Annotated in this window: 52 protein-coding genes (2 of these 52 running past the window's edge); 28 read left to right on the top strand and 24 right to left on the bottom strand. The window is 75.3% G+C overall.

Translation table 11 applies throughout. The features are described from left to right. Window positions 1–2,442, bottom strand: partial view of an FtsX-like permease family protein gene (locus tag CUT83_RS12795; protein ID WP_101255968.1) — the 5' portion only. The gene continues 873 nt to the left of window position 1, outside the view; the window shows 2,442 of its 3,315 coding nt (coding positions 1–2,442); it begins with the start codon at window positions 2,440–2,442; its stop codon lies beyond the left edge, outside the window. Between the two features lie 409 nt (window positions 2,443–2,851). Between CUT83_RS12795 and CUT83_RS12800 the strand changes: the two genes are divergently transcribed. Beyond that, window positions 2,852–3,829 (top strand): O-antigen ligase family protein, encoded by a 978-nt coding sequence (locus tag CUT83_RS12800; RefSeq protein WP_241524790.1) that lies wholly within the window; start codon window positions 2,852–2,854, stop codon window positions 3,827–3,829. Window positions 3,830–3,912: 83 nt separating this feature from the next. Here CUT83_RS12800 and CUT83_RS12805 read toward each other — a convergent pair whose 3' ends face one another. Further along, window positions 3,913–4,704: a glutamate racemase gene (locus CUT83_RS12805; RefSeq protein ID WP_173915066.1), complete on the bottom strand. Its 792-nt coding sequence runs from the start codon at window positions 4,702–4,704 to the stop codon at window positions 3,913–3,915. Window positions 4,705–4,789: 85 nt separating this feature from the next. Continuing rightward, window positions 4,790–6,025 (bottom strand): TerD family protein, encoded by a 1,236-nt coding sequence (locus CUT83_RS12810; RefSeq protein ID WP_101255969.1) that lies wholly within the window; start codon window positions 6,023–6,025, stop codon window positions 4,790–4,792. Between the two features lie 193 nt (window positions 6,026–6,218). On the opposite strand from CUT83_RS12810, the gene CUT83_RS12815 reads away from it, so the two are divergent. Both CUT83_RS12815 and CUT83_RS12820 read left to right on the top strand, forming a co-directional pair. Further along, on the top strand, window positions 6,219–6,683 hold the full coding sequence (locus CUT83_RS12815) for a DUF6643 family protein (protein ID WP_093850147.1): 465 nt from the start codon (window positions 6,219–6,221) through the stop codon (window positions 6,681–6,683). 37 nt (window positions 6,684–6,720) lie between these two features. Then, window positions 6,721–7,548, top strand: a complete 828-nt coding sequence (locus tag CUT83_RS12820) for an MOSC domain-containing protein (protein ID WP_101255970.1) — start codon at window positions 6,721–6,723, stop codon at window positions 7,546–7,548. Window positions 7,549–7,895: 347 nt separating this feature from the next. Here CUT83_RS12820 and CUT83_RS12825 read toward each other — a convergent pair whose 3' ends face one another. Then, the gene (locus tag CUT83_RS12825; RefSeq protein WP_101255971.1) at window positions 7,896–9,197 is read right to left on the bottom strand and encodes a helix-turn-helix domain-containing protein; all 1,302 of its coding nucleotides are present in this window, start codon (window positions 9,195–9,197) and stop codon (window positions 7,896–7,898) included. A gap of 293 nt (window positions 9,198–9,490) precedes the next feature. On the opposite strand from CUT83_RS12825, the gene CUT83_RS12830 reads away from it, so the two are divergent. Beyond that, window positions 9,491–11,869 (top strand): phosphoketolase family protein, encoded by a 2,379-nt coding sequence (locus CUT83_RS12830; RefSeq protein ID WP_101255972.1) that lies wholly within the window; start codon window positions 9,491–9,493, stop codon window positions 11,867–11,869. A 102-nt stretch (window positions 11,870–11,971) separates the two neighbouring features. Here CUT83_RS12830 and CUT83_RS12835 read toward each other — a convergent pair whose 3' ends face one another. Continuing rightward, entirely contained in the window at window positions 11,972–12,937 is a 966-nt protein-coding gene (locus CUT83_RS12835) for a universal stress protein (protein WP_101255973.1), read from the bottom strand. Window positions 12,938–13,274: 337 nt separating this feature from the next. Between CUT83_RS12835 and CUT83_RS12840 the strand changes: the two genes are divergently transcribed. Both CUT83_RS12840 and CUT83_RS12845 read left to right on the top strand, forming a co-directional pair. Then, entirely contained in the window at window positions 13,275–13,859 is a 585-nt protein-coding gene (locus CUT83_RS12840; protein ID WP_101255974.1) for an Rv1733c family protein, read from the top strand. Between the two features lie 165 nt (window positions 13,860–14,024). Continuing rightward, on the top strand, window positions 14,025–16,487 hold the full coding sequence (locus CUT83_RS12845; RefSeq protein WP_101255975.1) for a right-handed parallel beta-helix repeat-containing protein: 2,463 nt from the start codon (window positions 14,025–14,027) through the stop codon (window positions 16,485–16,487). 54 nt (window positions 16,488–16,541) lie between these two features. Here CUT83_RS12845 and CUT83_RS12850 read toward each other — a convergent pair whose 3' ends face one another. Further along, complete coding sequence (locus CUT83_RS12850; RefSeq protein WP_241524791.1) at window positions 16,542–19,022, bottom strand: hypothetical protein; 2,481 nt, start codon at window positions 19,020–19,022, stop codon at window positions 16,542–16,544. A gap of 245 nt (window positions 19,023–19,267) precedes the next feature. Here CUT83_RS12850 and CUT83_RS12855 point away from each other — a divergent pair, with 245 nt between their 5' ends. From CUT83_RS12855 to CUT83_RS12870, 4 genes are all read left to right on the top strand, one after another. Next, window positions 19,268–20,146, top strand: coding sequence for a DeoR/GlpR family DNA-binding transcription regulator (locus CUT83_RS12855; RefSeq protein WP_101255977.1), 879 nt, complete (start codon window positions 19,268–19,270; stop codon window positions 20,144–20,146). Further along, window positions 20,143–20,613 carry an SRPBCC family protein gene (locus CUT83_RS12860; protein ID WP_101255978.1) on the top strand — a complete coding sequence of 157 codons (471 nt, stop codon included), beginning with the start codon at window positions 20,143–20,145 and terminating at the stop codon, window positions 20,611–20,613. The genes CUT83_RS12855 and CUT83_RS12860 overlap by 4 nt, the downstream gene beginning before the upstream one ends. Before the next feature lie 213 nt (window positions 20,614–20,826). After that, window positions 20,827–21,186, top strand: coding sequence for a hypothetical protein (locus CUT83_RS30935; RefSeq protein WP_240957818.1), 360 nt, complete (start codon window positions 20,827–20,829; stop codon window positions 21,184–21,186). A gap of 182 nt (window positions 21,187–21,368) precedes the next feature. Continuing rightward, a complete protein-coding gene (locus CUT83_RS12870; RefSeq protein WP_101255979.1) occupies window positions 21,369–21,827 on the top strand; it encodes an ATP-binding protein in 459 nt (152 codons plus the stop codon). Window positions 21,828–21,894: 67 nt separating this feature from the next. On the opposite strand, the gene CUT83_RS12875 is transcribed toward CUT83_RS12870, so the two are convergent. Then, the gene (locus CUT83_RS12875; protein ID WP_101255980.1) at window positions 21,895–23,127 is read right to left on the bottom strand and encodes an ROK family protein; all 1,233 of its coding nucleotides are present in this window, start codon (window positions 23,125–23,127) and stop codon (window positions 21,895–21,897) included. Window positions 23,128–23,436: 309 nt separating this feature from the next. On the opposite strand from CUT83_RS12875, the gene CUT83_RS12880 reads away from it, so the two are divergent. After that, window positions 23,437–24,225: an AfsR/SARP family transcriptional regulator gene (locus CUT83_RS12880; RefSeq protein WP_093850137.1), complete on the top strand. Its 789-nt coding sequence runs from the start codon at window positions 23,437–23,439 to the stop codon at window positions 24,223–24,225. Between the two features lie 52 nt (window positions 24,226–24,277). Here CUT83_RS12880 and CUT83_RS12885 read toward each other — a convergent pair whose 3' ends face one another. After that, a complete protein-coding gene (locus CUT83_RS12885; RefSeq protein WP_101255981.1) occupies window positions 24,278–25,003 on the bottom strand; it encodes a TetR/AcrR family transcriptional regulator in 726 nt (241 codons plus the stop codon). Window positions 25,004–25,177: 174 nt separating this feature from the next. Between CUT83_RS12885 and CUT83_RS12890 the strand changes: the two genes are divergently transcribed. Beyond that, window positions 25,178–25,669: a nitroreductase family deazaflavin-dependent oxidoreductase gene (locus tag CUT83_RS12890; protein ID WP_101255982.1), complete on the top strand. Its 492-nt coding sequence runs from the start codon at window positions 25,178–25,180 to the stop codon at window positions 25,667–25,669. Window positions 25,670–25,711: 42 nt separating this feature from the next. Here the strand turns inward: CUT83_RS12890 and CUT83_RS12895 are convergent, their stop codons facing one another. Continuing rightward, window positions 25,712–26,878 carry a geranylgeranyl reductase family protein gene (locus CUT83_RS12895; RefSeq protein WP_101256033.1) on the bottom strand — a complete coding sequence of 389 codons (1,167 nt, stop codon included), beginning with the start codon at window positions 26,876–26,878 and terminating at the stop codon, window positions 25,712–25,714. 210 nt (window positions 26,879–27,088) lie between these two features. Here CUT83_RS12895 and CUT83_RS12900 point away from each other — a divergent pair, with 210 nt between their 5' ends. Next, window positions 27,089–28,453: a dipeptidase gene (locus tag CUT83_RS12900; protein ID WP_101255983.1), complete on the top strand. Its 1,365-nt coding sequence runs from the start codon at window positions 27,089–27,091 to the stop codon at window positions 28,451–28,453. A gap of 51 nt (window positions 28,454–28,504) precedes the next feature. On the opposite strand, the gene CUT83_RS12905 is transcribed toward CUT83_RS12900, so the two are convergent. Together CUT83_RS12905 and CUT83_RS12910 are read right to left on the bottom strand one after the other, a co-directional pair. Further along, window positions 28,505–29,587, bottom strand: a complete 1,083-nt coding sequence (locus CUT83_RS12905) for an NUDIX hydrolase (RefSeq protein ID WP_101255984.1) — start codon at window positions 29,585–29,587, stop codon at window positions 28,505–28,507. A 133-nt stretch (window positions 29,588–29,720) separates the two neighbouring features. Beyond that, window positions 29,721–30,662: an ROK family protein gene (locus CUT83_RS12910; RefSeq protein ID WP_101255985.1), complete on the bottom strand. Its 942-nt coding sequence runs from the start codon at window positions 30,660–30,662 to the stop codon at window positions 29,721–29,723. Window positions 30,663–30,871: 209 nt separating this feature from the next. Here CUT83_RS12910 and CUT83_RS12915 point away from each other — a divergent pair, with 209 nt between their 5' ends. Beyond that, entirely contained in the window at window positions 30,872–31,870 is a 999-nt protein-coding gene (locus CUT83_RS12915) for a LacI family DNA-binding transcriptional regulator (RefSeq protein ID WP_101256034.1), read from the top strand. Window positions 31,871–31,964: 94 nt separating this feature from the next. On the opposite strand, the gene CUT83_RS12920 is transcribed toward CUT83_RS12915, so the two are convergent. From CUT83_RS12920 to CUT83_RS12935, 4 genes are all read right to left on the bottom strand, one after another. After that, window positions 31,965–32,927, bottom strand: a complete 963-nt coding sequence (locus CUT83_RS12920; protein WP_101255986.1) for an electron transfer flavoprotein subunit alpha/FixB family protein — start codon at window positions 32,925–32,927, stop codon at window positions 31,965–31,967. Between the two features lie 66 nt (window positions 32,928–32,993). Next, window positions 32,994–33,779, bottom strand: coding sequence for an electron transfer flavoprotein subunit beta/FixA family protein (locus CUT83_RS12925; RefSeq protein WP_101255987.1), 786 nt, complete (start codon window positions 33,777–33,779; stop codon window positions 32,994–32,996). A gap of 177 nt (window positions 33,780–33,956) precedes the next feature. Further along, complete coding sequence (locus tag CUT83_RS12930) at window positions 33,957–34,490, bottom strand: flavin reductase family protein (protein ID WP_101255988.1); 534 nt, start codon at window positions 34,488–34,490, stop codon at window positions 33,957–33,959. Window positions 34,491–34,636: 146 nt separating this feature from the next. Then, the gene (locus tag CUT83_RS12935; RefSeq protein WP_101255989.1) at window positions 34,637–35,062 is read right to left on the bottom strand and encodes a TlpA family protein disulfide reductase; all 426 of its coding nucleotides are present in this window, start codon (window positions 35,060–35,062) and stop codon (window positions 34,637–34,639) included. A 126-nt stretch (window positions 35,063–35,188) separates the two neighbouring features. Between CUT83_RS12935 and CUT83_RS12940 the strand changes: the two genes are divergently transcribed. Both CUT83_RS12940 and CUT83_RS12945 read left to right on the top strand, forming a co-directional pair. Continuing rightward, entirely contained in the window at window positions 35,189–35,596 is a 408-nt protein-coding gene (locus tag CUT83_RS12940; RefSeq protein ID WP_101255990.1) for a DUF4395 domain-containing protein, read from the top strand. Between the two features lie 135 nt (window positions 35,597–35,731). Then, window positions 35,732–36,451: a lysophospholipid acyltransferase family protein gene (locus CUT83_RS12945; RefSeq protein ID WP_101255991.1), complete on the top strand. Its 720-nt coding sequence runs from the start codon at window positions 35,732–35,734 to the stop codon at window positions 36,449–36,451. 21 nt (window positions 36,452–36,472) lie between these two features. Here the strand turns inward: CUT83_RS12945 and CUT83_RS12950 are convergent, their stop codons facing one another. The 4 genes from CUT83_RS12950 to CUT83_RS12965 form a co-directional block, all read right to left on the bottom strand. Next, a complete protein-coding gene (locus CUT83_RS12950) occupies window positions 36,473–37,069 on the bottom strand; it encodes a transglutaminase domain-containing protein (RefSeq protein ID WP_101255992.1) in 597 nt (198 codons plus the stop codon). Between the two features lie 88 nt (window positions 37,070–37,157). After that, entirely contained in the window at window positions 37,158–38,273 is a 1,116-nt protein-coding gene (locus tag CUT83_RS12955) for a threonine aldolase family protein (protein WP_101255993.1), read from the bottom strand. Continuing rightward, window positions 38,252–39,022, bottom strand: coding sequence for an SDR family NAD(P)-dependent oxidoreductase (locus CUT83_RS12960; RefSeq protein WP_101255994.1), 771 nt, complete (start codon window positions 39,020–39,022; stop codon window positions 38,252–38,254). Before CUT83_RS12960 ends, CUT83_RS12955 begins: the two co-directional genes overlap by 22 nt. A gap of 29 nt (window positions 39,023–39,051) precedes the next feature. Further along, a complete protein-coding gene (locus tag CUT83_RS12965) occupies window positions 39,052–40,464 on the bottom strand; it encodes a DUF6421 family protein (protein WP_240957822.1) in 1,413 nt (470 codons plus the stop codon). A gap of 306 nt (window positions 40,465–40,770) precedes the next feature. Here CUT83_RS12965 and CUT83_RS12970 point away from each other — a divergent pair, with 306 nt between their 5' ends. Then, window positions 40,771–41,454, top strand: coding sequence for a glycerophosphodiester phosphodiesterase (locus CUT83_RS12970; protein ID WP_101255996.1), 684 nt, complete (start codon window positions 40,771–40,773; stop codon window positions 41,452–41,454). On the opposite strand, the gene CUT83_RS12975 is transcribed toward CUT83_RS12970, so the two are convergent. Then, a complete protein-coding gene (locus CUT83_RS12975) occupies window positions 41,426–42,070 on the bottom strand; it encodes a GNAT family N-acetyltransferase (RefSeq protein ID WP_101255997.1) in 645 nt (214 codons plus the stop codon). The two genes, CUT83_RS12970 and CUT83_RS12975, sit on opposite strands and share 29 nt — an antisense overlap. Before the next feature lie 162 nt (window positions 42,071–42,232). Between CUT83_RS12975 and CUT83_RS12980 the strand changes: the two genes are divergently transcribed. From CUT83_RS12980 to CUT83_RS13000, 5 genes are all read left to right on the top strand, one after another. Then, the gene (locus tag CUT83_RS12980) at window positions 42,233–42,625 is read left to right on the top strand and encodes a VOC family protein (protein WP_101255998.1); all 393 of its coding nucleotides are present in this window, start codon (window positions 42,233–42,235) and stop codon (window positions 42,623–42,625) included. Window positions 42,626–42,823: 198 nt separating this feature from the next. Beyond that, window positions 42,824–43,417: a DUF5134 domain-containing protein gene (locus CUT83_RS12985; RefSeq protein WP_101255999.1), complete on the top strand. Its 594-nt coding sequence runs from the start codon at window positions 42,824–42,826 to the stop codon at window positions 43,415–43,417. 101 nt (window positions 43,418–43,518) lie between these two features. Further along, window positions 43,519–44,463: a M56 family metallopeptidase gene (locus CUT83_RS12990; RefSeq protein WP_101256000.1), complete on the top strand. Its 945-nt coding sequence runs from the start codon at window positions 43,519–43,521 to the stop codon at window positions 44,461–44,463. Between the two features lie 84 nt (window positions 44,464–44,547). Next, on the top strand, window positions 44,548–45,294 hold the full coding sequence (locus tag CUT83_RS12995; RefSeq protein WP_240957824.1) for a phosphatase PAP2 family protein: 747 nt from the start codon (window positions 44,548–44,550) through the stop codon (window positions 45,292–45,294). Between the two features lie 211 nt (window positions 45,295–45,505). Continuing rightward, window positions 45,506–46,165 carry a TetR/AcrR family transcriptional regulator gene (locus CUT83_RS13000; RefSeq protein ID WP_101256001.1) on the top strand — a complete coding sequence of 220 codons (660 nt, stop codon included), beginning with the start codon at window positions 45,506–45,508 and terminating at the stop codon, window positions 46,163–46,165. A gap of 99 nt (window positions 46,166–46,264) precedes the next feature. Here the strand turns inward: CUT83_RS13000 and CUT83_RS13005 are convergent, their stop codons facing one another. Next, the gene (locus tag CUT83_RS13005; protein ID WP_101256002.1) at window positions 46,265–47,749 is read right to left on the bottom strand and encodes an LVIVD repeat-containing protein; all 1,485 of its coding nucleotides are present in this window, start codon (window positions 47,747–47,749) and stop codon (window positions 46,265–46,267) included. A 199-nt stretch (window positions 47,750–47,948) separates the two neighbouring features. Here CUT83_RS13005 and CUT83_RS13010 point away from each other — a divergent pair, with 199 nt between their 5' ends. Then, window positions 47,949–48,641 carry a DUF305 domain-containing protein gene (locus CUT83_RS13010; protein WP_240957825.1) on the top strand — a complete coding sequence of 231 codons (693 nt, stop codon included), beginning with the start codon at window positions 47,949–47,951 and terminating at the stop codon, window positions 48,639–48,641. A gap of 21 nt (window positions 48,642–48,662) precedes the next feature. On the opposite strand, the gene CUT83_RS13015 is transcribed toward CUT83_RS13010, so the two are convergent. After that, the gene (locus tag CUT83_RS13015) at window positions 48,663–49,022 is read right to left on the bottom strand and encodes an ArsR/SmtB family transcription factor (protein WP_101256004.1); all 360 of its coding nucleotides are present in this window, start codon (window positions 49,020–49,022) and stop codon (window positions 48,663–48,665) included. Window positions 49,023–49,171: 149 nt separating this feature from the next. Between CUT83_RS13015 and CUT83_RS13020 the strand changes: the two genes are divergently transcribed. The 4 genes from CUT83_RS13020 (at window position 49,172) to CUT83_RS13035 (ending at window position 53,212) form a co-directional block, all read left to right on the top strand. Beyond that, window positions 49,172–50,251 carry an NADH:flavin oxidoreductase/NADH oxidase gene (locus CUT83_RS13020; protein WP_101256005.1) on the top strand — a complete coding sequence of 360 codons (1,080 nt, stop codon included), beginning with the start codon at window positions 49,172–49,174 and terminating at the stop codon, window positions 50,249–50,251. Window positions 50,252–50,342: 91 nt separating this feature from the next. After that, window positions 50,343–51,020, top strand: a complete 678-nt coding sequence (locus tag CUT83_RS13025; protein ID WP_101256006.1) for a uracil-DNA glycosylase — start codon at window positions 50,343–50,345, stop codon at window positions 51,018–51,020. Then, window positions 51,017–52,066 (top strand): N-acetylglucosamine kinase, encoded by a 1,050-nt coding sequence (locus tag CUT83_RS13030; protein ID WP_240957829.1) that lies wholly within the window; start codon window positions 51,017–51,019, stop codon window positions 52,064–52,066. Before CUT83_RS13025 ends, CUT83_RS13030 begins: the two co-directional genes overlap by 4 nt. A 153-nt stretch (window positions 52,067–52,219) precedes the next feature. Beyond that, window positions 52,220–53,212 carry a sirohydrochlorin chelatase gene (locus CUT83_RS13035; protein WP_173915067.1) on the top strand — a complete coding sequence of 331 codons (993 nt, stop codon included), beginning with the start codon at window positions 52,220–52,222 and terminating at the stop codon, window positions 53,210–53,212. A 139-nt stretch (window positions 53,213–53,351) separates the two neighbouring features. On the opposite strand, the gene CUT83_RS13040 is transcribed toward CUT83_RS13035, so the two are convergent. Both CUT83_RS13040 and CUT83_RS13045 read right to left on the bottom strand, forming a co-directional pair. Then, entirely contained in the window at window positions 53,352–54,407 is a 1,056-nt protein-coding gene (locus CUT83_RS13040) for a lactonase family protein (protein ID WP_101256008.1), read from the bottom strand. Window positions 54,408–54,546: 139 nt separating this feature from the next. Continuing rightward, window positions 54,547–54,969 (bottom strand): secondary thiamine-phosphate synthase enzyme YjbQ, encoded by a 423-nt coding sequence (locus tag CUT83_RS13045; RefSeq protein ID WP_101256009.1) that lies wholly within the window; start codon window positions 54,967–54,969, stop codon window positions 54,547–54,549. 76 nt (window positions 54,970–55,045) lie between these two features. Here CUT83_RS13045 and CUT83_RS13050 point away from each other — a divergent pair, with 76 nt between their 5' ends. Continuing rightward, a protein-coding gene (locus tag CUT83_RS13050) for an NAD(P)-binding domain-containing protein (protein ID WP_101256010.1) crosses the window boundary here: on the top strand, window positions 55,046–56,080 show its 5' portion. Its footprint extends 93 nt past the window's final position; 1,035 of the gene's 1,128 nt are visible here — the first part of the coding sequence; its start codon is at window positions 55,046–55,048; its stop codon lies beyond the right edge, outside the window.

Consider the following 56,080-nt stretch of genomic DNA (forward strand, 5'->3'; position numbering starts at 1 on the left):
GGTGTAGCGCACGTCGAGCACGTTCCCGTTCCGGCCGGCGGCGGGAGCGCGGGTGTCCGCCGCCCGGCGCCCCCGGTCCGGCGCGTGGTGGAAGCCGGGGTCCTCCATCCGCACCCGTGCCTCCCAGCCGGTGCCGGCGGCCGCGGTCGGCGCGTCGGCCGCGCCCCGCGCACCGGTGGTACGGAGCCCGGTGACGGTCAGCCGGAGCGGCACGGGATGGTCCGGCAGTGCGTGGCCGGCCGTCAGCCGCGTCAGGCGCAGAGGACCGGCGGGGGCGCCACCGGGGCCCGCCGCGGCCGCGAGGTCCAGGTCGAACGCGCGGGGTTCGCCGTCGGCCGGCAACCGGCCGAGCTCGAACGGGTGGTGGATGCCGTACCGGTCCTCCAGGACCGCTCCCAGGCGTGCGCGCGGCCCGCTCGTGCCGGTCGGCCGTCCGTCTCCCCCGGCCCGCAGGACGGCGGTGACGCGCAGCGTCCGGGCGCCCTCGGGCAGGAGGAACCCGGGCTCCCGGCCGGGTGCGGGGGCGAGGTCTGCCAGCAGCCGGTCCACGGGGCGGGCCGCCAGGTCCTCGCGCAGCCGTACGACGTCCGCGGCCCGGGTGGTGTCCATCGCCAGCACGGTCGCGGACCGGCCGGCGGGCAGCAGCACCTGCTCGCGGAGCACGGGGGTGGCCGCCGCGATCCCGGCCGCCTCGCCGTAGGAGCCGCTGTGCCCGAACACCGGGGCCGACCCCGCGGTGACGCGCAGGTCCGCGCCCACGGCGTAGTCGGCCCGGTCCCGTTGCGCGCGGTCCCAGCTCGCCGCCTGGCCGGTGGCGAGCACCGCCGTGGCGACGGCCAGGACTCCCAGCAGCATCGGCCCCGCGGTGCGTTCGGGGCGGCGCGCCACCTGCCAGTGGGCGCAGGCCGCGACGAGGCCGCGGCTCCGGTCGACCGCCCAGCGCGTGGCCCTTGCCGCCGCGGGCAGCAGACGGGCCGTCAGCACCGCGCCGGCCAGCAGGCAGCAGGCGGGGGCGACGGCGATCACCAGGGCCGCGCCGGGTGCTCCGCCGTCCGCGGACAGGGTGCCGTCCGCCGCGTACCGCGACAACCGGTCGTAGGCCACCACGGCGAGCGCCAGGATTCCCAGGTCGGCTCCGGCCCGCAGCGCGGCGCCGAGTGCCGGGCGGCGCAGCCGTGCGGCGCTCTCGCTCATGAAGGGGCCCCGGCGTCGCAGGGCCGGCGCGGTCAGCGCCATCGCACACCCCAGGGCCACCACGGCCGCGACCGCCCAGGTCAGGCCGTCCGCCGCGGCCCGCACGCCCACTCCGGCCCCGGCCAGGGCGCCGTGGCCGGCGGCCAGTTCCGCCAGCGGTCCGGCCGCCAGGGCGGCGACGGCCGCCGCCGGGAGCGTCAGGAGCAGGGCCTCCCCGGCGGCGAGGGCCGCGATCCGCTTCCTCGAACCGCCGCGCGCCCTCAGCAGCGCGTTCTCCCCGGCGCGCCGCTCATGCAGCGCGCCGGCCACCAGGACCGTCACGCACCCGGCGAGGAGCGCCAGTTCGAAGGCGCCCGTCAAGACCGCCGAACGGTGCGCCGACAGGGCCCGTTCCGCCTCGTCGAGCACGGCGGGCAGATCGGTGGCGACCCTGGCGCCGGCGGCGGCCGGGTCGGCGCCGAGCCGGGCCTCGGCTCGGCGGGCGGCGTCCCGCAGCCGGCCGGCGCGGTCGGCGGTCACCGTGGAGAAGTCCGCCCTCGCCTGCCAGGCGACGACGGCCGGGGCGACGCGGCCCCCGGTGAATCCCGAGGGGTGGGCGAGCAGCGGACCGTAGGTGGTGAAGCCGGCGGTCCGCACACCGCGTCCGGCCATCGGGTCGAGCCGCCAGTACGGTGCGTTCCGGTCCGCCGGGCGGTAGACGCCCGTCACGCGGATGCGCAGGGGCGGGCCGTGCCGCCGGTCGGCGAGGGTCATCCGGTCCCCGGGGCCCAGGCGCAGCGCGCGGGCGGCTTCTTCCGGCACCGCGACCGGGACGGCGCCCGTTCCGCCCGCCGGGCCGGGCAGGGCGCCCGTCACCAGGGATGTCCTGGAGGTGTCGAGGGTGGCCAGCAGGGTCAGCCGCGGATCGTCCCCGCCGCCCCGGGCGTCCTCCCCGACCGGAAGCCGGTAGGGGCCCGAGCGGGTGCTGGCGTCGACGTGGACGGGCAGCCCGTCGAAGGCGTCCCGCGCGGCGTGCCGTACCAGGGCGTCGGTGGGCGCCCGGCCGTCCTCGCCGACGGCGGCCTCCACCTCCAGCAGCGTCCTGGCCGCGAAGCGGTGCTGGAGCGTCCGGCGCAGTCCGGCATCGGCGGCGGCGTCGCCGAACACCGCCAGGGCGGTCAGCGCACAGCTCGTCAAAGCGGTGGTGGCCAGTACGGCCGCGGTCAGCGAGCGGTACGCCCACGCCCGCCGTACGAGAAGTCCCAGCACACCGCCCCCGTAGCTCCGCCCGCCCCGCCCGGACAGCGGGCCCCGCTCGCCGGGCGGGCATCCAGTGTGCCATCCGTGCCGGCCAACGGGCTTACTCCGCAGAAGAGTTGTCCCGTGTCGCGACGGTGACGACGGTCGGGCGGCGCGGACCGGTGACGCGCCCGTACGGCTGGTCCCCCCCACCCCGGAGGGCGTGTTCCGGCTCCGGTCGGCGAGAGGCGCGGAAACGTCCCGCCGGGGCGTATCCCGGTGTCGGTCCCAGGGGCTACGGTGTGCCCCACGTCACGGCCCGCGGCCGACACGCCCGGAGGATCTCCGGGCCCGGCGGGCGGCCGTATGTCTCGGGGGGTCGCAGACGATGGCTTCACCGGCGCTCGGATCACTGTCCGCCGCACCGGAGCGAAGCGGCGTGCCGGATACCGCCGGCGCCGCGTTACTGGGCTGCTGCGCCGGCTGGGCGCTGCTGTGCGCGGCCGGGCGGGACGCCCGGCCGGAGGGGGTGCTGCTGGCGGTGCTGGCGGTGGCCGCCGGATACGCCTGCGGGCGGATCGGGGGTTCCCTGCTGCCGGCCGCCGCGCCCGCCGGGGCGGCGCTGGCCGGGCTGGGCTCGCTCCTGCTGTCTCCCGCCCTCCCGCTGCCGGATCCGTCGGCCACCGTGCCGGCCGGGCGGGCGGGCGCCGAGGCCGCGCTGGCGGTGCTGGCGGCGGGCGCGGCGTGCTGCGCCGCGTGGGCGGCGAAAAGCGCGCGGTCGCGGCGGCTGCTGCACACGCTGGCCCTGGTGGTCGCGGCGGCGGCGCTGGCGACCGGTTCGCCCGCCGGGTGTGCCGCGGCGCTCGGGGTGCTGCTGTGCTCGCTGGCCGCGGGCCGGGTACGCCGCAGACTGCCGGCGCTGGCCGCGCTGGCGGCGGCGGCCGCGGCCGTGGTGGGCGCCGTCTGGGCGGTGGCCGGCGGCGCGCTGCCGCCGGTGCTGGAGAGGCCGCTCCAGGAGGCGCTCACCTCGCAGCGGATCGTGCTGTGGCGGGAGGCCGTGGCGCTCGCGGCGGAGCATCCGGTGCACGGCGCGGGGCCCGACCGGTTCGGCGCGCTGAACCGGGCCGCCGAGCAGGGCGCCGTCCCGGACGGCAAGCCGCACTCGGCGCCTCTGCAGACGGCGGCCGAACAGGGGATGCCCGGTGTGCTGCTGATGGGCGCCGCCTTCGGCTGGGTGCTGCTCGCGCTGTACCGGTCGCCGCGCCCGACACCGGTGGTGCTGGCGGCGGGCGTGGCGCTCACGGGGCTGGCCGCGGTGGCGAGCGTGGGCAACGCCCTGAGCTTCAGCCAGGTCACCATGGGCGCGGGGCTGCTGGTGGGGCTGGCGACCGCCGGGGAGGGCCGGGACGTCCCGTAGGGGAGCCGCGCGGCGGGTCGCGGGGGTCAGGGGTCCGGGCGGGTGGCGGACGCCCGGCCGTCCCCGCCCGGCCGCCTTCCTTCTCAGCCGGTCCGTACGGCGTGCTCCGCCGCCAGCAGCCGGCCCTCGGCGTAGCCGCGCGCGAGGCCGGACAGACCGGTGGGCCTGCCGCTGTGGAGGACGGTCAGAGTGCCGGTGGGGGGCGCCTTCGGGTCCGGTTCCGCGCCGATGCGCCGCAGTGCCTGGGCGGCGACCGCGGCGGCCGAGCCGTACAGCACCGGCTCGGGGGCCGGCGCGGAGCGGACGGCGGCGCGGATGCGCTCGGCGACCAGCTCGTAGTGGGTGCAGCCCAGCACCACGGACCGCACCGCGGGCGGGGTGAGGGCGGCGGCCGCGGCGACGGCCGCGTCGACGGCGGCCTCGCCCCCCTTCTCCACGGCGTCGGCCAGCCCGTGGCAGGGCACCTCGGTGATCTCGGCGCCGTTGCCGAACCGGTCGATGAGGCGGCGCTGGTAGGGGCTGCCGGTGGTGGCGGGGGTGGCCCAGACGGCCAGGGGGCCGCCCGCGGCGGCGGCCGGCTTGACGGCCGGCACCGTGCCGACGACCGGCACCGCCGGCTCCAGTTCGGCGCGCAGCACCTCCAGGGCGTGCACGGAGGCGGTGTTGCAGGCGACGATGAGCGCGTCGGGCCCGTACGCGGCGGCCGCCCGCGCACAGCCCAGGGCGCGGGCGGTGATGTCGTCGGTGGTCCGCGGCCCCCAGGGCATGCCGTCGGGGTCGGAGGACAGGACGAGGTCGGCGTCGGGTCTCGCACGCCGTACCGCGGCCGCGGCGGCCAGCAAGCCGATCCCGGAGTCCACAAGCGCGATTCTCACGGAGCACAGCGTACGGGCACGGACGGGCACGGCGCCCGCCGGACGGCCCGGCCCGCGTCGTGCGCGGGAGGCCGCCCGGGGGAGATCACTTGCGGCCGGGTGTCCACCGCATGCCCCAGCCGTAGGCCTGGTCCACCGTCCGCTGCGGGCTCACCCCGCGCTCGGGCACCAGGAAGCGCGACTCGCGCCGGACCGTGAGATCGCCTCCGTCGTTGGTGATCAGCGCCAGGGCGCAGACGGTGGAGGGGAGGTCGCACTCGTCGAGGGAGAAGTCGACGGGCGCACCGTGCTGCGGTGTGAGCGTCACCGTGGCGTGGAGGCCGGCGAAACTGCGGGCGCCCTCGTAGATCGTGACGAAGATCAGGATCCGCCGGAGTCTCTCCTTGTGGTCGAGGTTGATCGTGAGGTTCTCGCCCGTCTCCACGGCGCCGGTGCGGTCGTCGCCGTCGAGGTGGACGTACGGAGGCCGGTGCAGCGCGCCGAAGGCGTTGCCGAGGGCCTGGACGACTCCCTTGCCGCCGTCGGTGAGCTCGTACAGGGCGCACAGGTCCAGGTCGAGGCCGGTCTGCGGCGCCAGTGCCCGGCTCAGCCTGCTCCCCCAGCCCCCGGACTGCCTGCGGGTGCGCCAGTTGAGGTTGACACGCATCGCGCCGGAGGTGCCGCCCTGTTTGGCCAGGGAGACCGTGGGCGCCTCCTTGGTCAGGGTGACCTTGCTCAGCCGCACCGGGCGGGGCTCCGGGCGCGGTGGAGGCGTGGCGACGGGGGCCGCCGGTGCGGGGCCGGAGGGGGGCGGCGCCTGCGGCTCGTCGACGGTGATCCCGAAGTCGGCGGCGAGGCCGGCCAGTCCGCTGTCGTACCCCTGGCCGACGGCCCGGAACTTCCAGGCGCCCTGTCTGCGGTAGAGCTCGCCGAGCACGAAGGCGGTCTCGACGGTGGCGTCCCGGCTGTCGAACCGGGCGAGTTCGGCTCCGCCGGCCGCGTCGAGCACCCGTATGCGCAGCCCCGGCACCCGGCCGAAGTCCCCGCCGTCCGCGGAGGCGGCCACGACGATCTTCTCGACGGCGGGCTCGACGCGGGCGAGGTCCACGGCGAGGGTGTCGGTCACGGCGCCGCCCGCGGGGCTCTTGCCCTCGTGACGCACGGCGCCCGAGGCGTGGTGCGCCTGGTTGTGGAAGACGAGGTCGTCGTCCGAGCGGACCCTGCCCGAGGAGGCCAGCAGCAGCGCCGAGGCGTCCACGTCGGGCACCCCCGGCCCGGTGCGCCACCCCACCTCGACCCTGACCGAGTCCGCGGGAACCCGGACGTTGGCGCCTTTGAGCATGGTCGTGCTCCCCTCTTCCGTGACCGGGCCTTCCGCGCCCGCCGCGCCCCGCCGGCCTCCCGGCCTCGGGACGGACGGGATGACCGTTTTCTTCGCCTTTGACAGCAGCCGCGGCCGATGACCGCGCAGAGCCCGTCAAATGACCTTCTTTTCGCTCTCCCCAACCGGCACATCGTGGGCTTAACTTATGAGTATGACGTCCCCCCGCAGCACCTATGGCGGTGGCTACTACAGCGCGCCGTCCTTCGCTGACACCCCGATCTACGACAGCCTGGTCGCCGAGCGGGGTACCCCTCAGATCGCGCCCATACGCGTTCCGGCGTCCCCGTACGAGACCTCGGACCACCTGCCCGCCCTCCCGGCCGCGCTGCCCGCGCTGCCGTCGGGGCCCTCCTACCAGCCGCAGCCGGCGCGGAGTTACCCGGCCCCGGCCTACCAGCAGCCCGCACCGGTCCAGCAGCCCGCACCTCTGCAGCAGGCGCCCGCGCCGTACATCCCGCAGCAGGCCGCCGCGCCGCGCGGCGGGTACGGCTACCCGCAGCAGCCGCAGCCCCAGCAGATGCGTCCGGTCGCCGCCCGCCCGGTGCCCGCCCAGAGCCCGTACCCCGGCTCCTACGAGGAGTCCTACGGCCACTCGTACCAGGGGCGTGGTTACTGACCCGCCGACTGTCCGACCCGGGTGGCAGGATGGGCGCATGACCACGTCCACACTGGCCGCGCTCAACCTCTACCCGGTGAAGTCGTTCGCGGGTGTCGGAACCGCCCATGCCGTCGTGGAGCCATGGGGACTGTCGGGGGACCGGCGCTGGATGGCGGCCGGTCCCGACGGCGCACCGCTCACCCAGCGCGGGCACCCGCGCCTCGCGCGGGCCGCCGCCGAGCCGCTGCCCGGCGGCGGTCTCCGGCTGTCCGCCCCCGGGATGCCGCCGCTGACCGTCGAGGTGCCCGACCCGGCCTCGGGCACCGACGTGTTCGAGGTGTGGAACACCAAGGTCGAGGCGGTGCCCGCGTCCGGTGAGGCGCACGGCTGGCTGACGGCGTATCTGGGGACGCAGGCGCGACTGGTCCACATGGACGCGCCCGAGCACCGGCGCCCGGTCACCTCCTCGCACGGCCGCCCGGGCGAAACGGTCAGCCTCGCCGACGCGTTCCCCGTGCTGCTCACCACGGTGTCGTCGCTGGACGCCCTCAACCTGCTGATAGAGCAGGGGGACCACCCGGACGAGGGCCCGCTGCCGATGGACCGCTTCCGGCCCAACGTGGTCGTCGAGGGCACCGCCCCCTGGTCCGAGGACGGCTGGCGCCGTATCCGGATCGGCGAGGTGTCCTTCCGGGTGGCCAAGCCCTGCGGCCGCTGCGTGGTGACCACGACCGACCAGGCCACGGCCGAGCGGGGCAAGGAGCCGCTGCGCACCCTGGCCAGGCACCGCCGCTTCGGCGACCGGCTGCTGTTCGGGCAGCTTCTCGTCCCCGAGAACACCGGCACCCTGCGCACGGGCGACCCCTTCGAAGTCCTGGGCTGAAGGGCGCGGGCGGCACGGCGGGGCGGGATGGGGCCCCGCGGACGCGGGGTCCCCACCGGACACCGTTCGTCCTGCTCGCCGTCAAGCAGGCCGTGCGGCCCCGCCGTGCCACCCTGGCCGTCCGGGAGAGGAGCGCCGCTCCACGCCCCGCTCCCGGATGCGCACCGCCCGAGCGCGGGCGGCCCCTCCCGGCGCCGGCGGCCACGGGGCGATCGGCCCGGGCAGGGCCCGGACGCCGCCGGGCGGCCGGGAGCCTTTCCGAGGGCGTCCCCATGGAGCGGAACACAGAAGGCTCCGCCGCGACGGTCCGCCCGTGGGCGGCCGAACGGCGAAGGCGCGGCGCCACGTTAGGCAACGGGGGGTTGCGGGAACGTTGCGCCCGGGCGCCGCGGGGGGTCGATCCCGTAGGCGTCGCGCAGAGCCCGCAGCCGGGCGCCGGGCACCGCCCGGGCCTCCGGTGGCAGCGCGCCCGCCAGGGCCTCCCAGGCCTCCAGGTCGTCCTCCCCCCAGGGGGTGCGCACCCAGGTGTCCAGCAGTTCCGGATCCCGGCGGGCGAGCAGTGCCCGCCGCAGCCTGTCCTCCAGCATCCGCCGCATCCGCACCACCCCGGGCGCCTCGGACAGCGGAAGCAGCGGACCCCGGTAGGCGGCCAGCGCGGTGGGCAGGTCGCCGGCGCCCACCGCCTCGGCGACCGTGTCGCAGTCGGTGCGCACCCGGGCGGTCAGCCGGTACGGGCGGGAGGCCAGCAACGGGCCCAGCACCCCGCGCAGCCGGGACAGTTCGGCGCGCAGGGTGACGGGGCTGACGTCGCGTTCGCCGTACAGCTCCAGGGCGAGCCGGCCGCCGGAGAGCCCGTCGGGGTGGGAGGCGAGCAGCAGCACGATCTCGCTGTGCCGCACCCCCAGCCGTACCGGCGCCTCGGACCGGCCGCTGTGGAGCAGGGCGCCGTCGCGGCCCAGGGCTTCCAGGAGACGGGCCGGGGCGGCGGCCGGGACGAGGGAGGCGAGTTGGGCCTCGGCCGCCCGGGCGGTGGCCTGGACGAGCGCGAGACTGTGCGGTGAGGCCAGATGGTCGCCGCCGGTGATGTTCACGACGCCCAGCACCCGGCGGGTGCGCGGGTCGTGGACGGGGGCCGCGGCGCAGGTCCAGGGCTGGACGGGGCGGCAGTAGTGTTCGGCGGCGAAGATCTGCACCGGGTGTCCGAGCGTGAGCGCGGTGCCCGGGGCGTTGGTCCCGGCGTGGGGCTCGGACCAGCGGGAGCCGGGGACGAAGTTCATCCGCTCCGCGCGCCGTCTGACGTCCGCGTGGCCCTCCACCCACAGCATCCGGCCCTGCTCGTCGCAGACCGACAGCAGATGGGCGCCGTCCTCGGCGATACCGCCCAGCAGTTCCCGGAACAGCGGCATGACCCGGCCCAGGGGGTGCTCCCGGCGGTGGGCTGCGAGATCGTCGCCGGCGAGGTCCACGGAGGCCACCCGGTCCACTGCGACCGACGCCCTGGCCGAACGCCGCCAGGAGTCGGCTATCAGGCCGCGTACGGGCGCGCCGACCGCTTCCCCGGACAGGAATGCCTCGTGGGCGCGGCGCACCGCTCCGGCCCGTTCGGCCGGGTCCGCGCCCGCCTCCAGCGCCAGCCATTGTCTGAACACGCCGCCATCGTGCTGCCGGGGAGGGCGTTGCGGCAACCGGACGGCGGGGCGCGCGGTGTCGTTTGCGGGGCCCGTCACGGGGCTCGGTACGGCGCGGTCCCCGCCCGGGCGGCGCGTACGGGTGTGGCCGACCGCGTGCAGGGGACACGGGCCACAGGCGCCGCATGTCCCGAAGGGCCCCGAAGCCTCCCGGTCCGCGGACCGGGAGGCGGACCGGGAGGCGGACCGAGTGACAGTCCGAGCGGCGACCCGAGTGACGACCGAGCCATGACCGAGCCATGACCGGAGGTCCCATGCAGACGCACCACCCGCTCGCCGACCGCGAGTGCGCGGAGCTGGACGCGCACTGGCGCGCCATGAACTACCTGGCCGCGGGCCAGCTCTACCTCCGGGACAATCCGCTGCTGCGTGAGGAGTTGCGGCCCGAGCACGTCAAACCGCGGCTGCTGGGCCACTGGGGCACCTGTCCGGGCCTGGCCCTGGTCTACACCCATCTGAACCGGGTGATCGGCGCCCGCGACCTGGAGGCGCTGTGCGTGTGGGGACCGGGCCACGGCGCGCCCGCGGTGCTGGCGGGGAGCTGGCTGGAGGGCACCTTCGGGGAGCTGTGGCCCGGCATGGGGCGCGACGAGGCGGGGATGGCGCGGCTGTTCGAACAGTTCTCCTTCCCCGGCGGGCTGCCCAGCCACACCTCCCCGGTGGTGCCCGGCTCGATCCAGGAGGGCGGGGAGCTGGGGCACTCCCTGTCCCACGCCTACGGGGCCGCCCTGGACAACCCGGATCTGGTGGCCGTCTGCGTCGTCGGGGACGGCGAGGCGGAGACGGGGCCGCTGGCCGCCTCCTGGCACTCGAACAAGTTCCTGGACCCGGTGCACGACGGCGCGGTGCTCCCCGTCCTGCACCTCAACGGCTACAAGATCGCCAACCCGACCGTCCTGTCCCGCATCCCCCACGAGGAGCTGGACGCCCTGCTGCGCGGCTACGGCCACGAGCCGCTGTACGTGACGGCCGCCCCGGACACCGGTGCGGCCGAGGTCCACCGCGCCCTGGCCGCCGCCCTGGACACGGCACTGGAGAAGATCGCCGCGATCCGGCGGGTGGCGCGTGAGGAGGGGGCGGCCGGACGGCCCCGCTGGCCGGCGATCGTGCTGCGCACCCCCAAGGGCTGGACCGGGCCCCGGGAGGTGGACGGCGACCCGGTGGAGGACACCTGGCGCTCCCACCAGATCCCGGTGAAGGACGTGCGCGACGACCCCGGCCGGCTGCGTGCGCTGGAGCGGTGGCTGCGCTCGTACCGGCCCGGGGAACTGTTCGACGGTTCCGGCCGCCCCCTGCCCGCGGTGCTGGCGCACGTACCGCGCGGGGAGCGGCGGCTGGGGGCCTCGAAGCACGCCGACGGCGGCCGGCTGCGGCGGCCGCTGCCGCTGCGCGGCCCGGACGCCTTCGCGGTGCCGGTGGACCGGCCCGGCGCGTCCTCCCACGAGCCGACCCGGGTGCTGGGCGGCATGCTGCGGCAGGTCTTCGAGGACACCGCCGGGCGGCGCGACTTCCGGCTGACGGCCCCGGACGAGGCCGAGTCCAACCACCTCCAGGACGTCCTGGAGGCCACGTCCCGCGCCTGGCAGGGCGACTCGCTGGCGACGGACCGGAACCTCGGAGGCGACGGCCGGGTGATGGAGGTGCTCTCCGAGCATCTGTGCCAGGGCTGGCTGGAGGGCTACACCCTCACCGGGCGGCACGGGCTGTTCACCTCCTACGAGGGCTTCTCCACCATCGTGGCGAGCATGGTCACCCAGCACGCCAAGTGGCTGCAGAGCGCCCGCGAGGTGCCCTGGCGGACTCCCGTCCCGAGTCTGAACTACCTGCTGACCTCGCATGTGTGGCGGCAGGACCACAACGGCTTCTCCCACCAGGATCCCGGCTTCGTCGACCATGTGCTCACCAAGAGTCCCGACGTGGTGCGCGCCTACTTCCCCCCGGACGCCAACACCCTGCTGTGCGTGGCCGACCACGTGCTGCGGACGACGGACACGGTGAACGTGGTCGTCGCCGGCAAGCAGCCCTGCTTCGACTGGCTCGGGCCGGAGCAGGCCCGCGACCACTGCGAGCGCGGCGCCGGGGTGTGGCGGTGGGCCGGGACCGAGCGGCCGGGACGGGAGCCGGACGTGGTGCTGGCCTGCGCCGGGGACGTGCCCACCCAGGAGGCGCTGGCCGCGGCCTCGCTGCTGCGCGAGCATCTGCCCGGTCTGGCGCTGCGGATGGTGAACGTCGTGGACATCGCCCGGCTGATGCCCGCCTCGCGGCATCCGCACGGGCTGCCGGACGCGGAGTTCGACGCGCTGTTCACCCGTGACCGGCCGGTGGTCTTCGCCTATCACGGCTATCCGTGGCTGGTCCACCGGATCGCCCACCGGCCCGGCCTCCACGACCGGCTGCATGTGCGCGGCTACCGGGAGAGCGGGGCGACCACCACCCCCTTCGACATGGTGGTCCGCAACGACCTGGACCGCTACCGGCTGGTCATGGACGTGATCGACCGGGCGCCGGGGTTCGCGGAGCGGGCCGGGGAGCTGCGCGAGTCCGCGCGGGAGGCGCGCGAGCGGCACCACGGCTGGATCCGCGAGCACGGCACCGATCTGCCCGAGGTCGCCGACTGGCGCTGGCCGGGCTGACAGGCCGGGCCGGACCGCGACGGCGGACCGGGGCGGCGGTCCGGCGGGCCGCCCCGGACCGGCACAGAGCGGCACGGGACGGCACGGGACGGCACGGGACGGTCAGGCCGCCGTGGGGACGAGCACCACGGGGCAGTGGGCGTGGTGCAGCACAGCGTGGGTGACCGGTCCCAGGCGCATGCCGAAGAGGCGGTGGCGGCGGTGCGCCGCCAGAACGACCAGATCGGCGGCCGCGCTGGCCTCGACCAGCGCGTGACCGGGCCCGGCGTACACCGTCTCGGCCCGGGCGTCGACGTTCGGGTACGCCTCGCGCAGCCCGGCGACGGCGTCCATCGGCACGCTCTCCTCGTAGCGGGCCTGCTCCTCGGCGATCTCCTCCAGCACCCGGGTCGGCGGCGGCACCATGACGCCGGGGTGGACCGGCAGTTCCCAGGCGTGCAGGACGAGCAGCGCCGCCGCCCGCCGTTCGGCCTCCTCGAAGCCGTAGCGCGCCGCGTCGGTGTCCGTCCCGTACTCCACGCCGACGACCACGGTGTGCCGGGGGCGCTCGTTGTCGCCGCGCACGACCATCAGGGGGCCTTCGATGTGCGCCGCCACCCGCAGGCTCACCGAGCCCAGCAGCAGTCCGGTGAAACCGCCGTGGCCGCGGGTGCCGACCACGGTGAGCGCGGCCCGGCTCCCGGCGCGCACCAGCGCGGCGACGGCGTTCTCGTCCACCGCCGACGGCTCCACCTCAAGCCCCGGAGCGCTCTCCCTGGCCCGCTCGGCGGCCGACTCGGCGGTCTGCCGGGCCTGCCGAGCCAGCGCCCGCCGGCGCTCCTCGTCGGCCGTGTCGGCCGTGGCGGCCCCCTCGGCCTCCCCGGAGGCGTCAACGGCACCGGGGGCGCCGGAGGTGCCGGGGGCGCCGTCGGGCGCGAACCGGTGGGCGGACGCGCCGCACAGGATCTTCAGCGGCGCGCCCCGCAGCACGGCCTCCCCCACCGCCCGGTCCAGGGCGCGCAGGGAGTGGTCCGAGCCGTCGACGCCGACCACGACGGGGAGCTGTGCGGAGCGGTTCACTGTCCTCACGCCTCCATGGGCGGGCGGTCCGCGCGGACCGCGGCGGGTGTACGGATCCCGGCCCCCGCCACGGGCGGGCCGGGCCCCGGGCCCCCTGGAGGGCGCCGTGCCGGACCGGGGGCGCCCGGGTACCCTCCCCACCTCCCTCTTTCACTCCCTGCGGGCCTGTCGGGCGGCTGTGCAGTGCGCTCCGGTGCCGATAAGCTCGGCCGTGGAAGAGGGACGACGCCACCGGCCGCCCCGGCCTGCGGCCCGTGCGGTTTCCGTGCCGTCGTCCTCACCCCGTCCACCCGCTGCCGCGCGAGACCGGGCGGACGGCGACCGGCGGCGAGGGGGGTGAGCGATCGTGCGAGCGATCGCCGGACTGTGGCGGTGGCGGGGCAACCCGCTGTACCGGACCACCGACCGTGTGGAGGGCTGGCTGGCGCTGGCCGCCGTCCTGCTGATGACCGTGGGCACGCCCGCCGTCGCGCTGTGGGGCACCCGGACCGCGCACGAGACGCTGATGGGCGTCGTGCGCGAGCAGCAGCGGCAGCGGCACCAGGTATGGGCGACGGCGGCCCAGAGCACCCCGCCCGTGGCCGACGCCCCCGAGGCCGAGTCCGGCCACCGGGTGACCGCCACCTGGACGGCGGTCGACGGCCGCACCCACTCGGGCACGGTCGTCGCCGACCGCCCGACCGAGCCCGGTGACCGGCTGCGCGTGTGGGTGGACGCCCACGGCGAGATCACCGCACGTCCGATGGACGCCGCCACCGCGTCCTCGCACGCCGCCCTGGCCGGATTCGGTACGGCGGTGGCGGCGGCCGGCCTGGTGGAGAGCGTACGGCGGCTGCTGGTGCGGCGGCTGCTGGCCCGGCGCTACGCCCGCTGGGCACAGGAGTGGGCCCGGGTGGGCCCCGACTGGGGGCGTACCGGAAGATCGAACTGACGCCGATCCGGCCCGAATCGGGCCAGGGCGGGCACACGGTCCGCCCGCCTCCGCCGTGGCGGACGGACCGGTCATCCCATCGGTCCGGCACACGCTACGGTGGTGCATCCGGATGCGCGCGGCAGCGCGATCGAGGTTCGCACGAGGTTTGGGGCAAGGCGGTCCATGGCACAGGGCTTGGTCCAGGTGACGCACACCAGCTCGTCGCGGTGGCGGCGCCGAACGGGAGACTACGCCACCATCTCCGCCGCCCTCCTCGCCGCCGGCGACGGTGACGTGCTGACCGTCGCCCCCGGCACCTACCGCGAGAACCTGGTGATCGAACGCGCCGTCACCCTGCGCGGTCCCGAGCGGTCCGACGGCGGCTCGGTGCGTCTGGCCCCCGCCGACGGGGTGGCGCTGACCGTACGCGCCGCGGCGGTCGTACGCGACCTGCAGATCGAGGGCCAGGACGCCGCGGCGCCCGCGCTGCTGGTCGAGGACTGCGTGGCCGAGCTCTCCGGGCTGCGGGTGGTGACGCGGTCGGCCTCCGGCATCGAGGTGCGCTCCGGGGCCCGGCCGACCCTGCGCCGCTGCACGGTGGACAACCCGGCCGGGGTGGGCATCGGCGTCGGCGGGGGCGCGGGCGGGCTGTTCGAGGAGTGCGAGGTGGTCGCGGCCGGGCAGTCGGGCATCGCGGTGCACGAGGGCGCCCATCCCCGGCTGGAGCGCTGCCGGGTCCGCCACGCCTCGGGCGCGGGGCTGTCGCTGTCCGGGGAGGGCAGCGCGGTGGACGCCGTGGGCTGCGAGGTGTACGAGATCAAGGGCGCGGGGGTACGGGTCGCCTCCCGGGCCGTCGGGAACCTCACCGAGTGCCGGGTGCACCGCACCTCCGCCGACGGCGTCACCCTGGACACCGACGCGGTGCTCACCCTCGCCGACTGCGAGATCCACGACATCCCGGAGAACGCGGTCGACCTGCGCTCGCGCTCGGTGCTGACGCTCACCCGCTCCACGGTGCGCCGCTTCGGCCGCAACGGCCTGTCGGTGTGGGACCCGGGCACCCGCGTGGACGCCAACGGATGCGAGATCCAGGAGAGCACGGGCGACTATCCGGCGGTGTGGGTCAGCGACGGAGCCTCGGCTCTGCTGGACTCCTGCCGGGTCCACGACGTGCCGGACGCACTGTTCGTCCTGGACCGGGGCTCGCGGGCCGACGTCCTCGACAGCGATCTGGCGCAGGTGCGCAACACGGCGGTGTCGGTGAGCGACGGCGGGACGGTCCAGCTGGACGACTGCCGCATCCGGGAGGCCGCCACCGGCGCCTGGTTCCGCGACCACGGCAGCGTCGGCACGCTGGCCAACTGCACGATCGACGCAGCCGGGACGGGGGTGATCGTCACCAAGGGCGCCGATCCGGAGATCGACCGCTGCACCGTGACCGATCCGGCGGAGGCGGGCTTCTACGTCTCCGCCGAGGGGCGCGGCACCTTCTCGAACTGCCGGGTGACCGGCTCCGGCGGCTACGGCTTCCATGTGATCGACGGCTGCCGCACCACGCTGCGCCGCTGCCGCACCGAGCGCTGTGCGCGCGGGGGCTACGAGTTCGCCGACGGAGGGCCCGTCGCCGAGGACTGCACCAGCGACCGGAGTTCGGCGCCGGTCACGTCCGAGCCCGAGCCGCCCGCCTCCCCGGCCGTGCGGACCGCGGGCCTGCTGGGCGGCATACCCCAGCAGTCGGCCGCCACGGCGCCCCCCGCCGCCGCGGTCCCCGCGTCCGCGGCCGGCGGGGCTTCCTCCGGCGAGGCCTCCGGCGGGCCGGCCAAGGAGGCGCGGCCGGCGAAGGAGGTGCTGGGCGAACTCGACGCGCTGGTCGGTCTGGAGAGCGTCAAACGGGAGGTGCGCGCCCTCATCGACATGATCGAGGTGGGCCGCAGGCGCCGGGAGGCCGGTCTCAAGGCGGCCTCCGCGCGCAGGCATCTGGTGTTCACCGGATCCCCCGGCACCGGCAAGACCACCGTCGCCCGGCTCTACGGGGAGATCCTGCACTCCCTCGGGGTTCTGGAGCGCGGTCATCTGGTGGAGGTCTCCCGGGTGGATCTGGTCGGCGAGCACATCGGCTCGACGGCGATCCGCACCCAGGAGGCGTTCGACCGGGCGCGCGGCGGTGTGCTGTTCATCGACGAGGCGTACGCCCTCTCGCCCGAGGACTCCGGCCGGGACTTCGGCCGGGAGGCGATCGACACCCTGGTGAAGCTGATGGAGGACCACCGCGACGAGGTGGTCGTCATCGTCGCCGGCTACACCGCGGAGATGAAGCGCTTCCTGGAGACCAACCCCGGTGTGGCCTCCCGGTTCTCACGGACCATCACCTTCGGCGACTACACGCCCGGGGAGTTGCTGCGGATCGTCGGCCAGCAGGCCGAGGAGCACGAGTACCAGCTCGCCGAGGGCACGGCCGACGCGCTGCTGAAGTACTTCGCCGGGCTTCCCAAGGGGCCGACGTTCGGCAACGGCCGCACCGCGCGGCAGACCTTCGAGGCCATGGTCGAGCGGCACGCGGGCCGGGTCGCCCAGCTCGACGACCCGGACACCGACGATCTGACGCTGCTCCACCCCGAGGATCTGCCGCGGGAGCCGCGGCACTGACCGCCCCGCGCCAGGTCCGGCCGGCCCGTCCGGCCCGTCCATGGGCCGGTACGGCTAGCCCGCCGCCGGGCCGGCTCCGGTGCGGCGGCCGGGCCGCGGTTCGGGCCCCTGTTCGGGTCCCTGTTCGGGCTGGGCCGGCACGCAGGGCGTCTCGTCCCCCTCGGACAGCCGGTCCAGCAGGGCCGCGCGTTCGGCGTCGAAGGCGGGGTCGGCCTGGTAGTCGCCGTGGCCCAGGATCGGCGCGGGCAGCGGGTGCTCGGGGGTGCGGCCGTAGTGCAGCGGATCCCTCAGCGGGCCGCGGTCCACCTCCTGCCCGCCGTCCTCGCCCGCCATCACCGGGCCGCCGATCGGATCGGTCAGGCGCCACAGGTTCCGCCAGCAGTCCACCTCCTCGCTCAGCGCGCGCAGCGGGGCGGGGCCGAAGCAGGCCGGGAACCAGCGCCCGTAGAGCCGCTCCAGCGGGGAGCCGTAGGTGAGCAGTGCGACCCGTCCGCGGGTGTCGGGGTCGAGCTGCCAGACGGCGGCGGCGGCCAGCACGCTGCCCTGGGAGTGCCCGGAGATCACCAGCCGGCCGCCGGTGCGCGCGGTCCAGGTGCACATCCGCCAGGTGAGGTCCGGCACCGCGCGCTCGGCGTAGCAGGGCGGCGCGAAGGGGTGGGCGGCGCGCGGCCAGAAGGTGCCCACGTCCCACAGGATGCCGACGGTGCGGCGGGCGGCGGCGTCCCGGTAGGCGCGGCGGCCCATCGCCACCAGCAGCACCACCATGGCGCCCATCAGCCAGGAGCCGAGCCCCTGGACGGCCTGGGCCAGGGCGGGCAGCGGGCCGGGCCAGCCGGCCGCGGCCGGCCCCGGGGGCAGGCCGGTGCGGGCCGCGCCCACCAGGGCGCCGGCGCCCAGCAGCACGGTGGCGACGGTGACGGAGGCGATCAGGGCCGGCGCGGAGTCGGTCAGCCGCGCCCAGGCGACGACGCGGGCGATCCGGCGGCTGCGGGACTCCAGCTCGCGGGGCTCGCCCTCGTAGGAGTCGACGATCTGAGGGGTGAGCCGTCTGCGCGTCCGCCCCGCCCGCACCGCGGCGCCTACCACGAAGACCGTCACGACCAGCAGCAGGACGGGGATCGCCGCCGCCTGCCAGCTCAGCAGCACCGGCGGCCCCGCTATGGCGCCGCCGGCCACGCCGGGGGTGCCGTCCTTGTCCAGCCAGTCCGCCACGCGCTGGGCCACTCCGCCGGTGAGCACTCCGCCGAGCGCGCAGGCCAGTAAGGCGACCGCGGCGCCGCCCAGCCCGCCCATGGCGCACCGTCCGGCGCACGATCCCGGGGGCGAGGCCCGGTGCAGGACGTAGGCGGTGACGGCGATGGCGGCGGCCAGCGCTCCCTGGAGGAGGGCGAGCCAGGCGAACACGCCGGTGCCCGGCAGCTGGGCGGAGGAGGTCCAGCCGGGACGCGGCCAGGCGGCGTACACGGCGGTCAGCGCCAGCGCGCCCAGCGCGGCGCCCGGCAGGACGGCGGAGGCCCACCGGTCGATCCGCTCGTCCGGCTCGGACTCGGTGCGGCCCCTGCGGACCGCGACCAGCACGGTCGCCGCCCAGCCCGCCGCGAGGACGGCGGCCAGCGCCCGCCCGGAGACCTCCGGCGCCGTGCCGCCGCCGGGGCGCAGATCGTGGGCGGCGGTCGCGGCCAGCAGCACGGTGGCGATCGTGAGCAGTCCGGCGGCGGTGTGGGCGGCGCGCAGCCGGGAGACCAGGCGGCGGCCGTACCAGAAGCCCGGCAGGGAGAGCGCGGGCCGCTCCCCGCCGGGCAGCGGCCGGGCCGGGCCGGGCGGGCGCGGGGGCGGCGAGGCGGACTCGTAGGCGCTCCAGGTGCGGTGCGACAGCCACCACAGCAGGGCGGTCAGCGCGGCGGGCACCAGCGCGGCCAGGACCAGGCGGCGGCCGGGCACCGCCCACCAGCCCTCGGTGAGCGGCCCGAGCCAGGACTTGCCGCGCGCGCAGCGTTCGGAGGCGGCGCACTGCCAGGCCACCAGGTCGAGCGCTACCTCGCAGGCCGCGGCGGTGAGCAGCACGGTCAGGGAGAGCGCCACCAGCCGCACCAGGACGTCGTAGACCCGCTGGGCGCGGTGGCGGGCGGGAGCGGCCGGGCGCATCCAGTGGGCGAGGTTGGCGACCATGAACGGCAGCAGGAGCAGCCACAGGGCGCGGGCGCCGTTGCCGGAGGTGAGGTTGGACCAGCAGTACGCCTCGGGGATCGGCCGCTGCCGGGCACGGTCGGCCGGCGGCCCGGTGCGGGGGTCGGCCGACCGGTCGGCGGCCAGGCCGCCCGAGTACCCGTACTCCCCGAAGCGGCTCTCGGCGTCCGCGTCCTCGGTGCGGCGGTGGATGCCGGCGGTGTCGTCGCCGGTGATCCGCACCGTGCGCGGGTCGCCGAGCATCTCCTGCGGCGTGGTGCCGCCGACCCCGTGCACCAGGAGTTCCAGTGCCGGCTCCCCCTGGCCGCCGCGCTGTCCCGCCGGCGGCGCCGGCCGGTTCTCGGGCATGCTGCGCTCCCCCGATCCGGTGTGTGTCCCCGTTTTCCGCGGGGTTCCCCGCGGCGGCAACCAGGATGGCGGCTGCGGAGCCCTGTGCGCAGCCCGACCGGCCTGCCGGACGTCACGATCGCGCTTCGGGGCGCGCCGCGGCCGCGTGGAAGGATGGAGCCGAACAGATGCCCGTATCCGCGCACACGGCCGCACGGGCGATCGCGTGTGCGGCCGCCGGTGGACGAGAAGGGACGGACCAGCAGGTGGGCGACAACCAGAACCTCCTGGCGGAGCAGCGGCGCGCGCTCATCCTGGAGGAGGTCAGGCGCCGCGGCGGGGCGCGGGTCAACGAGCTGACCCGCAGGCTCAGCGTCTCGGACATGACCGTGCGCCGCGATCTTGACGCGCTGGCGCGGCAGGGCGTCCTGGAGAAGGTGCACGGCGGGGCGGTGCCGGTGTCGGGGGCGAGCACGCACGAGCCGGGTTTCGAGGCGAAGTCGTCGCTGGAGCAGCACGCCAAGGAGGACATCGCGCGGGCCGCCGCGGCGATGGCGGCCCCGGGCGGCGCGATCGCGCTCTCCGGGGGCACGACGACGTACGCGCTGGCCCGGTGCCTGCTGGACGTGCCGGATCTGACGGTGGTCACCAACTCGCTGCGGGTCGCGGACGTCTTCCACACCGCGCAGCGCGCGGACGCCTCGCGGGGCGGCCGCCCGGGGGCGGCGACGGTGGTGCTCACCGGCGGGGTGCGCACCCCCTCGGACTCCCTGGTGGGGCCGGTGGCGGACGCGGCGATCGGCTCGCTCCACTTCGATGTGCTCTTCCTCGGCGTGCACGGCATATCCGCCGAGGCCGGGCTGTCCACGCCCAATCTGGCCGAGGCGGAGACCAACCGCCGTCTGGTGCGCTCCGCGCGGCGGGTGGTGGTCGTCGCCGACCACACCAAGTGGGGGACGGTGGGCCTGAGTTCGTTCGCCTCCCTGGCGGAGGTGGACACGCTGGTGACCGACGGCGGCATGCCGAAGCGGACGCGTGCGGAGATCCGCGAGGCGCTGCCGGAGCTGGATCTGGTGGTGGCGGACGGGGGACCCGGCGGGCGGGACGGGCACCGCGGCGGGAATCTGCGGGAGGAGCGCCCATGACACGCGAACTGGAGCGGGTCGGCGCCGGCTTCGTCCGTACCGCCCCCGTGCGGCTGGTGTTCACCGCACGGGCCTCCGCGCCGCCGGAGGCCGTCTACGCGGTGCTGGCCGACACCGAGGGCTGGCCGCGGTGGTTCAAGGCGGTGACCGGCGCCCGGCCGGCCGCGGACGGCCTCGGCCGGAGCATCACACTGCGCGGCGGCGGCCGCTTCCTGGAGACGGTCGTGGCCGCGGAGCCCGCAGAGCGCTACGCCTACCGCGTCGACGCGGCCAACGTCCCCGGCGTGCGGGCGATGCTGGAGGAGTGGCTGCTGGTGCCGGAGGGAACCGGCACCCGGGTCCGGTACACGATGGCGGCCGACGGCACTCCCGTCTTCCGTGCCGCGCTGCGGCTCGCGGGGCCTGCCCTCGGGCGCTCGTTCCGCGGCGCGGTGCGCGGCCTGGACCGGCAGGCCGACCGCGCGTAGCGCCCGCGGGGCGCGTGCGGCGCGCCGCGCGTACCGCAGTGCGCGTAGTGCGGTACGCGCACCCTGGCGTGTCGGGCCCGGCGGGTGCAGACTTCATGGCAGGGCAGGGCAGGGCAGGACGGACGGACAGGGCAGCACCCGGTGGGGGTGGCGCCGGTGACGGCCCGGCCGTGGCGGCGGGCCGGCGGTGACGAAGGTGGGAGGCGTTGCGCTGTGGCGGAGCCCGATTTCAGTGCCACCGGAGTGCGGATAGCACGGTGGCTGCGGTCCCTCACCCGGGCCGGGCAGATCGTCGTCCGCGACGGGCGGATGGTGCTGCTGACCAGTTACGGCCGGGAGATCGACAGCGCGCCGGTCGAGCAGGTCCGCGTCAGCGAGCCGTGGTACGCCGCGCGCGGACAGGCCCTGGCGGCCGTCAACGGCACCTGGTACGCGCTGCGCCTGAAGGGGCAGACGAGCGACGGCCTGGTGGCCGCGCTGCGCGGTGCCCGCGCCCGGTCGGGCGGGGCGCCGGGGAGGTCCGGTGCCCCGAAGGTCGCGGTGGAGCGGCGCGCGGCCCCGGCCGACGGCTGAGGCGCCCGGGGTCCGGGGTTCGGTGGGCGCCCGTCGGGCACACCCACCCGGAAAGATTGTCCGATTTGCACCTTTTCCTGGTCTGAATCACGCTGATGTCTGTGCCGTAGCGGCCGTCAGTGCGCCTGACGCTCTCTCCTCCGTCGTCCGGACACCCTCAACCCTCCCAGGGAGCCGCAGTCGTGATCAGTCACCCCAGCACGTCCGGCCGGCAGCGGACGGTGGAGTTCCAGACCCTTCCCTCCCGGGCCGGCCAGATCCGCCGCATCGTGTCGGCCCTGCTGCGCTACTGGAAACTGGACCCGCTCGTCGGCCCGGCGGCCGACGGTGTCGCCGAACTGCTGGCGGGGGCCCGCCGGCAGGCGGGCCCGGACGGGCGCTGCACCGTGGAGATCGCGCTGCTGCTGGACCGGCTGACGATCTCCGTGCGCGACCATTCCCCGCAGTTCTCCCCCGCCCACGCCACGGGGGCACTCCTGGCAGGCGGACCGCGGCCGGCACCGCGCGACCTCGCCGCCGACGGCGGGGCCGCGCGGATCACCCTGCCGGTACCCGTGCCCGCCGCTCCGGCCGCTCCGGCCCCGGAGGCGGCCCTCCCTCCGGACCGCGCGGCCCCGGCCGAGCCCCTGCAGCACGCCTGACGGGCGCCGGGGCCCGGGTGGCGGCGCCGGGCCCCGGCGCCCCGGGCAGACCCGGATCAGCTCCGGATCAGCCCCGCGCCGCCGTCATGGGGTCGTCCAGGACCGGCTGCCAGGCCAGCTCGGCGGCGCCCACCAGGCCGCTGTAGTCCAGTTCGCAGGCGAGTACCGGCACCTTGCCGCTGCGCCCCCACAGACTGCGCTCGGCGATGACGTTCCGCAGCCGCTCGGCGTCCGCCTCCAGCAGGGCCCGGTGCAGCCCGCCGAGGATGATCCGGTCCGGGTCCAGGATGTTGACCAGACCGGCCAGGCCCAGGCCGAGCCGGTCGATGAGCAGGTGCGCGGCGTCGCGCACGGCCGGGTCGGTGGCGTACTCCGTGCGCAGCAGCTCCAGGGCGCGCTTGAGCAGGCCGGTCTCCGGGCCGGGCTCCCGGCCGGCGGCCTCCAGGAAGGCCAGCGGGTCGGTCTCCACGTCCAGACAGCCGCGCCCGCCGCAGTGGCAGGGCCTGCCGTCCGGGTCCACGGTCAGATGGCCGACCTCCAGGGCCAGTCCCGAACTGCCGGTGTGCAGACGGCCGTCGAGCACGAGCGCACCGCCGACGCCGCGGTGCCCGGTGGCCACGCACAGCAGGTCGCGGGCGCCGCGGCCCGCGCCGTGGCGGTGCTCGGCCAGAGCGACGAGGTTGACGTCGTTGGCGGCGAAGCCGGTCGCCGGCGCGTCGCCGGACGGCCCGGTGACACCGGCCTCGGCCAGGCAGCGGGTGAAGATCTCCCGCACCGGCGCTCCCGGTGGCCAGGCCAGGTGCAGCGGGTTGAGGGCGGTGCCCTCCGGCTCGGCGACGGCGGAGGGCACCGCCAGGCCGGCGCCCAGGCAGCGCCGCCCGGTCTCGCGCAGCAGTCCGGCCCCGGCACCGACGACCTCGGTGAGGACCTGGGCCGGATCGGCCTCCACCGTCACGGCGCCGGGCACGGTTGCGACGATCCGGCCGCCGAGCCCGACGAGGGCGGCGCGGAACCCGTCCGCGTGCACCTGGGCCGCCAGGACGACCGGGCCCCCGGGGTCGACCGACAGCCGGTGGGAGGGGCGGCCCTGGGAGCCGGCGGCGACGGCCGGCCGGGAGTCGACGGTGATCAGCCCGAGCGCCTCCAGCTCCGCGGCCACGGCTCCGGCGGTCGCCCGGGTCACGCCGAGCTCCGCGGTGAGCACGGCGCGGGTGGGCGCGCGTCCGGTGTGCACGAGTTCCAGCGCCGGGCCGAGGGCACCGCGGCCTCTCTCCAGCTTTGTTGTACGCGTCGGGGTCACCGTCCCATTCTGGCTTTGTATGCACCGCGAACAAAGCGGGGTGGCCCGACCGCCGCGAACGGGCCGGAGCACACCCTGGCACACTGCCTCCAGCCGGGTGCGTTCCGCCCTTCCCCGCGGGCGGCGGCTCGGGGGGTTCGCCCCGTGGGCCCTCTGCCCCGCGCCGCGGAGCCGGCCGCCGCGGGCAGGCGGGTCACCGCCGGAGGGGGAATGCGCGACTCGCCCGCCCGCGGCACACCGGCCTTCGCGGGAAGATCCACTGGAAAACCGTCCAGGACGTAGGCTCATCGGGGCGGTGAGGGAGGGCACATGGCTGAGGGTCTGCGATTCGAACTGCTCGGTCCGCTGCGCGCCTTGCGCGGGGGCGACGAGGTGCCGCTGGGACCGCCCCGGCAGCAGGCGGTGCTCGCCGTCCTGCTGCTGCAGGAGGGGCGGCCGATGTCGTACGACGCGCTGGTGAGCGCGGTCTGGGGCGGCGAACCGCCGTCGCACGCGAGGAACCTGGCCCAGAAGTACGTCTCCGGTCTGCGCCGGGCCTTCGCGGCGGCGGGCGGAGGCGGCTCGTCCCCGGAACTGGTGTGGACCGGCAGCGGCTACCGGATCGAGAACGCCGGGATCGACGATCTGGCGGAACGGCGGACGCTGCTGCGCGAGGCGCTGTCCGCGCGCGAGTCGGGCGACCTGCGCCGGGCGGGCGCACTGGCGAGGCAGGCGGAGGAGCTGTGGCGCGGCGAGTTCGCCGAGGGGCTGGCCGGCCCCTACCTCGACGGTGAGCGGCGCCGCTGGGCGGAGAAGCGGCTGATGGTGCTGGAGACCCGGTTGGAGGGCGATCTGGAGCTGGGCCGGTACCGCGAGTGCGTCCACGAGCTGGCGCGGCAGGTGGCCCGGCACCCGCTGCGCGAGCGGCTGGTGGGACTCTCGATGCTGGCGCTGTACCGCTGCGGCCGTCCCGCGGAGGCGCTGGCGGCCTACGAGGAGGCCCGGCGCCGGCTCATGGACGAGCGGGGGGCGGAGCCCGGCCCCGCGCTGCGGGAGCTGCACGCGCGGATCGTGCGCCAGGACCCCTCGCTGCTGCCGGAGTCGGCGCTGGCGTCCTGAGCCCGGCGCGGCCCGGGTCCGGGGAGGGAGCGGGAGCCCTGGCCGCCCGCGGCTAGGAACCCTCCCCGGAGCCGGTCAGGCCGACGGCGGCGGCGAGCCGGGTGACGGCGTGATCGAAGAACTCCTCTCGGGCGTCGACCAGTTGGTTGAACTGGCCGAACACCTCGAAGCCGATCAGGCCGAACAGCTGGGCCCAGGCCGCGATGAGCCCCGCGGCCACGGGGGCGGGCAGGTCGAGGCCGAGCAGTCCCATGAGCCGGTCGGCGTCCTCGGCGACGGGCCCGGGGACGGCCGGCGCGGAGGCGCCGCCGGCGGGTTCGCGCAGGACTCCGGCCGCACGGGCGTCGCGGACGACGACGATCAGGGCGAGGCCGACGCGCGAGGCGGGGGCGACGGTGCTCCGGGGGGCGAAGTAGCCGGGCACGGGCGAGCCGTAGATCAGCGCGTACTCGTGCGGGCGGGCCAGGGCCCACTGCCGTACGGCCCGGCAGACCGCCCGCCAGCGGGCGACCGGCGCGTCGCGGTCCGCCGCGGCCAGGGCACGTTCGGCGGCGGAGCCGATGGCGTCGTAGGCGTCGATGATCAGCGCGGTCAGCAGGTCGTCGCGACTGGGGAAGTACCGGTAGAGCGCGGAGGAGACCATGCCCAGTTCGCGGGCGACCGCGCGCAGCGAGAGCCGGGCGGCGCCCTCCCCTGCGAGCTGTCTGCGCGCCTCTTCCTTGATGGCGGCGGTGATCTCGGCGCGGGCCCGCTCCCTGGCTCCTCGGATCGCGTTCATGAGGTCAGTCTGCCAGCTTCGGAAGCGCCGCACGAAAAGGAGAGCAGTGCTCTTGCGCGGACGCGGACGGCGTGCGACGCTGATCTCACGAGAGAGCACTGATCTCGTTCTGGAACGCTTTTCTCGCCCCCTGCCGTCCCATACGGCCCGGAGCCCTCGCCCAGGAGGCGGATCATGACCGCACAGCCGCACAGCGGATCGCAGCCGACGCCCCGCACCACACCGCACTACAGGAGGACCGGGGCGCTCACCGACCACGTGCTCAACAGGCTGGTGGCCTGGCTGATCCGGCGGGGCATCGGCCCCGCCGGATCCAGGACCCTGGCGGTGCGGGGGCGCAGGAGCGGCGAATGGCGCACCACCCCCGTCAATCCTCTGGAGTTCGAAGGCGCCCGGTACCTCGTCGCGCCGCGCGGGAACACCCAGTGGGTGCGCAATCTGCGCGCGGCCGGCGGCGGGGAGCTGCGCATCGGCGGGCGCGTGGACCGGTTCACGGCCGTGGAGCTGCCGGACGAGGAGAAGCCGGCCGTGCTGCGGGCCTACCTGAGGAAGTGGAAGTGGGAGGTCGGCGCCTTCTTCGACGGCGTCGGGCCGGCCTCCGGCGACGGGGAACTGCTGGCCGTGGCCGACCGGCACCCCGTCTTCCGGATCACCCCGGAGGGATGAACCGGAAGACGGGGGTGCCTGCCGGGAGGCGGCGCCCGGCGCTCAGCGGTCCATTCTCTCCAGGGCCCGCTGGGCCAGGGGGTGGGTGCGGACGAGCTCTCCGAGGGTGGTCGTCCCACGGGTGATCCTCGCGAAGGCGTTCCACGCCGGGCGGAAACCGGTGAGCACCGCGTGCAGCAGCTTCGGACGGCGGGCGAAGACGGCGTGCATCCGGCTGCCCACGCCCATCTCCACGCCCAGCCCCGACTTGACGGCGAAGGCGTAGTTGAGGGCCTGGCGGCGGGCGTCCACCGCGTCGTGCGCCTCGGCGACCCGCACCGCCCACTCCCCCGCCAGCCGTCCGGAGCGCAGGGCGAAGGAGATGCCCTCGCGCGTCCAGGGCTCCAGCAGCCCGGCCGCGTCGCCGCAGACCAGGACCCGGCCCCGGGTCAGCGGGGAGTCCGCCGAGCGGCAGCGGGTGAGGTGGCCCGAGGAGATCGCGGGCTCGAAGCCGGCGAGCCCGAGGCGGGCGACGAAGTCCTCCAGATAACGCTTGGTCGCCGCGCCCTCGCCGCGGGCGGAGATCACCCCCACCGTGAGCGTGTCGCCCTTGGGGAACACCCAGCCGTAACTGCCGGGCAGCGGGCCCCAGTCGATGAGGACGCGGCCCGCCCAGTCCTCGGCCACCGACGGCGGCACCGGGATCTCCGCCTCCAGTCCCAGGTCCACCTGGTCGACCTTCACCCCGACATGGGCTCCTATCCGGCCGGCACTGCCGTCCGCGCCGACCACGGCACGGGCCAGGACGGTGCGGCCGTCCGCGAGGACCACGGCCACGGTGCGCCGGTCGGGGACGGCGGGGCCGTGCTGCTCGACGCGGGTGACGGCGGCGCCCGTCCACAGCTCCGCGCCGGCCTTCTGCGCGGACTCCACCAGCGCGTGGTCGAACTCGGGCCGGTTGACCAGCCCGAACAGCATGTTCCGGGAGCGCCGGGTGCGGGCGAACCTGCCGTCCAGCGAGAAGGTCACCGCGTACACCCGGTCGCGCAGGGGCAGTTCGAAGCCGGGCGGCAGGGCGTCCCGGGAAGGCCCGATGATGCCTCCGCCACAGGTCTTGTAGCGGGGGAGTTCCGCCTTCTCCAGGAGCAGGACCCGGCGTCCGGTGACGGCCGCGGCGTACGCCGCGGAGGCTCCGGCCGGCCCCGCTCCCACCACCACCACGTCCCACACCGGGTTCTGCCGGTCCGTGCCCTCGGCGCCCTCGACGCTTTCCCTGCTCACGTGTGTTACCGCTCCCGCTCGGCCGCTTCCGGTTATCGCCGCATCCTAGTGCCGCGTCCCCCCGGATCCCCTGTGGGATCATCGGCACCACACATCCGCCTGTACGTACGGTGATCCCGCCCACAGGCACACAACGCGGTACCACGAAGGAGCGTTCCCATGGCGCACGACGCATTGGCAGCCACCGTAGCCTCGCTGATGCCCCGGGCCCGTACCGAGCTCGGCGAGCTGGTGGCCTTCAAATCGGTCGCCGACCCGGCCCAGTTCCCGCCCGAGGAGTGCGCGGCAGCGGCCCGGTGGGTGGCGGACGCGCTGCGCGCCGAGGGCTTCACCGACGTGGCGCTGCTGGACACCCCGGACGGCACGCAGTCGGTCTACGGCTTCCTGCCCGGCCCGGCCGGCGCCCCCACCGTGCTGCTGTACGCCCACTACGACGTGCAGCCGCCGCTGGACGAGGACGCCTGGCTCTCCCCGCCGTTCACACTGACCGAGCGCGACGGGCGGTGGTACGGGCGCGGCGCCGCCGACTGCAAGGGCGGCTTCATCATGCACCTGCTCGCGCTGCGCGCCCTGAAGGCCAACGGCGGGGTGCCGGTGAACGTCAAGGTGATCGCCGAGGGCTCCGAGGAGATGGGCATGGGGGGCCTGGAGCTCTACGCCGAGGCGCACCCGGAGCTGCTGACCGCCGACACCATCGTCATCGGGGACTCCGGGAACTTCCGCGCCGGCCTGCCGACCGTCACCGCGACGCTGCGCGGGATGACCATGCTGAAGGTCCGGGTGGACACCCTGGAGGGCAATCTGCACTCCGGGCAGTTCGGCGGCGCCGCCCCGGACGCACTCGCGGCCCTCGTCCGGATGCTGGACTCGCTGCGCGCCGAGGACGGCTCGACGACCGTCGACGGGCTGTCCTCGGACGCCTCCTGGGAGGGCCTGCAGTACCCGGAGGAGGACTTCCGCAGGGACGCCAGGGTGCTCGACGGGGTGGAGCTGATCGGCTCGGGCACCGTCGCCGACCGCATCTGGGCCCGCCCCGCCGTCACCGTCCTGGGCATCGACTGCCCGCCCGTGGTCGGCGCCACCCCGTCGGTGCAGGCGAGCGCCCAGGCGCTGATCAGCCTGCGGGTGCCCCCGGGCACGGACGCCGCCGAGGCCACCGGGCTGCTCACCGCCCACCTGGAGTCCCACGTCCCCTGGGGCGCGCGGCTGGCCGTGGAGCAGGTGGGCCAGGGCCAGCCGTTCAGCGCGGACACCACCAGCCCGGCGTACACCGCGATGGCCGAGGCGATGCGCGAGGCGTACGACGGCGCCGAGATGGCCACCGCCGGCATGGGCGGCTCGATCCCGCTGTGCAACACCCTGGGCAGGCTCTACCCCAAGGCGGAGATCCTGCTGATCGGCCTGAGCGAGCCGGAGGCCCAGATCCACGCGGTCAACGAGAGCGTCTCCCCGGACGAGCTGCGGCGGCTGTCGGTGACCGAGGCGCTGTTCCTGCGCAAGTACGCCGAGGCCGCGCTCGGCTGACCGGCCGCCGGCGCCGGGCGGCCGGGACCGCGCACCGCACGGGTCCGGCCGTCACGCGCCGACCGGTGTGCCCGCCTCCAGGTTGAGCGTGACGCCCCGCTCGCGCGCCCGCAGCGCCCAGCGCAGCCGCTCCATCCGCACCGGGGGCAGCATTCCGGCGGCCTCCCGCTCGGTGGCGAAGCGCCAGCCGCGCAGTTCCGAGCCGGGCAGCAGCAGGCCGCGGGCGGCCTCGGTGGTCAGCCGGCCGCCGTCGAAGAGCAGCCGCAGACCGCCGTAGCCGGGCGGGCGGGGCGGCTCCCAGTCGACGACGAGCAGCCGGAGCGCGGTGTCCAGCCGCAGCCCCAGTTCCTCGGCCACCTCGCGCAGCCCGGCGCGGGCGGGCGGTTCACCGGGTTCGACCACACCGCCGGGGAACTCCCAGCCGGGCTTGTAGGTCGGGTCGACCAGCAGCACCCGGTCCGTCTCGTCGAAGAGGAGGACCCCGGCGGCCACGGTCTCCGCGGTCGGTTCCGGGGTCTGCACGATGTCGCAGGCGCCTTCCCCGGCACGTACCGCCTCCGCCACCTTCTCGGCGGTCTGCCGGGGGGTGAGGAAGGTGGCGTCGACGGTGTAGGCGTCGGCCCGGAGCCAGTCCGGCACCCGGTGGTGGGCCGACGGGCGCCGGACCGGATCCGGGCACCGGTCGCCCGCCGCGGCACCGGAGAGGCCGGAGAGGCCGGGGGCGGCGTCCTCAGCGTCCCCGGGTGCCTCCCCGGTGTCCCGGCGCCGGGCGGCCCGCTCGCGGAGGATCGTTTCCTCTACGTCCAGGAGCACATGCCGCACGGGGATGCGGCGGGCCGCCAGCCCGCCGAAGACCTCGTCGCGGTACTCCTGCCGCAGCAGCGTCATCGGCACCACCAGGGTGCCGCCCACCTCACCGTGGACGGCCGCGGCCGTATCCACCACCAGCCGCCGCCAGGCGGGCAGGTCCTGGTGGTCCGGCACCTCGTCCAGACGTTTGCGCGGCAGCAGCGCGCGCAGCCCCACGCCGATCAGACCGGGGTCGAAGAGGTTGCTGTCCGCAAGCAGCTCGACCAGCTCACGGGCCGCCGCGGTCTTGCCCGCGCCGAAGGCGCCGTTCAACCAGACGATCACGGTTCCCCCCATTCCGTCGTCCCCGGTTCACTGCCCGCTCCACCCCGCCCCGGAAACGCGCCCCCGCGCTCCGTCCCGCGCGTCGTCCCGCGCGTTCGGCGCCGCACGCCCCGCCTCGCGCGGGCCGGGGCTCTCACCCGGGCCGGCCCAGCGCCTGGCGGCAGGCCGCCGCGGCCCCGACGAGGCCGGCCCCGGTGCCCGTGCCGGCGGGGACGACCTCCAGCCCCCGGACGTAGGAGAGCGTGGCGTACTCACCCAGTGCCCGGCGCAGCGGCGCGAACAGCACCTCGCCCGCCTGGGCCACTCCCCCTCCGATCACCGCGATCTCGATCTCGGCCAGCGCCGCGGTCGCGGCGATCCCGGCCGCCAGCGCCCGTGCGGCGCGCTCGAAGGAGGCCACGGCCACCGGGTCCCCGGCCCGTGCGGCGGCGGCCACCCCGCGGGCGCCGGCGTCGCCGTCCGGTCCGGGCCGCCAGCCGTTCGCCAGGGCCCGGCGGGCGATGTTGGGCCCGCTGGCCAGGCCCTCCACGCAGCCGCGCGCCCCGCACGGGCAGGGGTCACCGTCGAGGTCCACACTGATGTGGCCGATGTGACCGGCGTTGCCGGTCGGTCCGGGGTGGAGTCTGCCGTCCAGGACCAGCCCGCCGCCCACTCCGGTGGAGACGACCATGCACAGAGCGTTGTCCCGGCCTCGCGCCGCGCCCTGCCAGTGCTCGGCGGCGGTGATCGCCACTCCGTCGCCCACCAGCGTCACGGGCATCTCCCCGACGGCGGCGCGCACCCCGTCCACCAGCGGGTAGTCCCGCCAGCCGGGGATGTTGACCGGGCTCACCGTGCCTCGCCGGGCGTCCACCGGCCCGGCGCTGCCGATCCCCAGAGCCGCCACGCGCGGCCACTGGGGCGCCGCCCTCAGTTCGCCGAGCACCTCGTCCACCGCCCGCATCACGCCGTCGCCCGGCTCCCGCGCCGGGGTGGGCCGCCGGGTCCGCAGCAGCAGCCGCCCGCCGCCGTCCACCAGCGCGCCTGCGATCTTGGTTCCGCCGATGTCGAGGGCGGCGAGAAGATCCTGGTCCATGGCCGGAGAGTCTCACCTATTTCTGACAACGTTGTCCACTCCATCGGCCGGCTCTATGCTCTGAGGCCACCGGCGCACGGGGACGTGCCGCGTGCGACCGTGTCACCGACCGCCGACCGCCGACCGCCGACGACAGGACGAGACCTCACGTGGCCGACACCGCCCGCCCCGCCCGCGACCCCCGGCGCCGCTACGGGCTGCGGCCGACGATGAAGGACGTGGCCGCCCGCGCCGGGGTCGGCCTCAAGACCGTCTCCCGGGTCGTCAACGGCGAGCCCGGCGTCACCCCCGACACCGAGCGCCGGGTGCGGGAGGCCATCACCGCCCTCGGCTTCCGCCGCAACGACAGCGCCCGCATCCTGCGCAAGGGCCGTACCGCGAGCGTCGGGCTGATCCTGGAGGACCTCGCCGACCCCTTCTACGCCCCCCTCAGCCGTGCCGTCGAGGAGGTCGCCCGGGCGCACGGCGCGCTGCTGATCAACGGTTCCAGCGCCGAGGACGGCGAGCGCGAGAGGGAGCTGGCGCTGGCCCTGTGCGCCCGGCGCGTGGACGGACTGGTGGTCGTCCCGGCCGGCGACGACCACCGCTATCTGGAGCCGGAGATCTCCGCCGGGATCGCCACCGTCTTCGTGGACCGCCCCGCCGCCCGCATCGAGGCCGACGCGGTGCTCTCCGACAGCTTCACGGGAGCCCGCGAGGGCGTCGCCCACCTCATCGCCCACGGTCACCGCAGGATCGGTTTCATCGGCGACCTGCCGCGCATCCACACCGCCGCCGAGCGGCTGCGCGGCTACCGGGCCGCGATGACGCGGGCCGGGCTCGCGGTGGACGACTCGTGGGTCGCGCTCGGCCCCACCGACCCCGGGCGCGTACGGGCCGACGCCGAGCGCATGCTGGCGGGGCGGGGGTCGGCCGCGGGACCGGTCACCGCGCTGCTGACGGGCAACAACCGGGTGACGGTCACCGTGGTGCGGGTGCTGGCCGGCCTGGAGCGGCGCGTGGCGCTGGTGGGCTTCGACGACTTCGAACTGGCCGATCTGCTGACCCCGCCGGTCACCGTCATCGCGCAGGAACCCGCCCTGCTGGGCCGCAGAGCCGGCGAGCTGCTGTTCCGCCGGCTGGAGGGCTCGGGCGAGGAGCCGCGGCGCGTGGTGCTGCCCACCCGGCTGATCCCGCGCGGCTCGGGGGAGGTCCCTCCGCACTCCTGACCGCGCCCGGGGCCGGTACGGACGCGGCCGGGGCCGCGCGGGTCGGTTCACGATCCGCGCGGCCCCGGCCGCTGTCCGCCTTCCGCGGAGGTCGTCAGCCCTTGCGGGCCTTGACCTCCTCGGTGAGCTTCGGGAGGACCTCGAAGAGGTCGCCGACCACGCCGTAGTCGACCAGGTCGAAGATCGGGGCCTCCTCGTCCTTGTTGACGGCCACGATGGTCTTCGAGGTCTGCATGCCGGCCCGGTGCTGGATGGCGCCGGAGATGCCCGCCGCGATGTACAGCTGCGGCGAGACGGACTTGCCGGTCTGGCCGACCTGGTGGGTGTGCGGGTACCAGCCCGCGTCCACCGCGGCGCGCGAGGCGCCGACGGCCGCGCCGAGGGAGTCGGCGAGGTTCTCGATGACCGAGAAGTTCTCGGCACCGTTGACGCCGCGGCCGCCGGAGACCACGATCGCGGCCTCGGTCAGCTCCGGGCGGCCGGTCGACTCGCGCGGGGTGCGGGAGACGACCTTGGTGCCGGTGGACTTCTCACCGAAGGTCACCGACAGCTGCTCGACCGTGCCCGCGGCCGGGGCGGCCTCGGGTGCGGCGGAGTTGGGCTTGACGGTGATGACCGGGGTGCCCTTGGTGACGCGGGACTTGGTGGTGAAGGCCGCGGCGAAGACCGACTGGGTCGCCACCGGGCCGGAGTCGCCGGCCTCCAGGTCGACGGCGTCGGTGATGACACCCGAGCCGATGCGCAGCGCCAGGCGGGCCGCGATCTCCTTGCCCTCCGCGGAGGAGGGGACCAGCACGGCGGCCGGGGAGACGGCCTCGTAGGCGGCCTGGAGCGCGTCCACCTTCGGTACGACGAGGTAGTCGGCGAACTCGGGGGCGTCCGCGGCGAGCACCTTCACCGCGCCGTACTCGGCCAGCGTGGCGGCGGCGCTGTCGGCGCCGGCGCCCAGGTGCACGGCGACCGGGTCGCCGACGCGGCGGGCCAGGGTCAGCAGTTCGAGGGTGGGCTTGCGGACGGCGCCGTCCACGTGGTCGACGTAGACAAGGACTTCAGCCATGGGAGTTGCTCTCCTGCGAGGATTGCGAGGGCGGAAAGGAGTGAGGGGTGCGACGGGCCTTCGGGCTCAGATGAACTTCTGGCCCGCGAGGAACTCGGCGAGCTGCTTGGCGCCCTCGCCCTCGTCCTTGACGATCGTGCCCGCGGTGCGGGCCGGGCGCTCGGCGGCCTCGTCGACCTTGGTCCAGGAGCCCTCGAGGCCGACCTCGTCGGCGTCGATGTCCAGGTCGTCCAGGTCCAGGGACTGAACCGGCTTCTTCTTGGCGGCCATGATGCCCTTGAAGGAGGGGTAGCGCGCCTCGCCGGACTGGTCGGTCACGGACACGACGGCCGGAAGCGCGGCCTGAAGCTGCTCGGTCGCGGCGTCGCCGTCGCGGCGGCCGGTGACCTTGCCGTCCTCCACGGAGACCTCGGACAGCAGCGTGGCCTGCGGCACGCCCAGGCGCTCGGACAGCAGCGCGGGCAGCACGCCCATGGTGCCGTCGGTGGAGGCCATGCCGCAGACGACCAGGTCGTAGCCGGTCTTCTCGACGGCCTTGGCCAGCACCAGGGAAGTGCCGATCGCGTCGGTGCCGTGCAGGTCGTCGTCCTCCACGTGCACGGCCTTGTCGGCGCCCATGGACAGCGCCTTGCGCAGCGCGTCCTTGGCGTCCTCGGGGCCCACGGTCAGCACGGTGACCTCGGCGTCATCGGCGTTCTCGGCGATCTGCAGGGCCTGCTCGACGGCGTACTCGTCGAGCTCCGACAGCAGACCGTCCACGTCCTCGCGGTCGACGGTCAGGTCATCGGCGAAGTGCCGGTCGCCGGTGGCGTCGGGCACGTACTTCACACAGACAACGATCCTCAAGCTCACGCCGGCTCTCCTACATGCGTCGTCATTACTGGCTGCCTTGTCTCACAGGCAGCATAGGCGCCTGATCGGGCGGAATCCGGTCCGGTGGGGCCGGCTCTCCATCCAGGATATTACTCGTCAGTACACCCAGGCCCTTACCCGGAGGCAAGGCCGGTGAACTGTGACCTTTCCAACGGCTCAGGAGGGCACTGTGCCCTCTCCCAGCGCGTTGTAACGCCCCGCGTGGTACAGCAGCGGTCGGCCCGTGCCGGAGGATTCCCCGGCCACCAGCTCCGCCAGGACCACCCGGTGGTCGCCGGTCGGCACCCGGGCCACCACCGCGCCCACCGTCCAGGCGAGCACGCCCTCCAGCACCGGCACCCCGTGCGGCCCCCGGCGCCAGCGGGTGGGCGGCGCGAAGCGGTCCGCCCCCGGGCGGGCGAAGGTGGCGGCCAGCTCACGCTGGTGCTCGCCCAGTATGTGCACCCCCACGTGCTCCGCCCCGGCGACCACCGGCCACACCGAGGAGGCCGTGGCGATGTTGAAGGAGACCAGCGGCGGTTCGGCGGCGACGGAGGCCAGGGAGGTCGCGGTGAACCCGGCGGGACGGCCGTGCCCGTGGGCGGTGATCACGGCGACCCCGGCGGCGTGCCGCCGGAAGACGGCGCGCAGCAGGGCGGGGCCGGCTTCGGCCGCCTCCGGTGCCCGCCGGATGCCGTTCGGTGCGCTCATCTGAGATCCCCTGCCCACGGCAGGCCAGGCTGTCCACCGCGAGCGGTCCGCGTCAAGTTCGCCCGCGCGGATGGGACCAGGGTCACGCGGCCGGCCGCCCTCCCGGCCGCCGCGGCCCTCGCACGGCCTCACGGTCCTCCCGCCCCTCACACGGCCTCCCCGAGCGCGGCGATGACATCGGCCCTGCGCGGCTGCCCGCTCGCCCGCCGCGCGATCCGGCCCCGCGCGTCCAGCACCAGGACGGTGGGGGTGCGCATGATGCCCAGCCGCCGTACCAGATCCAGCCGGGACTCGGCGTCCACCTCCACATGGACGACGCCCTCCACCATCTCCGCCACCTCCGCCAGGATCCGCCGGGTGGCCCGGCAGGGCTGGCAGAAGGCGCTGGAGAACTGCACCAGCGTGGCCCGCTCCCCCAGCCGCTCGGCGCCCACGTCCTCGGCGGTCAGCCTCTTCTCCGCGTCCCGTCCGCGCACCGTCATCCTTCCGTTCCGTCTGCTGTGCGCCATCCCGAAGGCACCGGCCAGCGCCAGCACCGCCAGACACACGATCAGTCCCGTCGCCCCTGTCATCCCCGCCGCCCCGTCGTTCCGTCGCCTCTGTCCGCCCCCCGCATCGTCTCCCACAGCGCCCGGGGCCATGCCGCCGATTCCCGCATCCGGCCGCCACCGCCCCCCTGGGTGCGGAATGCTGTCGCCATGAGGGTCGACATACGGGGAACGAGGTTCGCCGCCGCCGTGACCACCGTGGTCCTGGCCGCCGTGCTGGTCAGCGGGAGTTTCCGGCTGCTGGCCGCACAGGCGCTGGTGTTCGCCGCCGGGGCGGGGCTCGGCGTGTCGCGCTCGCCGTACGGGCTGGTCTTCCGCCATCTGGTCCGGCCCCGGCTGGGGCCGCCGGCCGGAGTGGAGGACGCGGCGCCGCCCCGTTTCGCGCAGGGCGTGGGCCTGGCCTTCGCCCTGGTGGGTCTGGTGGGGTACGGCGCCGGGCCCCTGTGGCTGGGCATGGCCGCGACCGCGTGCGCGCTCGCGGCGGCCTTCCTCAACGCCGCCTTCGGCTACTGCCTGGGCTGTGAGATGTACCTGGCGCTGCGCCGGGTCGCGGGGTGAGCCGCCGGGTGGCGTCCGAACGTGACGAGGATCTCCCGTCTCCCGAATTGGCCTGGGAAGTTACGGCGGCGTAGGTTCGGGTAGATCAGCCGGGAGAACCCTCCCCAGGCAGCTTCCCAGAAGGGTCCTCCCCGTATGGCAGAACTGGTGTATCCGCCCGTGATCGGCGCAGCCCGCACCCTGTTCAGGGCGCTCGATCTGCGTTTCGACATCGACGGAACCGAGCACGTCCCGCGGCGCGGCGGCGCCGTGCTGGTCAGCAACCACATCGGCTACCTCGACTTCGTCTTCGCCGGGCTGGCCGCCCGGCCCGCCAAGCGGCTGGTGCGCTTCATGGCGAAGGAGTCGGTCTTCCGGCACAAGGTCTCGGGACCGCTGATGCGCGCGATGAAGCACATACCGGTGGACCGCTCGCAGGGCGAGCACGCCTACCGTCACGCGCTGAAGGCGCTGCGCTCGGGCGAGATCATCGGCGTCTTCCCCGAGGCCACGATCTCGCAGTCGTTCACCCTGAAGAACTTCAAGACCGGTGCGGCCCGGATGGCGCAGGAGGCCGGCGTGCCGCTGCTGCCCGTCGCGCTGTGGGGCACTCAGCGGCTGTGGACCAAGGGCCACAAGCGGGACTTCGGCCGCAACCACTTCCCGATCACCATCCGGGTGGGCGAGCCGCTGCGGCCCGTCGAGGGCGAGTCGGCGGCCAAGCTCACCGAGCGGCTGCGCGACCGCGTGCAGGAGCTGCTGGAGGCGGCCCAGCGGGCGTACCCGGTGCGGCCCAAGGGGCCGGACGACACCTGGTGGATGCCCGCGCACCTGGGCGGCACCGCCCCGACCCCGGCCGAGGCCGGTTCCCTCTAGGGCGGGCCGCGGACGGGGGCGTCAGAGCCTCTCGGGGAGCAGTCGCTCCAGCTGTGCGCGGTCACCGGCCCGCTTCAGGGCGGTCAGGACGGGCTCGGGCGGGGCCGCGTGGAGCTCGGGGACGTCGTACTCCCCCGCGTCCGGATCCGGTGTGAAGGCGAGCCGCTCCCCGTCGAGCGAGAAGCGCGCGTCCACGCCCGGCTTGTTGCCTCGCGGGTCCTGGCGCGCCCAGGGGCGGCCGGGCAGCCTGAGGGCGACCAGGCCGTGGACGACGTTCAGTTTCTGGTAGCACAGGGCGGCCGGGATGCCCTCGTGGCGCAGCAGCGCCGCCAGCGCGTGCGCCTTGGCGTGGCAGATGCCGTTGCGGGTGGCGAGGACGTCGGAGGCGCGCCAGGCCACCCGCTGGTCGCCGCTGTCGAAGGAGTGCGGGATGGTGTCGCGGACGAAGTCGAAGGCGGCCTCGGCATAGCGCACGAGGCCGCCTTCGCCGTCCGTGCGCCCGCCGGTCCGCTCCCGCAGCCGCGAGGCCGTCTCCGCGACCAGGGGATGCCGGTGGTCGACGGCCTCGCAGGCTGCGAGATAGGCGGACGGGTCCGGGTCCTGCTGGATCAGCTCCATGTCCCGGAAGCCTAGGAGGGGAGGGGGCGGCCCGCCTCCCTTTTTCCGGTCCGGCCTCTTCCGGCCGGCGGGCCGCCCGCATGCGCGGTCAGCGGGCCATCTCCTCCCGCAGCGCGGCGACGAAGCCGTCGACGTCCTCCTCGGTGGTGTCGAAGGAGCACATCCAGCGCACGTCGCCGGCGGCCTCGTCCCAGAAGTAGAAGCGATAACGCTTCTGCAGCCGCTCGCTCACGTCGTGGGGGAGCCGGGCGAAGACGGCGTTGGCCTGGACGGGGTGGAGGATCTCCACCCCGTCGACGGCGCGCGCGCCGTCGGCCAGCCGCGCGGCCATGGCGTTGGCGTGGGAGGCGCTGCGCAGCCACAGGTCTCCGGCGAGCAGCGCCTCGAACTGCGCGGAGACGAACCGCATCTTGGAGGCCAGCTGCATCGACAGCTTCCGCAGGTGCTTCATCGCCCGCACCGCGCCGGGGTTGAGCACGACGACGGCCTCGCCGAAGAGCATGCCGTTCTTGGTGCCGCCGAAGGAGAGCACGTCCACGCCGGCGTCCGTGGTGAACGCCCGCAGCGGGACGCCCAGTGCGGCCGCCGCGTTGGCGATGCGGGCGCCGTCGAGGTGGACGGCCATGCCGCGCTCGTGGGCCGTCTCGCAGATCGCCCGGATCTCCTCGGGCGTGTAGACGGTGCCCAGTTCGGTGTTCTGGGTGATCGAGACCACCTGCGGCATCGCCCGGTGCTCGTCGTCGAAGCCGTACGCCTCGCGCTCGACCAGCTCGGGGGTGAGCTTGCCGTGCTCGGTGGGCACGGTCAGCAGCTTCAGCCCGCCGACCCGCTCGGGCGCGCCGCACTCGTCCACGTTGATGTGGGCGCTGTCGGCGCAGACGACCGCGCCCCAGCGGTCGGTGAGGGCCTGCAGGGCCACGACGTTGGCGCCGGTGCCGTTGAACACCGGGAAGACCTCCGCCGACGGCCCGAGGTGGGCGCGGAAGACCTCCTGGAGGTGGGCGGTGTACTCGTCCTCGCCGTAGGCGGTCTGGTGACCGCCGTTGGCGAGGGCGAGCGCCGCCAGGATCTCCGGGTGCGCGCCCGCGTAGTTGTCGCTGGCGAAGCCGCGCACCCGCGGGTCGTGGCGGCGCCGGGCGTCCGTCGGAGGGGATGCCGGGGGGGCCTCGGTCGGGTGGGCCTCTACGGTTGCGGGGTCAGCCACAGGCGGTGTCCGTTCACTTCCTCGGCGGACTTGTCCCAGACACCGGCGATGGCCTCGGCCAGCTCCCCGACGTCGGTGAAGCCCGCGAACTTGGCGTTCGGGCGCTCGGCGCGCATCGCGTCGTTGACCAGCGCCTTGACCACCAGGATGGCAGCAGCGGCCGGCGGCCCCGCGTCCGACCCCTTGCCCGCCTTGCGGAAGGCGTCGGCCAGGGCCAGCGTCCAGGCCTCGGCGGCGGCCTTGGCCGCGGAGTAGGCGGCGTTGCCGGCGGTGGGACGGGTGGCGCCGGCGGCGCTGATCAGGACGTAGCGGCCGTTTCCGCTGCGGCGCAGGGCCCCCTCGAAGGCCAGGGAGGTGTGCTGCACGGTGCGTACCAGCAGCTTCTCCAGCAGGTCCCAGTGGGACAGGTCGGTCTCGGCGAAGGCCGCCGAGCCGCGCCAGCCGCCGACCAGGTGCACCAGCCCGTCGACGCGGCCGTACTCCTTCTCGGTGCGGGTGGCCCACTCGCGGGTGGCCTCCAGGTCGAGCAGGTCGACGGTGTCGCCGGTGACGGCGGCGCCGCCGTGCGCGAAGCGTGCCCTGTCGACGGCCTCGGCCAGCCGCTCGGCGTCCGCGTCGGCGGCGACGACGGTGGCGCCCCGTTCGGCCAGGCTCAGCAGCGCGGCCTGGCCGGCGGGCCCCGCAGCGCCGGCGACGGCGACGACGGCGCCGTCCAGGGGGCCGCCGTTGCCGTTGGGTGTGCTGGTCATGGTGATCGCCTCTCTGTGACGTCCGGCGGTCACGCCGCGGCCGGGACTGCGGACTCGGCGGTGATGCCCTTGGTCGATGCGATCACGTTACGCAGCTTCTTGGCGAGGGCCTCGTAGAACATGCTCAGCGGGAACTCGTCGGGGAGCACCTCGTCCACCAGCTTGCGCGGCGGCAGGCTCAGGTCCAGGGCGTCGGGGCCCTTGGCCCAGGTCGAGCCGGGGTGCGGGGCGAGGTAGGTGGAGACCAGCTCGTAGGCCTTGAACCAGTGGACCAGCTTGGGGCGGTCGATGCCCTCGCGGTAGAGGGTCTCGATCTCCTCGCGCAGGTGCACGGTCACCTCGCGGGCCCGCTGCCAGTCGATGCTGAGCTTGTTGTCCGTCCAGCGCAGGGCGTCGTGCTTGTGGAGGTAGGCGAACAGCAGCTGGCCGCCCAGCCCGTCGTAGTTGCGGCTGCGCTCACCGGTGACGGGGAAGCGGAACAGGCGCTCCAGCAGTACGGCGTACTGCACGTCGCGGCCCTGCTCGAAGCCGTCGGCCTCCAGCTTCACGGCCTCGTGGAAGGCGGTGAGGTCGCAGCGCAGCTCCTCCAGGCCGTACATCCAGAACGGCTGGCGCTGCTTGATCATGAACGGGTCGAAGGGCAGGTCGCCGTGGCTGTGGGTGCGGTCGTGGACCATGTCCCACAGCACGAAGGTCTGCTGGGCGCGCTTCTGGTCGGCCAGCAGCCCCCGGGCGTCCTCGGGCAGCTCCAGCTTGGTGACCTCGCAGGCGGCGTCGACGACGCGGCGGAAGCGGGCGGCCTCGCGGTCGCAGAAGATCCCTCCCCAGGAGAACCGTTCGGGCGCCTCGCGCACGGCGACGGTCTCGGGGAAGAGGACCGCGGAGTGGGTGTCGTAGCCGCTGGTGAAGTCCTCGAAGGTGATGCCGAGGAAGAGCGGGTTGTCGTAGCGGGTGCGCTCCAGCTCGGCCAGCCAGTCCGGCCAGACCACGCGCAGGACGACGGCCTCCAGGTTGCGGTCGGGGTTGCCGTTCTGCGTGTACATCGGGAAGACGACCAGGTGCTGGATCCCGTCGGCGCGGTGGGAGGCGGGCCGGAAGGCCAGCAGGGAGTCCAGGAAGTCGGGGACGCCGAAGCCGCTCCCGGCCCAGCGGCGCAGGTCGGCCACCAGGGCGCGGTGGTAGGCCTCGTTGTGCGGGAGCAGCGGCGCGAGCTCCTCGACGCAGGCCACGACCCGCTCGATGTGCCGCTCGACCTCGGCCCGCGCGGGGGCGCCCTCGGCCCCGAAGTCGATGGATCCGTCCTTGGACTGGGCGGGACGGACGGCCTCGACGGCCTCCTTGAGCACCGCCCAGGCGGGGTGCTCCACCACACGGCCGGCGAACGGGCCGCCGGCGGTCGGAGCGCCACCCGCCACTACCGCGGGCGAAAGGATTTCCGTCATCACTACCCCTCCACAGAAGAAACTCTCGTACCAGCACCGTAGCTGCGCAGACTTCCTCGATCAACCCGAGGGGGAGAAAGTTCTTCTGTCCACCACTTGCTATACGGATGTTTTTCCTGTGGACACCCCCTGAAACGGAAGAGAAGGCCGTATACGTGCCGGAGGCGCCGATCCGGCGAGCTCCGCGCCCGGCCGCCGGGGGCCCGCCGCCGCCCCGCGTCCCGGGCGGTGATCGTCCGCGGCTACCCTTGCCGCGCGTACGCACCACCGACGCTTCGAGACACCGCAGGAAAGCGAGAACGCGCCGTGCCACTGCTGACCGTCGGCCACCGCGGGGTGATGGGCGTCGAGCCCGAGAACACCCTGCGCTCCTTCGTCCGGGCCGACCGCGAGGGCTTCGACGTCATCGAACTGGACCTCCACCTGAGCCGGGACGGCGCACTGGTGGTGATGCACGACGCCGACGTGGACCGCACCACCGACGGCTCCGGTCCCATCGCTGACAAGACCCTGGCCGAACTGCGCGAACTGGACGCCGGCCTCGGTGAGCGCGTCCCCGTCTTCGAGGAGGTCGTGGAGGCGGTATCCGCACCGCTCCAGGCCGAGATCAAGAACCGCGCCGCGGCGCGGGTGCTGGCGGAGGCCGTCGAGCGGCTCGGCCTTCACCGGCGGGTCACGGTGATCTCGTTCCACGACGACGCCCTGCGCGAGACCCGCAAACTGCTGCCCGACATCCCCATCGCGCTGGTCACCGGCTCCTCCACGCCCACCGCCCCCGAGCGCGCCGTGGACCTGGGGGCCCCGATGGTCTCCTGCGAGCTGCGCCGGCTGGACGCGGAGGTCGTCGGGCGCTGCCGCGCCGCGGGCCTGAAGGTGATCTCCTGGACGGTCAACACCGACCAGGACCTGGCCCGCGTCCGCGAACTGGAGCTGGACGGCGTGGTCACCGACCTGCCCGACGTCAGGAGGGCGGTCGGCGAAGCGACTTGACCAGCAGCTCGAACTCCAGGTCGCCGCGGAGCGGGACGCCGAAACGCTCGTCGCCGTACGGGAAGGGGCTGGTGCGCCCGGTCCGGGCGTAGCCGCGGCGCTCGTACCAGGCGATCAGGTCCGCCCGGGCGGTGATCACCGTCATGTGCATCTCGCGGGCGCCCCAGCGCTCCCGCACCGTCCGCTCGGCCTCCGCCAGAACCGCCCTGCCGAGCCCGCCCCCCTGGAGGACCGGCCGGACGGCGAACATCCCGAAGTACGCGACGGTCTCCCCCGCCCCGCCCTCGCGGCGCTCGAGCTGGCAGCAGGCGACCGGCTCCCCGTCCCGCTCGGCGATCAGCATCAGGCTGCCGGGGGCGCGGACGACCTCGGCGACGCCCTCGGGGTCGGTGCGCTGCCCGTCCAGCAGATCCGCCTCGGTGGTCCAGCCCGCCCGGCTGGCCTCGCCCCGGTACGCCGACTCCACCAGGGCGACCAGCGCGGGGACGTCGTCCTCGCGGGCGGTCCTGAAGCTCAGGCCGGAGGCGGTTCCGGAGGCGGTCTCACGGGCGGTTCCGGAGGCAGTCGGGGGGATGGTGCCGGAGGCTGCGGAAGCGGGGTCGTTCGGGGCGTTCATGGGGCCGAGCCTAAACCTCCGTCCGCGCGACCCGGCAGCTCGGCCCGTATGCCGGACAGCGCCCCGGACGCGGCCCAGGGCGTGTTGTGAAAGTAGCGTCGTGCGCCCGCAGGGCGCCGCCCCGCAGACGGGACTTTCACAACACGCCCTAGGCTCGGTGCCATGGTTCAGGTACTGAGCAGCCGGGTCCTGCTACGCCCCACCGACCCCGACCGTTCGCGGGCCTTCTACGGCGACGCCCTGGGGCTGGCCGTGTACCGGGAGTTCGGCACCGGGCCGGAGCGCGGGACCGTCTATTTCCTGGGCGGCGGCTTCCTGGAGGTCTCCGGCCGTTCCGAGGCCCCGCCCGCGCCCGGCCTGAGGCTGTGGCTCCAGGTCGCCGACGCGGCCGGGGCCCACCAGGAGCTCACCGCCCGCGGCGTGGAGGTGGTGCGGGAGCCCAGGCGCGAGCCGTGGGGGCTGGTGGAGATGTGGATCAGCGATCCGGACGGGGTACCGATCGTCCTCGTCGAGGTTCCCGAGGACCATCCGCTGCGCTACCGGCCCGGTATCTGAGGCCTGCGTCGCGAGCCCCGGGGGCGGCACCGCGGCACTGCGGTACCCCGGCACTGCGGTACCCCGGCACCGGGAGCGTGCGCTCTGGCCGCGCTCCCCCACTGCTTCCACGCGCTCCCGTACACGCGCCCGGCGCCGGGCATCCTCCCCGCGGAAACCGGCCGGAGCAGCCGGCCGGGGAAGCGGTGGGGAGGCGGGGTGCACGGACCGGAACCGGTCGGCTGGATGCTGGTGGTCCTGTGCGGCGCCGTGGGTGCGTACTGCCTGCGGCGAACGCGCGGCGGCACGCCCGGGCAGCGGCGGGAGGCCGCCGGGGAAGCGGTGATGGGACTGGGCATGGCCGTGATGGCACTGCCCGCCTCGGCGGTGGCCCCACCGCCGCCGGCGGTCTTCGTGGCACTCTTCGGCGCCACCGCGGTGTACGGGCTTGCGCTGCTCCTGTTCGACGGGGAACACCGGCTCCACCATCTGCACCACACCGTCGGCGCCCTGGCCATGCTGCACATGGCACTCGCCATGGCCGACGCCCCCGCCCACGGGCACCATGCGGCGCCGTCCGCGCATCCGGCCTCCGCGGCGGCGACCGGAGCGCTGCTGGTCTACTTCGCGCTGTACGCGCTGCTCGCGGGGGCCCGGCTGGCGCCCGCGCCGGACTCCCCCCGCCTGCCGGGGACGGCCACCTCCGGCGCGCTCCGCGGCCCGGCGCCACGACCGCCGCGGGCGCCGGAGGTGGCCGCCGCCTGCCGACTGGCGATGGGCATAGGGATGTTCGCGATGCTGCTCACCGTCTGAGCCCTCGCGGGGAGCGGGGAAACACCATGCCGGTGAGGCGTGCGTCACTTCCCGTTTCCCGCCGGACGCGCAAGCGGCCGCCGGCTCATAGGCTGTTCCTCATGATGGTCGCGCTCGCACTGATCGTCCTGGGCGCACTGATCGCGGCGACGGCGCCGCGCGTGCTGGCCCGCGGCTCCTGGCCGGACCGCGAGCCGGTGCTGGCGCTGCTGGTGTGGCAGTGCGTGGTGGTCGCCGTGCTGCTGTGCTGCGTGCTCGCCATGGCCCTGTCCGGGGCGGCGGCCTGGCAGGCCGTGCGCGGCCACGTCTTCGCCCCGGCTCCGAGCCGGGTCGTCGAGGCGTACGGACTCAGCGCGTTCGGCGAGTCCTGGCCCGCGGTGGTGGCGGTCGTGCTCGCCTGCGGCGGCCTGTGGACCGCCGCGATGCTCACCCGGGAGATCCGCCACGCGCGCGCCCGGCGGCGCGCCCGGCGCGCCGAACTCCTCACCCGCGCCCCGCTGCTGCCCGGCGAGGAGCCGGCCTCCGGGGAGCGGCTGGTGGTGCTGGAGAGCGAGCGCCCGGACGCCTGGTGGCTGCCGGGGAGCACACCCCGGCTCGTGGTCACCACCGCGGCGCTGCGCCGGCTGGGGGGACGCAGGCTCGACGCCGTCCTCGCCCATGAGCGGGGCCATCTGCGGGCCCGTCACGACTGGCTGCTGAACTGCTCGTCCGCGCTCGCCGCCGGCTTCCCGCGGGTGCCGGTCTTCCGCGCCTTCCGGGACCAGGTGCACCGGCTGGTCGAGCTGGCCGCCGACGACGTCGCCTCGCGGCGCTGCGGACGGCTGGCGGTGGCCCTGGCGCTGGTCGAGCTCAACGAGGAGCGCGGGGTCTTCGACCCGTACGCCTCGCACTCCGGCGCACAGGTGCCGCAGCGGGTCGACCGGCTGCTGAGGGCCGCTCCCCGGCTGACAGTGGTCCGGCGGCTGCGGATGACCGCGCTGGCGGCCCTGGTGCTGATGGTGCCGTTGCTGGTGGCCTTCGCCCCCGGGCTGAGGGCGCTGGGCTGAGGGCGCTGGGCCGACGCCCTCGCGCCGCGGCGCGCGCCCCCTCGACCGGCCAACCCGCCTACCGGACGGTTGGACCGCCTTCCGATGGCGATTCTCTCCATCATGGCCCCCTCCCTCCGTCGCTCCCCCCGGCTCCCCTCCCGGCGCTCCCTTCCGCGGTCCTTCCCGTGCCTCGCCGCCCCGCTGTGCACCGCTGTCGCCGCCGTGCTCACCGTGCTCGTCCTGGCGGGGTGGGACCCGCTGCTGGACCTCGACGCGCATGTCACGGCGGAACTGCACCGCACCGCGGTCGCCGAACCCGGCTGGACACGGCTCAACCGGGTGCTGACCGACTGGGTCTGGGACCCGTGGACGATGCGGGCCGTGCTGCTGGTGACGGTCGTGTGGCTGGCGCTGCGCGGCGCGCGCCGGCCGGCGCTCTGGCTCTCGGCCGCCGTGCTCACCGGGACCGTCCTCCAGCAGGCACTGAAGGCGCTGTTCGACCGCGACCGCCCGCGCTGGAGTGACCCGGTGGACTCCGCGGGCTTCGCTGCCCTGCCCTCCGGCCACGCCATGACGGCGGCGCTCACCTGCGGTCTGCTGCTGTGGCTGGCGCATCTGCGCCGAGCGGGCCGCCCTGTGCGCCTGGCCGTTGCGTGGGTGGGCGCGGTGAGCGTCGCCGGGGTGGGCTTCACCCGGGTCTACCTGGGGGTGCACTGGCCCACCGACGTGGTCGTCGGCTGGCTGCTGGGCTTCGCCGTGGCCGCCGCCGCGGCGGCGCTGTGGAGCGGACGCGGTGCCCGACCCTCTCGACCGGAGCGGCGCGGACCGGGTGGACCGGAGTCCGGATGATCAGAATATGGTCGGAGGGCCCTCGCCGGCCCCTCCCGGGCACCGTCGCGCGGCGCGTCGTGCGAGAGCGCCGCAGGAGGGCCGATCTCGGGCGATCCCCCGCGTCGCCCGAGATCGGCGTTCCGACCGGACACCGCCGTGACTCGCCGGTCGGCGTCCGGAGACCGCTGAGTATATTGGCCCTGAGCCAGTCAACGCAGGAGTTAACAGGATGTCCCCTCGCAGCGCATCGGTCAATGAGGAGTTGCGCCGGCGTTCCCGCGAGCGGCTGCTGCAGGCGACGGTGGAACTCGTCGACGAGCGCGGATACGAGGCGACGACTCTGGGGGACATCGCGGACCGGGCCGGGGCCGCCCGGGGTCTGGTGTCGTACTACTTCCCGGGCAAGCGGCAACTGCTCCAGTCGGCCGTCCACCGGCTGATGCATCTCACCCTGGCCGAGGCGCTGGAGCGCGAGCCGCGCCCCTCGGGCCCGGACGCCGGGCGGGAGGGGCTGGCCCGCGCGATCGACGCGATCCTGGGGCTCGCCCGCGACCGGCCGACGCTGATGCGCACACACATGGCCGGGATCCTGCAGCACGAGGGCTTCGTCCAGTGCGACGAGCAGCAGCGGCTGGCCTGCCTGCTGCGCGACACCGTCGTCGGCTACGGCTCGCACGATCCGGACACCGAGTACCCGCTGCTGCGCGCACTGCTCATGGGGGCGGTGTTCGCCGTGCTGCTGCCCGGGGCGCCGATGCCGTCCGCGAGGCTGCGGGCCGAACTGTTCGCCCGGTACGGGCTGGACTGGGAGCTGGGATTCCCGCCCGGCGCCCCCCGGAAGGAGCAGTCCGGGCAGGTCCCGCTGCTGCCGATGCCGGGCCCGCTCTGACGGGCCCGCGACGGCGGGGAGGAACGGACGGCCCCGGCGGCACAGCCGCCGGGGCCCGGTGTTCAGCGGTTCGAACGGCTCGGACCGGCCCGGACCGGCTCAGCGGTAGTCGGGCTGGGTCTGCGGGTTGAGCTCGTCCAGCCGGACACGCTCGGCACCGGCGGTGCGCCGGTCCCGGATCCGCAGGACGTCGAAGCCCATCTGGATGTCGTTCGAGTAGACGTGGCCGTTGTAGTAGTACGCCGACCACGAGCCGCCGATGGTGTCGGGGTCGGAGTACGGGCCGCGCTCGAAGTACCCGATCTCCCGGGGCCTGGTGGAGTCGGTGAAGTCCCAGAAGGAGACTCCGCCCTGGTACCAGGCCTGAACCATGACGTCCCGGCCCTTGACCGGGATCAGCGAGCCGTTGTGGGCCACGCAGTTCTCGGTGTCGGCCTGGTGCCGGGGAATCTTGAAGTAGCTCTTGAACACCAGCTTGCGCTGATCGCCCTTGCCGGTGATGTGGTAGATGCCGTTGGCGCCGCGCTTGTCGCCGACCTCCGCGTTGCAGGTGGCGCCGACGCCGCCGCCGAGCTCGTCGGTGAAGACGACCTTCCGGCCGTTCTCGTTGAAGGTCGCCGAGTGCCAGAACGCGAAGTTCTCGTTGTCCTGGACCCGGTCGATGACACGGGGCGCGGCCGGGTCGGAGATGTCCATCAGGATGCCGTCGCCCATGCACGCGCCCGCCGCGATCTTCATGTCGGGGAACGCGGTGATGTCATGGCAGCCGGTGGTGGGCACCATGGCGACCGGGTTCTCCGGCGGGCCGGGGTTGCCGCCGTCCGGGAAGAGGACGGGGAAGTCGATCACTGAAGCGTCCTCGGGCGCCTCGCGCGGCACCTTCACGATGGAGATCCCGTCGTGCGGAGGCCGGCAGTCGGGGAAGGAGTCGTCCGGGAAGTAGGACGAGACGTAGACGTAGACGTCCCCGCGGTCGGGCACCAGCGTGTGGGTGTGCGAGCCGCAGGCGGTCTCGACGGCCGCGACGTACCGCGGGTTCCGCTTGTCGCTGATGTCGAAGACCTTGATGCCCTCCCAGGAACTCTTCTCCGTCGGCGACTGGGCGGTGCTGTTGCAGGAGTCGTCGCTGCGCGAGGAGTCCGTGGACAGGAAGAGCAGGTCCCCGGAGACGGAGATGTCGTTCTGGCCACCCGGGCACAGGACCTGGCTGACGACCTCGGGGGACTTCGGGCGGCTGATGTCGTAGACGGTGAAGCCGTCGTAGTTGCCGGCGAAGGCGTAGCGGCCCTGGAAGGCCAGGTCGGTGTTGAGGCTCTTGAGCGCCCCCTTGGGCAGGTTGGTCAGATGGGAGACGTTCCTGCTGTGGACGACCTCGTCCACACCGGGTATCCCGCCGCTCCCGACGGCGGCTTCGGCTTCCGTGCGGTCCTGCTTCGACACCTTCCCGGACGTGGCCGGCGAGTCGCCGGGGTCGGGGATCGCCACCGCCGGTCCGGCGGCCAGGAGCGTGGACAGCAGGCCGAGTACGGCCGCGGCCGCGCCGAGGTGTCTGCGCCGCGCACGGGGTCTGGGCAACGACGTCACTGCTTCCTCCCTGTCGATCCGCTTGACACCGCTCCGAGTTGGGCGGTTCACGGACTCGGGCAGTATGACTCCTTACACCCCTGCGCCGACAGGGGAATACGAACACGGTGCCGGGTCCCTGCGTGTCAGGATTCGGGCACGCCGGAGCGTCCCGTGTCAGGATCGGGTCAACTGGCGCACCCCTGCCACAGGAGGAAGAGTGACGGACCGTCACAGATCCCGGTTCTCCGCCCGCGCGCTCACGTCCGCGCCGGCGGCACTGGCCGCACTGACGGCGCTGACCGTGCTGACCGGCTGCGAGGGCGGCTCGGACGAGGCGGCCCCCGGCGGCGGCCCCTCCGTGATCGCGCCCGGCAGGCCGGGCGAGGCCGCCGAGACACTCTCCGCCGAAGAGGCCCGGAAGGCGGGGGAGACGCAGCGGGGCAGACCCAACGACGCGGACTTCTCCTACGTCACACGGATGATCGAGCACCACCAGCAGGCGCTGGTGATGACCGGTCTGGCCGAGGAGCACGCCGGATCGGGCAAGGTGCGCCGGCTCGCCGACCGGATCGCCGCGGCCCAGGGGCCGGAGATCTCGGCGATGCGGTCCTGGCTCAAGCGCAACGGCCGCGACGGGGGCGGCCAGGAGGACCGCACGGACCACGACGGCCACGGCGGCGCGCCGATGCCCGGCATGGCGACCGAGGAACAGCTCGACGAGTTGCGGCGGGCACGCGGCGAGGAGTTCGACCGGCTCTTCCTGAAGCTGATGATCGCCCACCACCAGGGCGCGGTGACGATGGCCAAGGACGTGACGGCCGACGGTCGCGACACCCAGGTGCAGGAGATGGCCGGGGACGTGGCCGTCCAGCAGACGGCCGAGATCAACCGGATGCGCTCGATGTCCTGACGGGCCACGGCGGGGCGGTGCTCAGCCGCTCCGCCCCTCCTCCTGACGGGCCGCCGAGGCGAGCACGCTGTCCAGCAGCCCGGGGAACAGCCGCTCCAGGTCGTCACGGCGCAGGGCGTTCATCTTCGCGGTGCCGCAGTAGTTCTGGCTGATCAGGCCGCTCTCGCGCAGCACCCGGAAGTGGTGGGTGGTCGTCGACTTGCTGACCGGCAGGTCGAAGATCGAGCACGCCATCTCCTCCCCGCTCGCCGCCAGGGCCCGGACGATCCGCAGGCGCACGGGGTCGGCGAGTGCGTGCAGGACCTCTTCCAGCCGGATCTCCCGCGCGGCCGGGTGCTCCAGCTCTCGGGCGGTGTTCGGGGTCTGGGCTCGGGGCGTCACACCCCCATACTACGAAAGTCATCGTAGTTTGACACCCACCGTACTACGACGCTTATCGTATAAGCCCGGACGGCCAGGTTCCCTCACTCAGGGCCGCGGCCTGCCCCGAACCGACCCCGAACCGACCCCGAACCGACGAGGAGCCCTGCGTGAGCGCCCTGTTCGAGCCGTACACCCTGCGTTCACTGACCGTGCCCAACCGCGTCTGGATGTCGCCGATGTGCCAGTACAGCGCCGAGCCCACCGGAGAGGACGCGGGTGTCGCGGGCGACTGGCACCTGGCCCACTACGCGGCGCGGGCGACCGGCGGCACCGGGCTGATCATGGTGGAGGCCACGGCCGTCTCCCCCGAGGGCCGGATCTCCCCCGGCGACCTGGGGCTGTGGAACGATCGGCAGGCCCGGGCGCTGCGGCGGGTCACGGACTTCGTGAAGGAGCGGGGCGCCGTGGCCGGCGTCCAGCTCGCCCACGCCGGCCGCAAGGCGTCCACCGACGCCCCCTGGCGCGGCGGCGCCCCGCTGGACGCCGGGCACGGCGGCTGGCAGCCGGTCGCACCCAGCGCGCTGCCCTTCGCGGAGGGCCACCCGGCGCCCCGGGAGATGGACCAGGCGCGGATCGACGACGTGGTCGGCCGGTTCGCCGACGCGGCGCGGCGGGCGCTGGCGGCCGGTTTCGAGGTCGCCGAGATCCACGGCGCTCACGGCTACCTGCTCCACGAGTTCCTCTCCCCGCTCTCCAACCGGCGCACGGACGCCTACGGCGGAAGCTTCGAGAACCGCACACGGCTGGCCCTGCGGGTCGTGGACGCGGTGCGGCAGGTGTGGCCCGAGGACCTGCCGGTGTTCTTCCGGGTGTCGGCGACCGACTGGACGGAGGGCGGCTGGAGCCCCGAGGAGACCATGCGCCTGGCCGCACTGCTGCGCGAGCACGGCGTGGACCTGCTCGACGTCTCCAGCGGAGGCGCCGTACCGGGTGCGCGCATCCCCGTCGGCCCCGGCTACCAGATCCCCCTGGCCGCCCGTGTCCGGGCCGGGGCGGGGCTGCCGGTGGCGGCGGTGGGCCTGATCACCGAACCGGAGCAGGCCGAGAAGACGATCGCGAACGGCGAGGCGGACGCGGTCTTCCTCGGCCGGGAGCTGCTGCGCGACCCGCACTGGGCGCTGCGCGCCGCACGGGCGCTCGGCGCCGGGCCCGTGCGCCTGCCCGGCCAGTACGCCTGGGCCGTCTGACGCCCGGTCACCGGTCGCGGCCCGAGCGGACCGCGGCCGGTGGGCGCGACCGGCTGAGCGGCGGCGGGCCGAACCAGTAGAGTGACCGCCCGTGGCAGCACGACCGTTGAGTGAACTTGTCGAACCGGGCTGGGCCAAGGCGCTGGAGCCGGTGGCCGGGCGCATCACCGCGATGGGCGACTTCCTGCGCGCGGAGATCGCCGCGGGACGCACCTATCTGCCCGCCGGGCCGAACGTGCTGCGCGCCTTCCAGCAGCCCTTCGACGACGTACGGGTCCTCATCGTGGGCCAGGACCCGTACCCCACACCGGGCCACGCCGTCGGGCTGAGCTTCTCGGTCGCCCCCGACGTGCGCCCGCTGCCCGGGAGCCTGGAGAACATCTTCCGGGAGCTGCAGGCCGACCTCGGGCTGCCCCGGCCGTCCAACGGCGATCTCACCCCGTGGACGCGGCAGGGCGTCCTGCTGCTCAACAGGGCGCTGACCACCGCGCCGCGCCGGCCGGCGGCGCACCGCGGCAAGGGCTGGGAGGAGGTCACCGAGCAGGCGATCCGGGCGCTGGCCGCGCGCGGCAAGCCGCTGGTGGCCGTTCTGTGGGGCCGGGACGCCCGGAATCTGCGGCCGATGCTGGAGGCGTACCCGGCGGTGGAGTCGGCCCACCCCTCCCCCATGTCGGCGGACCGCGGCTTCTTCGGTTCGCGCCCGTTCAGCCGGGCCAACGAACTGCTGGTGCGGCAGGGCGGGGAGCCGGTCGACTGGCGCCTGCCGTGACGGGCCGCCCGGCCCCCTGGGTCCTGGGGGTGGACTCGGGCGGATCCGGACTGCGCGTCGCCCTGGCCCGGGCCGGCGGCGAAGGCTCGGCGGCGCCGGCCCCGGTGGGCATCGCCGCCTGCGACCGTCCGGTGCGCACCGGCCCCGCGGGCATCGAGGCGGCCCATCTGCTGGAGCTGGTGCTGCCCCGGGCCCGTTCCCTGCTGGCCGCCGCCGAACCGGATACCGCCGGGACGACTGCGGCCGGACCCCGGATCGACACCGTGTGCGTGGGGGCGGCGGGCATGGCGACGCTCGGCGGCGAACTGCGCTCCGAGCTGCCGGGGGCGTTCGCCCGGGAGCTGGGCACCCGGCGCGTGGCGCTGGCCGCCGACGCCGTGACCGCGTACGCCGGCGCGCTGGGCGAGCGGCCCGGTGCCGTGGTCGCCGCCGGGACCGGGATGATCGCGACGGGCACCGACCTGCGTTCCTGGCGGCGTGCCGACGGCTGGGGCCACCTGCTGGGCGACTGCGGCGGCGGCGCCTGGATCGGCCGGGCCGGCCTGGAGGCGGCGATGCGCGCCCATGACGGCCGGCCGGGCGGCTCTGCTGCGCTGCTCGCCCGCGCCGAGGCCGTCTTCGGCCCGGTGGCCTCCCTGCCGGGGAAGCTGTATCCGCGTACCGACCGCCCGGCGGTGCTCGCCTCGTTCGCCCCGGAGGTGACCGGGTGCGCCGAGCGGGATCCGGTGGCGGCGCGCGTCGTCGGGGAGGCGGCCGTCCACATCGCCGAGAGCGCCGCCGCCGTCTGCCCCGGCTCCGGCTCCGGGTCCGGGTCCGGGTCCGGGTCCGGGTCCGGGGGCAGCCTCGTCGCCCTGACCGGCGGGCTATTCAAGGCCGGCGAGCCGCTGCTCGCGCCCCTGCGCCGGGAACTGGCCGTACGGCTGCCGCACGCCCGGACCGTCCCGGCGGCGGGAGACCCCCTGGCCGGAGCCCTGCTCCTGGCCGGCCGGCTGGCCCGGGACGCGCTGCGGCTGCCGCGGGACCCCGCTCTCCTCCACATCCGGTGAGACGGGTGCGGAACCGGGCTCGTCGGCGGACAGGGCCCGGTAACACAGCGGAACGGGGACGTCACCGCGACGCGCGGGAGAAAAGGGGACAGACCGGCACTCCTCCGCCCCGCCCGAACAGCCGAACCCGCCAAGGCATTAGCATGCGGCGCCATGAGCACCCCCACTGGCCCCGCAAACGGCCTGCCCGTACGAATGCCGCGTCCCCGACAGTCCGGACGGCACCGCCGGCCTCAGCCCGCCATAGCGCCCGAGGGTGCGCCCGCTCTGGTGCTGGCCGTCCCCGGTGTGCCCTCCGACACCTCCCGAAGCCTTGGCGAGGAGATCCTGAGCATCGCCCGCTCCGAACTGCCGGGGCTCGACGCCCGGGTCGGTTTCGTGGACGGCGACGACGGTGAGTTCCCCGCCCTCCAGGGTGTGCTGACGCAGGCCGCGGCCGACCGCGCCTCGCGGGCCGCCGCGGCGACGGCCGCCGTCGAGGCCGCTGCCGCCGAGGCGGTGGAGGCGGGTGCGGAGGCCGCCGAGGTGGAGGCCGAGGCCGAGGCGGCCCGCCGCCGGATCGAGGAGGCCCCGCTCGCGGTGGTCGTCCCCCTGCTGGCCGGACCCGACGGAGCGCAGATGCGCCGGATACGCCAGGCCGTGCTCGAGAGCGGATCCGGTGCCGAGCTGACCGATGTGCTCGGCCCGCACCCGCTGCTGGCCGAGGCCGTCCACGTCAGGCTCTCGGAGGCGGGGCTGGCCCGGGCGGACCGCGCCCGGCTGTTCACCGTGGCGACCGCCGCCGACGGCATCATCCTGGCCGCCATGGGCGGTGAGGAGGCCGTGCAGGCCGCCGGTATCACCGGAATGCTGCTGGCCGCGCGCCTGGCGGTGCCGGTGCTGTCCGCGGGGCTGGACGAGGAGGGCGCCGTCACCCGCGCCGCCGAGCAGCTTCGCGAGGCCGGTTCCCAGCAGCTCGCCCTGGCACCCTGTCTGATCGGCCCCGAGGTCCCCGAGGGCCTGCTGGAGTCCGCGGTGCGGGAGGCCGACTGCCAGGCCGCCGAGCCGCTGGGCTCCTACACGGCGGTGGGCAGGCTGGTGGCCTCCACCTACGCCGCGAAGCTCGGCATCGCCCAGCGGTCGCCGCAGGGGGCGCAGGCCCACTGACCCGGGCCCTTCCCCCTGCGGCCCGCCGGGTCGCGGGCCGCACGGCGGCCGGACGGCGGGCCGGGCCCCGGTCTGCCTCCCGGCCGATCTGCCGGCTGATCTGCCGATCGAGCCCTCGGCCGAGCCCTCGATCGAGCCCTCAGCCGAGGACGACGCAGGTGGCGGCCGGAGCCTGGATCGAGCCCGCCCGGTGCGGCACCCCGGTGTCCGGGTCGATGTCGAACCAGGTCACGTCGCCCGACCGCTCGTTGGCGGCGTAGAGCCTGCGCCCGGCCGGGTCCAGGGCCAGGTCGCGCGGCCAGTGCCCACCGCAGGGGACGGTGGTGACCAGCTCCATTCCCGCGCCGTGCGGCTCCAGGGCCAGCACGGCGACGCTGTCGTGTCCGCGGTTGGCCGCCCAGGCCCAGCGGCCGTCGGCGGAGATCACCAGTTCCGAGGGGTGGTTCCCCCCTTCCGCTCCGGAGCCCGCCGGCAGCGTGCCGACCTCCCCCGCGGGCTCCAGAACACCGCTCGCCCGGTCCCAGCGGCAGCAGACCACGGTGGAGACCAGTTCGTTGACGACGTACGCCCGGTCGCCGCGCGGGTGGAAGGCCAGGTGCCGGGGTCCGCTGCCGGGCCGCAGCGGTGTCCGCCCGTGCGGGCGGAGCGCGGCCGCGGTGTGGTCGAGGCGGTAGACCCACACCGCGTCGGCGCCGAGGTCGACCGCCAGCAGCCAGCGCCACGAGGCGTCGGCGACCACGGCGTGGGCGTGCGGACCCTCCTGCCGCCCGCCCACCGGTCCGCGGCCGCTGTGGGACAGTACGGCCGGCTGCGCGCCGAGGGTTCCGTCGGGCCGCAGCGGCAGCGAACTGACGCTTCCCGAGGTGTAGTTGGCGGTGATCAGCTGTCCGGCCGCACAGGTCAGGTGGGCGGGGCCGGCGCCTTCGACGGACACCGGCTCCCCGGCGGGGCTCGGCCGGTCGGGGTCGGCCAGGGACAGCGCGGCGGCGCGGCCGTCCTCGGTCTCGCTCACCGCGTAGAGCATCCCTCCGCCCGGCCCCGGCACCAGGTAGGAGGGGTCGGGCACCGCGTCCGTGTGGTGCAGCACCGTCAGCGCCCCGGTGGCCGGGGCGACGGCGGCCGTGGTGATGCCGCGCCCGCCCGCCGATGTGTAGGACCCGATGTACGCCCGCCGTCCGCCGCCCGAACCGTCCACTGTGCCGCCCTTCCCTGGTCTTCCCCGCCGAAGCGCCGCCCGGCCCCCGGGCGCCGGGGGTGACCGTAGCATTGGCCTGGACCAGACTGGGAGGGCTCCCAGCATTCCGGTCCGGCTCCGCCCCGGCCCGGCGACGCGGTCAGCCCAGGAAGGACAGCCGCACCCGCCGGTCGGGGTTGTCGCCGTTGGTGTCCACCAGGCAGACCGACTGCCAGGTGCCCAGCTCCAGCCGTCCGCCGATCACCGGCAGGGTGGCGTGCGGCGGGACGAGGGCCGGCAGGACGTGGTCGCGGCCGTGGCCGGGGCTGCCGTGCCGGTGGCTCCACCGGCCGTCGGCGGGCAGCAGGTCGCGCAGCGCGGCGAGCAGGTCGTCGTCGCTGCCCGCCCCGGTCTCGATGACCGCGATGCCGGCCGTGGCGTGCGGGACGAAGACGTTGAGCAGCCCGTCGCGGCCGCCGGCGACCTCCGCGAGGAAACCCTCGCATTCGCGGGTGAGGTCGGCGACGGTCTCGCCGGAGCCGGTGGTGATGTGAAGGGTACGGGTGCTGAAGCGATCGCTCATGGCTCCATACTGGGGCCTGTCACCGCCCGGGAAAGCATCCGGGAAGTATCCGGCCCCGCCCGTGGTTGGCCGGGGTATGGAGTTCTCCGAGGTGGAGGCCGTGGTCGTGGGCGCCGGGCAGGCGGGGCTGTCGAGCGCCTACCACCTGCGGCGCGCCGGGTACGAGCCCGGCCGGGACTTCGTCGTCCTGGACCGCTCCCCGCGCCCCGGCGGGGCCTGGCAGTTCCGCTGGCCCACCCTGACCTACGGCCGGGTGCACGGGATGCACTCCCTGCCCGGCATGGAACTGACCGGCGCCGACCCCCACCGCCCCTCCTCCGAGGTGGTCGGCGGGTACTTCGCCGACTACGAGCGCGCCTTCGGCCTGCGGGTGCGGCGCCCGGTGCGGGTGCGTGCGGTGCGCGAGGCCGGTGACGGACGGCTGCTGGTGGAGACCGACGCCGGGGTGTGGGCCACCCGGGCGCTGATCAACGCCACCGGGACCTGGGACCGCCCCTACTGGCCCCGGGTACGCGGCCAGGAGTCCTTCGCCGGCCGCCAGTTCCACACCTCCCGCTATCCCGGGCCGGACGCCTTCGCGGGCGAGCGCGTGGTGGTCGTGGGCGGCGGCACCTCCGCCGTGCAGCATCTGCTGGAGATCGCGCCGGTCGCCGCCGCCACGGCCTGGGTGACCCGCCGCGAGCCGGTCTTCACCGAGGGGCCGTTCGACGCCGAGCGCGGGCGTGCGGCGGTCGCCCTGGTGGAGGAGCGCGTGCGCGACGGACTGCCGCCGCGCAGCGTGGTCTCCGTGACGGGGCTGCCCATGACCGAGGAGATGCGGCGCGCCCGGGACAGCGGAGTGCTGCGGCGCCTGCCGATGTTCGACCGGATCACCCCCGGCGGTGTGGAGTGGGACGACGGGCGCTTCATCGCGGCGGACGGCATCGTGTGGGCCACCGGTTTCCGCCCCGCGATCGGCCATCTGGCGCCGCTGCGGCTGCGCGAGCCCGGCGGCGGCATCCGCATGGACGGCACCCGCGTGGTGCGCGATCCGCGGATCCACCTGGTCGGCTACGGCCCCTCGGCGAGCACCGTCGGCGCGAGCCGCGCGGGCCGGGCCGCGGTCCGTGCG

It is taken from the genome of Streptomyces barkulensis, from assembly GCF_002843305.1.
GTDB classification, from domain to species: domain Bacteria; phylum Actinomycetota; class Actinomycetes; order Streptomycetales; family Streptomycetaceae; genus Streptomyces; species Streptomyces barkulensis.

Coding starts and splice junctions, on each gene's coding strand:
- CUT83_RS12810 (WP_101255969.1), bottom strand. CDS start 6,025: ATGCTCAAAGGCGCCAACGTCCGGGTTCCCGCGGACTCGGTCAGGGTC.
- CUT83_RS12815 (WP_093850147.1), top strand. CDS start 6,219: ATGACGTCCCCCCGCAGCACCTATGGCGGTGGCTACTACAGCGCGCCG.
- CUT83_RS12820 (WP_101255970.1), top strand. CDS start 6,721: ATGACCACGTCCACACTGGCCGCGCTCAACCTCTACCCGGTGAAGTCG.
- CUT83_RS12830 (WP_101255972.1), top strand. CDS start 9,491: ATGCAGACGCACCACCCGCTCGCCGACCGCGAGTGCGCGGAGCTGGAC.
- CUT83_RS12845 (WP_101255975.1), top strand. CDS start 14,025: ATGGCACAGGGCTTGGTCCAGGTGACGCACACCAGCTCGTCGCGGTGG.
- CUT83_RS12850 (WP_241524791.1), bottom strand. CDS start 19,022: ATGCCCGAGAACCGGCCGGCGCCGCCGGCGGGACAGCGCGGCGGCCAG.
- CUT83_RS12860 (WP_101255978.1), top strand. CDS start 20,143: ATGACACGCGAACTGGAGCGGGTCGGCGCCGGCTTCGTCCGTACCGCC.
- CUT83_RS12880 (WP_093850137.1), top strand. CDS start 23,437: ATGGCTGAGGGTCTGCGATTCGAACTGCTCGGTCCGCTGCGCGCCTTG.
- CUT83_RS12885 (WP_101255981.1), bottom strand. CDS start 25,003: ATGAACGCGATCCGAGGAGCCAGGGAGCGGGCCCGCGCCGAGATCACC.
- CUT83_RS12890 (WP_101255982.1), top strand. CDS start 25,178: ATGACCGCACAGCCGCACAGCGGATCGCAGCCGACGCCCCGCACCACA.
- CUT83_RS12900 (WP_101255983.1), top strand. CDS start 27,089: ATGGCGCACGACGCATTGGCAGCCACCGTAGCCTCGCTGATGCCCCGG.
- CUT83_RS12910 (WP_101255985.1), bottom strand. CDS start 30,662: ATGGACCAGGATCTTCTCGCCGCCCTCGACATCGGCGGAACCAAGATC.
- CUT83_RS12915 (WP_101256034.1), top strand. CDS start 30,872: ATGAAGGACGTGGCCGCCCGCGCCGGGGTCGGCCTCAAGACCGTCTCC.
- CUT83_RS12920 (WP_101255986.1), bottom strand. CDS start 32,927: ATGGCTGAAGTCCTTGTCTACGTCGACCACGTGGACGGCGCCGTCCGC.
- CUT83_RS12930 (WP_101255988.1), bottom strand. CDS start 34,490: ATGAGCGCACCGAACGGCATCCGGCGGGCACCGGAGGCGGCCGAAGCC.
- CUT83_RS12935 (WP_101255989.1), bottom strand. CDS start 35,062: ATGACAGGGGCGACGGGACTGATCGTGTGTCTGGCGGTGCTGGCGCTG.
- CUT83_RS12940 (WP_101255990.1), top strand. CDS start 35,189: ATGAGGGTCGACATACGGGGAACGAGGTTCGCCGCCGCCGTGACCACC.
- CUT83_RS12945 (WP_101255991.1), top strand. CDS start 35,732: ATGGCAGAACTGGTGTATCCGCCCGTGATCGGCGCAGCCCGCACCCTG.
- CUT83_RS12950 (WP_101255992.1), bottom strand. CDS start 37,069: ATGGAGCTGATCCAGCAGGACCCGGACCCGTCCGCCTATCTCGCAGCC.
- CUT83_RS12960 (WP_101255994.1), bottom strand. CDS start 39,022: ATGACCAGCACACCCAACGGCAACGGCGGCCCCCTGGACGGCGCCGTC.
- CUT83_RS12965 (WP_240957822.1), bottom strand. CDS start 40,464: ATGACGGAAATCCTTTCGCCCGCGGTAGTGGCGGGTGGCGCTCCGACC.
- CUT83_RS12975 (WP_101255997.1), bottom strand. CDS start 42,070: ATGAACGCCCCGAACGACCCCGCTTCCGCAGCCTCCGGCACCATCCCC.
- CUT83_RS12980 (WP_101255998.1), top strand. CDS start 42,233: ATGGTTCAGGTACTGAGCAGCCGGGTCCTGCTACGCCCCACCGACCCC.
- CUT83_RS12990 (WP_101256000.1), top strand. CDS start 43,519: ATGATGGTCGCGCTCGCACTGATCGTCCTGGGCGCACTGATCGCGGCG.
- CUT83_RS12995 (WP_240957824.1), top strand. CDS start 44,548: ATGGCGATTCTCTCCATCATGGCCCCCTCCCTCCGTCGCTCCCCCCGG.
- CUT83_RS13000 (WP_101256001.1), top strand. CDS start 45,506: ATGTCCCCTCGCAGCGCATCGGTCAATGAGGAGTTGCGCCGGCGTTCC.
- CUT83_RS13035 (WP_173915067.1), top strand. CDS start 52,220: ATGAGCACCCCCACTGGCCCCGCAAACGGCCTGCCCGTACGAATGCCG.
- CUT83_RS13045 (WP_101256009.1), bottom strand. CDS start 54,969: ATGAGCGATCGCTTCAGCACCCGTACCCTTCACATCACCACCGGCTCC.